At 67.1% G+C, this 55339-nt stretch carries 54 protein-coding genes, 2 tRNA genes and 1 riboswitch (2 of these 57 only partly in view); of the genes, 24 read left to right on the forward strand and 32 right to left on the reverse strand.

Annotation, left to right across the window (positions count from 1 at the left end; genetic code table 11):
• The 3 genes from FB560_RS03765 to FB560_RS03775 all read left to right on the forward strand — a co-directional run.
• On the forward strand, positions 1 to 236 hold the 3' end of the coding sequence (locus FB560_RS03765) for a metal-dependent transcriptional regulator (protein WP_141871130.1). It extends 466 nt beyond the left edge of the window; the window shows 236 of its 702 coding nt (coding positions 467-702); its start codon lies off the left edge, out of view; its stop codon occupies positions 234 to 236.
• Between the two features lie 343 nt (positions 237 to 579).
• On the forward strand, positions 580 to 1302 hold the full coding sequence (locus FB560_RS03770; RefSeq protein WP_229673287.1) for a M23 family metallopeptidase: 723 nt from the start codon (positions 580 to 582) through the stop codon (positions 1300 to 1302).
• A 333-nt stretch (positions 1303 to 1635) separates the two neighbouring features.
• Positions 1636 to 2133, forward strand: coding sequence for an HNH endonuclease (locus FB560_RS03775; RefSeq protein WP_141871132.1), 498 nt, complete (start codon positions 1636 to 1638; stop codon positions 2131 to 2133).
• Between the two features lie 22 nt (positions 2134 to 2155).
• On the opposite strand, the gene FB560_RS03780 is transcribed toward FB560_RS03775, so the two are convergent.
• Both FB560_RS03780 and FB560_RS03785 read right to left on the reverse strand, forming a co-directional pair.
• Positions 2156 to 2229 (reverse strand) — tRNA-Arg (locus tag FB560_RS03780).
• A 12-nt stretch (positions 2230 to 2241) separates the two neighbouring features.
• Positions 2242 to 4047 carry a 2-isopropylmalate synthase gene (locus tag FB560_RS03785; protein WP_211349942.1) on the reverse strand — a complete coding sequence of 602 codons (1806 nt, stop codon included), beginning with the start codon at positions 4045 to 4047 and terminating at the stop codon, positions 2242 to 2244.
• Between the two features lie 164 nt (positions 4048 to 4211).
• Here FB560_RS03785 and FB560_RS03790 point away from each other — a divergent pair, with 164 nt between their 5' ends.
• Both FB560_RS03790 and FB560_RS03795 read left to right on the forward strand, forming a co-directional pair.
• Positions 4212 to 4880 carry a FadR/GntR family transcriptional regulator gene (locus tag FB560_RS03790; RefSeq protein WP_141871133.1) on the forward strand — a complete coding sequence of 223 codons (669 nt, stop codon included), beginning with the start codon at positions 4212 to 4214 and terminating at the stop codon, positions 4878 to 4880.
• A complete protein-coding gene (locus FB560_RS03795; RefSeq protein WP_141871134.1) occupies positions 4877 to 5674 on the forward strand; it encodes an ABC transporter ATP-binding protein in 798 nt (265 codons plus the stop codon). The genes FB560_RS03790 and FB560_RS03795 overlap by 4 nt, the downstream gene beginning before the upstream one ends.
• 3 nt (positions 5675 to 5677) lie before the next feature.
• Here the strand turns inward: FB560_RS03795 and FB560_RS03800 are convergent, their stop codons facing one another.
• Genes FB560_RS03800 through idi form a run of 8 tightly spaced genes read right to left on the reverse strand, consistent with a single transcriptional unit; the run spans position 5678 to position 13588 of the window.
• On the reverse strand, positions 5678 to 7864 hold the full coding sequence (locus tag FB560_RS03800) for an MMPL family transporter (RefSeq protein WP_141871135.1): 2187 nt from the start codon (positions 7862 to 7864) through the stop codon (positions 5678 to 5680).
• Between the two features lie 30 nt (positions 7865 to 7894).
• The gene (locus tag FB560_RS03805) at positions 7895 to 8785 is read right to left on the reverse strand and encodes a prenyltransferase (RefSeq protein WP_141871136.1); all 891 of its coding nucleotides are present in this window, start codon (positions 8783 to 8785) and stop codon (positions 7895 to 7897) included.
• Entirely contained in the window at positions 8782 to 9135 is a 354-nt protein-coding gene (locus tag FB560_RS03810) for a lycopene cyclase domain-containing protein (RefSeq protein WP_141871137.1), read from the reverse strand. Before FB560_RS03810 ends, FB560_RS03805 begins: the two co-directional genes overlap by 4 nt.
• Complete coding sequence (locus FB560_RS03815; protein WP_141871138.1) at positions 9132 to 9479, reverse strand: lycopene cyclase domain-containing protein; 348 nt, start codon at positions 9477 to 9479, stop codon at positions 9132 to 9134. Before FB560_RS03815 ends, FB560_RS03810 begins: the two co-directional genes overlap by 4 nt.
• Entirely contained in the window at positions 9479 to 11080 is a 1602-nt protein-coding gene (crtI, locus tag FB560_RS03820) for a phytoene desaturase family protein (RefSeq protein ID WP_141871139.1), read from the reverse strand. The genes FB560_RS03815 and crtI overlap by 1 nt, the downstream gene beginning before the upstream one ends.
• Complete coding sequence (locus tag FB560_RS03825; protein WP_141871140.1) at positions 11077 to 11985, reverse strand: phytoene/squalene synthase family protein; 909 nt, start codon at positions 11983 to 11985, stop codon at positions 11077 to 11079. Before FB560_RS03825 ends, crtI begins: the two co-directional genes overlap by 4 nt.
• Complete coding sequence (locus tag FB560_RS03830; protein WP_229673285.1) at positions 11982 to 13055, reverse strand: polyprenyl synthetase family protein; 1074 nt, start codon at positions 13053 to 13055, stop codon at positions 11982 to 11984. Before FB560_RS03830 ends, FB560_RS03825 begins: the two co-directional genes overlap by 4 nt.
• Before the next feature lie 11 nt (positions 13056 to 13066).
• A complete protein-coding gene (gene idi / locus FB560_RS03835; protein ID WP_141871142.1) occupies positions 13067 to 13588 on the reverse strand; it encodes an isopentenyl-diphosphate Delta-isomerase in 522 nt (173 codons plus the stop codon).
• A 265-nt stretch (positions 13589 to 13853) separates the two neighbouring features.
• Here idi and FB560_RS03840 point away from each other — a divergent pair, with 265 nt between their 5' ends.
• A complete protein-coding gene (locus FB560_RS03840) occupies positions 13854 to 14300 on the forward strand; it encodes a MarR family winged helix-turn-helix transcriptional regulator (protein WP_407662542.1) in 447 nt (148 codons plus the stop codon).
• Positions 14301 to 14334: 34 nt separating this feature from the next.
• Here FB560_RS03840 and FB560_RS03845 read toward each other — a convergent pair whose 3' ends face one another.
• The 4 genes from FB560_RS03845 to FB560_RS03860 form a co-directional block, all read right to left on the reverse strand.
• Positions 14335 to 14679 (reverse strand): histone-like nucleoid-structuring protein Lsr2, encoded by a 345-nt coding sequence (locus FB560_RS03845; protein WP_141871144.1) that lies wholly within the window; start codon positions 14677 to 14679, stop codon positions 14335 to 14337.
• Positions 14680 to 14737: 58 nt separating this feature from the next.
• Positions 14738 to 15064 (reverse strand): DMT family transporter, encoded by a 327-nt coding sequence (locus tag FB560_RS03850; RefSeq protein WP_141871145.1) that lies wholly within the window; start codon positions 15062 to 15064, stop codon positions 14738 to 14740.
• 10 nt (positions 15065 to 15074) lie between these two features.
• A riboswitch (guanidine-III (ykkC-III) riboswitch) is annotated at positions 15075 to 15142 on the reverse strand.
• A 46-nt stretch (positions 15143 to 15188) separates the two neighbouring features.
• The gene (locus tag FB560_RS03855; protein ID WP_141871146.1) at positions 15189 to 16043 is read right to left on the reverse strand and encodes a LuxR C-terminal-related transcriptional regulator; all 855 of its coding nucleotides are present in this window, start codon (positions 16041 to 16043) and stop codon (positions 15189 to 15191) included.
• Between the two features lie 195 nt (positions 16044 to 16238).
• Positions 16239 to 16751, reverse strand: coding sequence for a methylated-DNA--[protein]-cysteine S-methyltransferase (locus FB560_RS03860; RefSeq protein ID WP_141871147.1), 513 nt, complete (start codon positions 16749 to 16751; stop codon positions 16239 to 16241).
• A 224-nt stretch (positions 16752 to 16975) separates the two neighbouring features.
• On the opposite strand from FB560_RS03860, the gene FB560_RS03865 reads away from it, so the two are divergent.
• Both FB560_RS03865 and FB560_RS03870 read left to right on the forward strand, forming a co-directional pair.
• Entirely contained in the window at positions 16976 to 20659 is a 3684-nt protein-coding gene (locus FB560_RS03865) for an AAA family ATPase (protein ID WP_229673283.1), read from the forward strand.
• Positions 20652 to 20858: a hypothetical protein gene (locus FB560_RS03870; RefSeq protein ID WP_141871148.1), complete on the forward strand. Its 207-nt coding sequence runs from the start codon at positions 20652 to 20654 to the stop codon at positions 20856 to 20858. The genes FB560_RS03865 and FB560_RS03870 overlap by 8 nt, the downstream gene beginning before the upstream one ends.
• An 86-nt stretch (positions 20859 to 20944) precedes the next feature.
• Here the strand turns inward: FB560_RS03870 and mscL are convergent, their stop codons facing one another.
• From mscL to FB560_RS03885, 3 genes are read right to left on the reverse strand one after another with little or no spacing between them, the layout of a single operon-like run.
• Positions 20945 to 21355, reverse strand: coding sequence for a large conductance mechanosensitive channel protein MscL (gene mscL, locus FB560_RS03875; protein WP_141871149.1), 411 nt, complete (start codon positions 21353 to 21355; stop codon positions 20945 to 20947).
• Between the two features lie 24 nt (positions 21356 to 21379).
• Positions 21380 to 21652 (reverse strand): FmdB family zinc ribbon protein, encoded by a 273-nt coding sequence (locus FB560_RS03880; RefSeq protein ID WP_141871150.1) that lies wholly within the window; start codon positions 21650 to 21652, stop codon positions 21380 to 21382.
• Positions 21653 to 21665: 13 nt separating this feature from the next.
• Positions 21666 to 22262, reverse strand: coding sequence for a 5-formyltetrahydrofolate cyclo-ligase (locus tag FB560_RS03885; RefSeq protein ID WP_141871151.1), 597 nt, complete (start codon positions 22260 to 22262; stop codon positions 21666 to 21668).
• Between the two features lie 41 nt (positions 22263 to 22303).
• Between FB560_RS03885 and galU the strand changes: the two genes are divergently transcribed.
• From galU to FB560_RS03905, 4 genes are all read left to right on the forward strand, one after another.
• The gene (galU, locus tag FB560_RS03890) at positions 22304 to 23191 is read left to right on the forward strand and encodes a UTP--glucose-1-phosphate uridylyltransferase GalU (protein ID WP_141871152.1); all 888 of its coding nucleotides are present in this window, start codon (positions 22304 to 22306) and stop codon (positions 23189 to 23191) included.
• 27 nt (positions 23192 to 23218) lie between these two features.
• A complete protein-coding gene (locus tag FB560_RS03895; RefSeq protein ID WP_170198032.1) occupies positions 23219 to 23848 on the forward strand; it encodes a GNAT family N-acetyltransferase in 630 nt (209 codons plus the stop codon).
• A gap of 72 nt (positions 23849 to 23920) precedes the next feature.
• Positions 23921 to 24769 (forward strand): hypothetical protein, encoded by an 849-nt coding sequence (locus FB560_RS03900; protein ID WP_141871153.1) that lies wholly within the window; start codon positions 23921 to 23923, stop codon positions 24767 to 24769.
• 50 nt (positions 24770 to 24819) lie between these two features.
• A tRNA-Ala gene (locus FB560_RS03905) sits at positions 24820 to 24895 on the forward strand.
• Positions 24896 to 25219: 324 nt separating this feature from the next.
• Here the strand turns inward: FB560_RS03905 and FB560_RS21145 are convergent.
• Together FB560_RS21145 and FB560_RS03915 are read right to left on the reverse strand one after the other, a co-directional pair.
• Positions 25220 to 25930 (reverse strand): recombinase family protein, encoded by a 711-nt coding sequence (locus FB560_RS21145; protein ID WP_141871154.1) that lies wholly within the window; start codon positions 25928 to 25930, stop codon positions 25220 to 25222.
• Entirely contained in the window at positions 25911 to 26255 is a 345-nt protein-coding gene (locus FB560_RS03915; RefSeq protein WP_141871155.1) for a recombinase family protein, read from the reverse strand. The genes FB560_RS21145 and FB560_RS03915 overlap by 20 nt, the downstream gene beginning before the upstream one ends.
• A gap of 211 nt (positions 26256 to 26466) precedes the next feature.
• Between FB560_RS03915 and FB560_RS03920 the strand changes: the two genes are divergently transcribed.
• The 4 genes from FB560_RS03920 (at position 26467) to FB560_RS03935 (ending at position 31961) form a co-directional block, all read left to right on the forward strand.
• Positions 26467 to 27459, forward strand: a complete 993-nt coding sequence (locus FB560_RS03920; protein WP_141871156.1) for a HamA C-terminal domain-containing protein — start codon at positions 26467 to 26469, stop codon at positions 27457 to 27459.
• Positions 27460 to 30123: a DEAD/DEAH box helicase gene (locus FB560_RS03925; RefSeq protein WP_141871157.1), complete on the forward strand. Its 2664-nt coding sequence runs from the start codon at positions 27460 to 27462 to the stop codon at positions 30121 to 30123.
• Between the two features lie 129 nt (positions 30124 to 30252).
• Positions 30253 to 31149 carry a hypothetical protein gene (locus FB560_RS03930; RefSeq protein WP_141871158.1) on the forward strand — a complete coding sequence of 299 codons (897 nt, stop codon included), beginning with the start codon at positions 30253 to 30255 and terminating at the stop codon, positions 31147 to 31149.
• A 374-nt stretch (positions 31150 to 31523) separates the two neighbouring features.
• Positions 31524 to 31961, forward strand: coding sequence for a hypothetical protein (locus tag FB560_RS03935; protein ID WP_141871159.1), 438 nt, complete (start codon positions 31524 to 31526; stop codon positions 31959 to 31961).
• 13 nt (positions 31962 to 31974) lie between these two features.
• Here FB560_RS03935 and FB560_RS03940 read toward each other — a convergent pair whose 3' ends face one another.
• Entirely contained in the window at positions 31975 to 32160 is a 186-nt protein-coding gene (locus tag FB560_RS03940) for a hypothetical protein (protein ID WP_141871160.1), read from the reverse strand.
• Between the two features lie 217 nt (positions 32161 to 32377).
• Here FB560_RS03940 and FB560_RS03945 point away from each other — a divergent pair, with 217 nt between their 5' ends.
• Entirely contained in the window at positions 32378 to 32767 is a 390-nt protein-coding gene (locus tag FB560_RS03945; protein ID WP_141871161.1) for an HNH endonuclease, read from the forward strand.
• A gap of 13 nt (positions 32768 to 32780) precedes the next feature.
• Here FB560_RS03945 and FB560_RS03950 read toward each other — a convergent pair whose 3' ends face one another.
• The 8 genes from FB560_RS03950 to FB560_RS03985 all read right to left on the reverse strand — a co-directional run bounded on the left by FB560_RS03950 (position 32781) and on the right by FB560_RS03985 (position 45220).
• On the reverse strand, positions 32781 to 34166 hold the full coding sequence (locus tag FB560_RS03950; protein ID WP_141871162.1) for an aspartate aminotransferase family protein: 1386 nt from the start codon (positions 34164 to 34166) through the stop codon (positions 32781 to 32783).
• Positions 34163 to 34627 carry an Lrp/AsnC family transcriptional regulator gene (locus FB560_RS03955; protein ID WP_141871163.1) on the reverse strand — a complete coding sequence of 155 codons (465 nt, stop codon included), beginning with the start codon at positions 34625 to 34627 and terminating at the stop codon, positions 34163 to 34165. The genes FB560_RS03950 and FB560_RS03955 overlap by 4 nt, the downstream gene beginning before the upstream one ends.
• Positions 34628 to 34714: 87 nt before the next feature.
• A complete protein-coding gene (locus FB560_RS03960; protein ID WP_141871164.1) occupies positions 34715 to 35875 on the reverse strand; it encodes an acyl-CoA dehydrogenase family protein in 1161 nt (386 codons plus the stop codon).
• Positions 35872 to 36630, reverse strand: coding sequence for an alpha/beta fold hydrolase (locus FB560_RS03965; protein WP_141871165.1), 759 nt, complete (start codon positions 36628 to 36630; stop codon positions 35872 to 35874). Before FB560_RS03965 ends, FB560_RS03960 begins: the two co-directional genes overlap by 4 nt.
• 92 nt (positions 36631 to 36722) lie before the next feature.
• On the reverse strand, positions 36723 to 40838 hold the full coding sequence (locus FB560_RS03970) for a metallophosphoesterase (protein ID WP_141871166.1): 4116 nt from the start codon (positions 40836 to 40838) through the stop codon (positions 36723 to 36725).
• 38 nt (positions 40839 to 40876) lie between these two features.
• Positions 40877 to 42937, reverse strand: a complete 2061-nt coding sequence (locus FB560_RS03975) for a purple acid phosphatase family protein (protein WP_141871167.1) — start codon at positions 42935 to 42937, stop codon at positions 40877 to 40879.
• Between the two features lie 211 nt (positions 42938 to 43148).
• On the reverse strand, positions 43149 to 44060 hold the full coding sequence (locus tag FB560_RS03980; protein WP_141871168.1) for a sugar kinase: 912 nt from the start codon (positions 44058 to 44060) through the stop codon (positions 43149 to 43151).
• Positions 44057 to 45220: an MFS transporter gene (locus FB560_RS03985; RefSeq protein WP_141871169.1), complete on the reverse strand. Its 1164-nt coding sequence runs from the start codon at positions 45218 to 45220 to the stop codon at positions 44057 to 44059. The genes FB560_RS03980 and FB560_RS03985 overlap by 4 nt, the downstream gene beginning before the upstream one ends.
• A 413-nt stretch (positions 45221 to 45633) precedes the next feature.
• On the opposite strand from FB560_RS03985, the gene nrdH reads away from it, so the two are divergent.
• The 4 genes from nrdH to nrdF are packed head-to-tail and all read left to right on the forward strand — an operon-like array spanning position 45634 to position 49479.
• The gene (nrdH, locus tag FB560_RS03990) at positions 45634 to 45867 is read left to right on the forward strand and encodes a glutaredoxin-like protein NrdH (RefSeq protein ID WP_141871170.1); all 234 of its coding nucleotides are present in this window, start codon (positions 45634 to 45636) and stop codon (positions 45865 to 45867) included.
• 6 nt (positions 45868 to 45873) lie between these two features.
• Entirely contained in the window at positions 45874 to 46326 is a 453-nt protein-coding gene (gene nrdI, locus FB560_RS03995) for a class Ib ribonucleoside-diphosphate reductase assembly flavoprotein NrdI (RefSeq protein ID WP_141871171.1), read from the forward strand.
• Positions 46323 to 48467: a class 1b ribonucleoside-diphosphate reductase subunit alpha gene (nrdE, locus tag FB560_RS04000; RefSeq protein WP_141871172.1), complete on the forward strand. Its 2145-nt coding sequence runs from the start codon at positions 46323 to 46325 to the stop codon at positions 48465 to 48467. Before nrdI ends, nrdE begins: the two co-directional genes overlap by 4 nt.
• Positions 48468 to 48498: 31 nt before the next feature.
• Positions 48499 to 49479 carry a class 1b ribonucleoside-diphosphate reductase subunit beta gene (nrdF, locus tag FB560_RS04005; RefSeq protein ID WP_141871173.1) on the forward strand — a complete coding sequence of 327 codons (981 nt, stop codon included), beginning with the start codon at positions 48499 to 48501 and terminating at the stop codon, positions 49477 to 49479.
• A gap of 107 nt (positions 49480 to 49586) precedes the next feature.
• Here nrdF and FB560_RS04010 read toward each other — a convergent pair whose 3' ends face one another.
• The gene (locus tag FB560_RS04010) at positions 49587 to 49802 is read right to left on the reverse strand and encodes a hypothetical protein (protein ID WP_141871174.1); all 216 of its coding nucleotides are present in this window, start codon (positions 49800 to 49802) and stop codon (positions 49587 to 49589) included.
• 187 nt (positions 49803 to 49989) lie between these two features.
• Between FB560_RS04010 and FB560_RS04015 the strand changes: the two genes are divergently transcribed.
• Together FB560_RS04015 and FB560_RS20645 are read left to right on the forward strand one after the other, a co-directional pair.
• The gene (locus FB560_RS04015; protein WP_229673279.1) at positions 49990 to 50382 is read left to right on the forward strand and encodes a ketopantoate reductase C-terminal domain-containing protein; all 393 of its coding nucleotides are present in this window, start codon (positions 49990 to 49992) and stop codon (positions 50380 to 50382) included.
• Positions 50383 to 50568: 186 nt separating this feature from the next.
• Complete coding sequence (locus FB560_RS20645; RefSeq protein ID WP_170198034.1) at positions 50569 to 50721, forward strand: hypothetical protein; 153 nt, start codon at positions 50569 to 50571, stop codon at positions 50719 to 50721.
• Between the two features lie 7 nt (positions 50722 to 50728).
• Here the strand turns inward: FB560_RS20645 and FB560_RS04020 are convergent, their stop codons facing one another.
• From FB560_RS04020 to FB560_RS04030, 3 genes are read right to left on the reverse strand one after another with little or no spacing between them, the layout of a single operon-like run.
• A complete protein-coding gene (locus FB560_RS04020; protein WP_170198035.1) occupies positions 50729 to 51406 on the reverse strand; it encodes a MurR/RpiR family transcriptional regulator in 678 nt (225 codons plus the stop codon).
• Positions 51399 to 52835 carry a serine hydrolase domain-containing protein gene (locus FB560_RS04025; protein ID WP_141871177.1) on the reverse strand — a complete coding sequence of 479 codons (1437 nt, stop codon included), beginning with the start codon at positions 52833 to 52835 and terminating at the stop codon, positions 51399 to 51401. The genes FB560_RS04020 and FB560_RS04025 overlap by 8 nt, the downstream gene beginning before the upstream one ends.
• Complete coding sequence (locus FB560_RS04030) at positions 52828 to 54162, reverse strand: M20/M25/M40 family metallo-hydrolase (RefSeq protein ID WP_141871178.1); 1335 nt, start codon at positions 54160 to 54162, stop codon at positions 52828 to 52830. Before FB560_RS04030 ends, FB560_RS04025 begins: the two co-directional genes overlap by 8 nt.
• 243 nt (positions 54163 to 54405) lie before the next feature.
• Between FB560_RS04030 and FB560_RS04035 the strand changes: the two genes are divergently transcribed.
• Positions 54406 to 55339, forward strand: partial view of an ABC transporter substrate-binding protein gene (locus FB560_RS04035; RefSeq protein WP_170198036.1) — the 5' portion only. 851 nt of this gene lie beyond the right edge of the window; the window shows 934 of its 1785 coding nt (coding positions 1-934); the start codon lies at positions 54406 to 54408; the stop codon falls past the right edge of the window.

A 55339-nucleotide genomic window follows, 5' to 3' on the forward strand; every position in this document is an offset into this window, starting at 1 on the left:
AACTGAATGCCGCCGGCGAGCCGATCGACGGCACCGTGCGTCGTCTGGCCGAGCCCGCGCAGGTCGACCCCGAGCTCCTCGAGCAGTTGCGTGATGCGGGTGTCGTTCCCGGTGCGCACGGCGACTTCCGCTTCAGCGAGGGCTATGTCCTCATCCAGATGGACGGCAAGGAAGACGGGCTGGAACTGCCTGTCGAGCTCGCATCCCACATCTTCCTCGTGGGCGATCCGGCCTGATATTCCGGGGATCCACGCCCCCTCCCCGACGATTGCCAGGTTCACAGGGTGACACGATCGTTATCTTCCGGTAGCCTCGGTCAGGTCGTCAGCGAAGAAGCCCGCTGACGGCGAAACCGCGAAGATTGCCTTTCGGCTCGTCATCTTCACGGCATGAACGCACAAAGTACCCGAGATACATTCGTGCCCCGAGAAGCAGAGTGCCGACGAGCCAGCGCTACCCGAAAGCGCACAGGCGCAGGAGGACTAAGTTTTGGTCGCAGACATCGAACCGCCCGCGAAGAAATCTGAAGATCGAGTACCCGCACGCCGGACAGGCGCGCGAGTCAGCGCTCGAAAGACCGTGAAGCCGCTCCGTTCTGTCGCCATCTTCGGCGCTGTCGGTGCACTCGTCGCCGGCATCGCTCTGCCCGCCTACGCCGCCACCAAGCCGGCTGAGGCCGCCACCACCGTGCAGCAGCTCGCCGCGGTCGATGCGCAGTCCCTCGTCGTCGCCTCGCAGGCCACCGCCGCACCTCTCGCCCGTGGAACGTTCACCGCGACGACGCCGGAGGAGATCGCGAAGAAGAAGGCTGAGGAAGCAGCTGCCGCTCGGGCCGCTGCAGCTGCGAAGTCCTCCGCTGCGGCATCGAACTTCAGCACCGCGGGCTATGCGCTCGTCTCTCCCGGTTCCGGTGAGGTGCGCTACCCGCTCCCCGGCGGCTCCTACAGCCAGGGCCGTACCATCGGCGGCGGACACAACGGCGCCGACATGCTCGCGCCGGCGATGACCCCGATCTACGCGGCGGCTGCGGGCGTCGTCCGTGCCTCTGCGGAGAGCATCGGAGGCTACGGCGTGTGCGTCATGATCGACAGTGTCGTGGGCGGTCAGCGCGTCCAGACCACCTACGGTCACATGACCTACGGCACGCGTCAGGTGCAGGCGGGGCAGACCGTCGCCGCCGGGCAGCTGATCGGTTTCGTCGGCAGCACCGGCCGTTCCACCGCGAACCACCTCCACTTCGAGGTCTGGATCAACGGCGGTCTCGTCGAGCCTTACTCCTGGCTCGCTGCCAACGCCGGCTGAGCCACGTGGCCCACGCCGCCATAGGCGGACGCGGACACGCCCCGAGCGTTCACCGGAAGTTTCGCCCCGCTCTCAGGGGAATGGGTTAGCCTGATCCCGTTGTCGCACAGACGGGAGAGGCTGATGGCGCGAATACCGAACATCCGAACCATGGATGGACTCGGTCGTCACGTCCTTCTGCATCGCCCGCAGGGACTGCACGGTACTGCCGTGTGTGAAAGGCGCTGTCTTTAGACGGCGCCTTTTCTTGTTCCTGCGAACGCTCTGCCATCTGCGCGACCTCGTGATTCGAGAGTGCCGGGAAGCCGTCCCGGCGGATCGAGAGGATTCCGAATGCGCACACTAGTCCTGAATGCCGGATACGAGCCGCTTGCGATCGTGTCGTTCAAGAGAGCCCTCGTGCTCGTGATGAACGACAAAGCGACGGTGATAGAGCGCGTGGAGGACGACCCCGTCTGGGGGAGCCACGGAGTCTACGACCGGCCGGCGGTCATCATCCTGGCCCGATACGTGCGCGTGCCGAACAGCAGACGGGTTCCGGTGACGCGGCGCGGTGTTCTCCGACGAGACAACCATCGCTGCGGATACTGCGGCAAGGCCGCGTCGACGATCGACCACGTGCTGCCGCGTTCCCGCGGCGGGGCGGATTCCTGGGAGAACCTGGTGGCGTGCTGCCTGCGCTGCAACAACGTGAAGAGCGATCGGACTCCGCAGGAGATGCGGTGGGAGCTGCGGTTCACGCCGCGGCCGCCGCACGGCACCGCCTGGACCGTGCGCGGTACCGAGCGCAGCGACCCGCGGTGGGAGCCGTATCTGGAGTTGGCGGCGTAAACAGGCGTCTATCCCCCGGATGTGCCCTCGACAGGATTCGAACCTGCGACCTGCCCTTTAGGAGAGGGCTGCTCTATCCTGCTGAGCTACGGGGGCGTGCGATCCAGTCTAAGCGACGGCGTGGCTCGCAGCGGAGTGCCCGGCGCCGATCACGAGGTCGGCGGCCCGGATCACCGCGTCGAAGCTCGCGTCGATCACGGACCCGGCGCGACCAGCGGTCCAGCGCACACCGGTCTCGTCCCGGTACTCGAGCAGGGTGATCGCATCGCTGGCATTGCCGGCTTCCGCGCTGGTCTGATGCAGCGAGAGGATCTCGACACGGATGCCGGCCGCCAGCAACGCCTGGGTGAGGGCTTCCACCGGCCCGATCCCCGTATGCACCGAGGCGGAGTCCGCTCCGCGCGCACGCAGCCGCACCTCGGTGGATGCCCGGTCGACGCGATAGTCGGTGAGAGAGACCTGGCCGGAGGTCTCGGTGAGGTAGTGCGTGGCGAACAGCTCCCACAGGGCCTGTGCCGAGAGCTCGTCTCCGCTCGCATCGGCCTGCTGCTGCACGTGCCGCGCGAAGTCGATCTGCAGACGCCGGGGGAGCTCGACACCGAACGCGGTCTCCAGCAGGTGGGCGATCCCACCCTTCCCGGACTGCGAGTTCACCCGGATCACGGCGTCGTAGCCCCGCCCGATGTCGGCAGGGTCGATCGGCAGGTACGGGACGCGCCAGTCCAGCTTCTCCGCGTCGATCCCGGTGGCCAGAGCCTGCGCCCGATGTGCGGCGAGCCCCTTGCGGATCGCATCCTGATGCGTCCCGCTGAAGGCGGTGTGCACCAGGTCGCCGACGTAGGGGTGTCGGGGGTGCACCTCGATCCGGTTGCAGTACTCGACCGTGCGGCGGATCTCGTCGATGTCGGAGAAGTCGATCATCGGATCGACACCCTGCGCATGCAGGTTCAGGGCGAGTGTCGCGATGTCGACGTTGCCCGTGCGCTCTCCGTTGCCGAAGATGCAGCCCTCGACGCGCTGTGCGCCCGCGAGCACGGCGAGTTCGGCGCATGCGATCCCGGTGCCGCGGTCGTTGTGCGAGTGCACCGAGAGGATCACACCGTCGCGCCGCGCGAGGTTCCGGTGCATGTACTCGATCTGATCGGCATACACGTTCGGGGTGGCGATCTCGACGGTCGCCGGCAGGTTCAGGATGACGGGACGTGCGGCCGTGGCATCCCACAGGGTCGTGATGCTGTCGCAGAGGTCGAGCACATAGTCGGGCTCGGTCAGGTTGAACACCTCGGGGGAGAACTGGAACCGCACGTTCGGGAGATCTGCGGTGAGCTCGAGCACGTCGCGCCCCGCCGACAGGATGAGGTCCTTGAGCTCGGCGCGGTCGCGCCCGAGCACCAGGTCGCGCCACGTCGGCGCCGTGGCCGTGTAGACGTGGATCACCACGGGGTTGCGGATGCCGCGGACAGAGTCGACCGTCCGTTCGATCAGGTCTCGGCGGGCGGCCGTGAACACGACGATCGTGACGTCGTCGGGGGCGAGAGCGGACTCGGCGATCAGACGCACGAAGTCGAAGTCGGTCTGCGAGGCCGAGGGGTACCCCACCTCGATCTCCTTGTAGCCCATCGCGAGCATCAGCTCGAAGAAGCGTCGCTTGCGCGCGGGGTCCATCGGCTCGGCGAGAGCCTGATTGCCGTCGCGGAGGTCCACCGGCACCCACAGCGGGGCGACGGTGAGCTCGCGCGTGGGCCAGGTGCGCTCGGTGAGCGGAACGTCGACGCGATCACGCACGGCGGCATAGCGGTGCGAGGGCATCTGCGATGAGCGCTGGCGGTTCCACGCGGGTGCGTCGGCAGGCACGGGGCCGTGCGGCGTGGACAGGGTGCGGAAGGGCGACGGAGTGGATGTCGCGGTGTTCATGGTTTTCTCCGAGTGGTCGGCGGGATCCGACCGGCATGCAGACTGCCCACGACGGGGAACCGGTCTGATCAGGCCCCGTCGTGGCGGAGAAGGAGGAGTCGTCCGATGCGCACGACCACAATGTAGCAACTCCTCAGACAAGTTGACAAGTTAGACTGGTGCGCATGGTGCAGATCCAACGAACTCCGCTCGCCGACCAGGCCGCCGAGATCCTCCTCGAACGCGTGCGTGCGGGGGAGTGGACGCTCGGACAGAAGCTCCCTGGGGAGACGACGTTGGCCCCGCAGCTCGGCGTGGGACGGTCCACGGTGCGCGAGGCCATCCGGCAGCTCGCCGGCCGCGGTGTGCTGACCACTCGTCAGGGGTCCGGGGTGTTCGTGGCTGCGCTCGACGTTCCCGAAGACTGGGACGCGGTGCTCCGGCGTGCCGATATCGTGAGCGTGATCGAGGCCAGGATCGCGATCGAGTCCGAGGCGGCAGCACTCGCGGCGGAGCGTCGCACGGCCGTCGATGTGCGCGCGATCCGTCGAGCCCTCGACGCGCGCGCCACGACCGGACCCGGGATCGAGAACCACGTCGACGCCGATACGGCATTCCACCGCACGATCGTCGCCGCGTCGCACAACAGCATCCTGCTCGATCTGTTCGATGCCCTGACTCCACGACTGCGACAGGCGATGATCGAGATGCTCCGCATCCGCACGGATCACGGAGGCCCTGAGGACCATGACAGACACGTGCGTCTGGCGCAGACGGTGATCGACCGCGAGCCGGAGCTGGCCGCCGCGGAGAGCCGTGACCACCTCGGCGCGCTCAAGAAGGCCCTGGCATGAACCGAGACGTCCTGCGGCTCGATGCCGTCACCTTCCGCCGCAGCGGCACCGAGATCCTGCACGGCATCGACCTCACGGTACGCCGGGGTGAACACTGGGCTCTGCTCGGGCCCAACGGTGCGGGCAAGAGCACGATCCTCGGCTTCTGCGGCGCGCAGACGCATCCGACCTCCGGCACCGTCGAGGTCCTCGGCCATCGGCTGGGGCGCGTGGACATGCAGGAGCTCCGCCGACACATCGGGCACGTGAACCCGCGGCATCCGCTCCGCTCCGACCTCTCACCGCTCGAGGTCGCTCTCACCGGTGTCACCGGAACGGTCGAACGTGCGATGCGGTGGCAGCCCACCGACGAGCAGCAGGAGAACGCTCGACGTCTGATCGCATTGGTCGGGCTCGGCGAGGCGGAGGCCGCGCGGTGGCCGACCATGTCCCAGGGCGAGCGAGGGCGCGCACTGATAGCTCGCGCGCTCGTCGCGTCTCCCGCTCTGCTCCTGCTCGACGAACCGACCACGGGGCTCGACGTCGCGGCGCGCGAGCAGCTGCTCGAGACCATCGACGATCTCTCGCGCGCCGACCCCGAGCTCGCCTCCGTGCTGGTGACGCACCACCTCGAGGAGCTCCCCGAGACGACCACGCACGCCCTGGTCATCGCGGGCGGACGGGTGCTCGCGGCGGGACCGGTCGGCGACACGATCACCTCAGAGGTGATCAGCACCGCCTTCCGGCACCCTATCGAGGTGGCGTATCACGACGGCCGGTGGAGCGCGCGTGCGATCAGACGCGCGCTCGTCTGAGTCTCAGTCCTGTCCGCGCCGCCAGAGCTTCGACGGCCACCAGATCGCCTTGCCGATGTCGTAGGTGAGCGCCGGCACCAGCAGCGACCGCACGACGAAGGTGTCGAGCAGCACACCGAACGCCACGATGAAGGCCAGCTGAACGAGGAACAGGATCGGGATCACGGACAGCGCGGCGAAGGTCGCCGCGAGCACGAGGCCGGCCGAGGTGATCACGCCGCCGGTGATCGACAGTCCGCGCAGCACACCCTCCCGCGTGCCGTGCTCGATCGACTCCTCGCGCACGCGCGTCATCAGGAAGATGTTGTAGTCGATGCCGAGGGCCACCAGGAAGACGAATCCGTAGAGCGGTACCGCGGGATCGGCTCCGGGGAAGTCGAAGATGCCGTTGAAGACCAGTGCCGAGACGCCCAAGGCGGTGCCGAACGAGAGCACGGTCGTCAGGATCAGCAGCACCGGAGCCAGGATCGAGCGCAGCAGCAGCATGAGGATGAGCATGATCACGACCAGGATCAGCGGGATGATCAGGTTCCGGTCGTGGATCGACGCATCGTTCGTGTCGATCGCCGTCGCGGTGACGCCACCGACGAGGGCGTCGACATCATCGAGCTGCGTGCGCAGGTCGCGCACGGTGGCCGCCGCGGCGTCCGAATCGGCCGCATCCGTCAGCGTGCCCTGCAACAGCACGTCGCCGTCGACCACGGTCGGTTCCGGCGCGGGGGTGCCGGGAGCGCCCACGGCGGTGATGCCGTCAGCCGTCACCGGAGCGCTGCCGCTCGGCGAGTCTGATGCGGTGACCGCGACTCCGTCGACCCCGTCACTCGCCAGCAGCACGTCGGCCGCCGCCTGCAGGGAGTCCTCGGGCACGATGACGTACACGGGGCTGCCGGATCCCCCGGGGAAGTGCTCGCCCAGCGCGACCTGTCCATCGCGGGCCTCGGAGGCGCCGAGTACCAGGTCGGACTGCGGTACTCCGACCGCGTTGAGCTGCGTGAGGCCTGCGGCCCCGGCGAGCAGCACGAGCGTGGTCACGATCCAGATGACCCGCGGCCGCTTCTTGATGAGCCCGGCCAGTCGCGCCCAGAGCCCGGTGGTGCGCATGCCGTGCTCGGCTGCGACGACCTCGGGCTCGAACTTCGGTCGGCGCGGCCAGAACACGGCACGGCCGAAGAGCAGCAGCAGGGCCGGCAGCAACGTGAGCGCCGCGAGCATCGCGAACACGATGCCGATCGCCGCGACCGGTCCGAGCGTGCTGTTCGACTTCAGGTCGCTCAGGAGCAGGCAGAGGAGCCCGGCGATCACGGTGCCGCCCGAGGCCACGATCGGCTCGAAGGAGCCCTTCCACGCCGCGAGCACGGCCGTGCCCTTGTCCTGCGCCACGCGAAGCTCCTCGCGGAAGCGCGCCACGAACAGCAGCGCGTAGTCGGTGGCCGCGCCGATGACGAGGATGAACAGGATGCCCTGCGTCTGTCCGCTCAACAGCAGCACCTCGAACTTGGCCAGCCACCAGACCACCAGCAGAGCGACGCACAGCGCGAACAGGCTGGTCGACAGCACCACCAACGGCAGCAGGAACGACCGGTAGACCAGCACCAGGATCACCAGCACCGCCAGGAGGGCGACGCCCAGCAGGAGTCCGTCGATGCCGGAGAATCCGGCGACGAGATCGGCGCTGAAGCCGGCGGGTCCCGTGATGTAGACGGTCACCCCGTCGGGCACGGCCTCGCGCAGCTGGGTGCCGAGCGCCTCGGTGGCATCCGCGAGCTCGGCGTCGCTCTCGATCGGGATGAAGGCCTGCACCGCTTTGCCGTCGTCGGAGGGCAGGGCGGGGGAGACGTCCGTGCTCACTCCTTCGACAGAGGGCGCGTCGGCGACGGCGTCCGAGATCGTCTCGAGCTCGGCATCCGTCAGCTTCTGCTCGGACGTGAAGAGCGCGATCGCCGGGATGGCCTCGCTGTCGTTGAACTCGCCGAGCAGCTTCTGCACCTGGGTCGCGTCGGACGACGACGGGAGGTAGCTGGTCTGGTCGTTCGACGACACCTCGTCGACCTTGCCGAACAGCGGCCCTCCCAGCGACGCGCCCACCAGCCAGACGAGGATCAGCGCGACGGGGATGAAGACACGGACCCAGGAGTGGCGGCGCGAGCGTTCGCGGGGCGTCGGAGTGGGCGCCTGAGCGGGGCGGGACATCGGTTTCCTTCCGGAGGGTGGTTCGCGGGGTCAGGAGACCCAGGCGAGGATCAGGATCATGGTCGCGAGGAAGCCCGCGATGTAGTTCAGGGCGATGAAGCGTCGCCACGACCGGTTGGTCGCCGCGGAGCCCTCGTCGGTCACGTTCCACCAGGGCAGCGCGTTGACGATGTACGGGACTGCGAGTACGGCGGCGAGCGGAGCGGGCCAGGGGGTCAGGAGCATGCTCGCGCCCGCCACGGTCCAGAGCACGACAGACAGTCGCACGGTCGCACGGGCCCCGATCACGGTGGCGATCGAGCCGATGCCGGCCTCCCGATCCGGGCCCACATCCTGCACGGCGCCGAACGCGTGTGCCGCCATCCCCCAGAGGAAGAAGGCGATCAGGACGACCACGGTGCCCGTCGTCACGGGGGCGCCGGTCAGGGCGAGACCGACGATCGCGGGGCTGACGAAATGCGTGCTCGAGGTGATCGAATCGAGGAACGGACGCTCCTTGAACCGCAGCCCGGGGGCCGAATAGGCGATGACCGCGAAGACGCTCACGGCGAGCCAGATCCAGGAGGCCGGGTTGCCGACGACCACCAGATAGAGCAGGAAGGGCACATTCGTCAGGGCTGCGGCCCAGAGCGTCGCGCGATGGATGCGGGGGGCCAGTAGAGCGCCCTCGATGCCGCCCTTGCGCGGATTCGCGAGATCCGAGGCGTAGTCGAAGACATCGTTGATCCCGTACATGGCCAGGTTGTACGGGATGAGGAAGTACAGGGTGCCGATGACGAGGGTGGCGTCGATCTCCCGCGTGCTGAGCAGATAGGCGGCCGCGAAGGGGAAGGCGGTGTTGATCCAGCTGATCGGTCGAGAGGAGAGCACGATCTGGGCGATGTCGCGCCCGAGCGATGGCCTCCCCGTCACGGCGCTCACGTGTCGTCCTCCGTCGCATCCGTTGGGGTATGCCTGCGTGCGCTGCGGCGGGCCCGCAATGCCGCCCACAGGCTCGGCAGCAGCAGTGCGCCGGCAAGGGGGTAGGCGAAGTCCTCGATCGGGGCGAGACCGATGTGGATGTCGAGCAGGTGCTGACCCGAGTAATGGAACAGCCCGGTGCCGATCATGATCGTGTCGAACACGGCCGTCAGGATGAACAGCACCACGACGGTGAGCGCGATCGCACCGAGATGAGGGCCCGACCCGCGGCGCCGCGCGAGCAGCGACAGCACCAGCGCGGTCACGACGGCCGCGGCGAGGAAGCAGGCGGCGAGCTGGATGTACGTCATCCCCGCACCTCCTCGGTGCGACGCCGGGCACGCAGTCGGCTGAGGATGCGCACGGCACCGGTGTAGATCACCATCGTGCACACCACGAGGAACAGCAGGAAGACGGGTTCCTCGATCGGCAGCTCCGGCGCGAGCAGGATTCCTGTGGCGATCGTCGCATCGCCGCGGAAGAAGATCCCCCCGGCGATGCCTGCGACGTCCCACACCAGGAAGAACGCGAGGCCGACGACGGTCACGACCATCGCCGCGACCGTGTCGCGCCAGAAGAACAGGCGGAAGCGCCAGTCCAGCAGCAGCATGCATCCGAGCGAGACGAGCAGCGTCGTCAGGTACAGCGCGCCCATCAGTCCGTCTCCGCGCGGACGGTGTCGCGGACCGGCACGGGGAGCGGGCCGCCGGAGTGATCACCGCGGATGCGCTTCAGCACGATCTCGGCGCTGATGAGGCACATCGGCACACCGACGCCCGGAGCCGTGGTGCCGCCGGCGTAGAACAGGCCGCGGACCCGCTTCGACGCGTTCTGCGCGCGGAACATCGCGCTCTGCGAGAGGATGTGCGCCGGACCCAGCATCCCTCCGCGCCACGAATGGTAGTCGTCACGGAAGTCGGCTGGACCTTTCGTCTCCCTGACGACGATGCGCTCGCGCAGATCCGGGATGTCCGCCCAGCGCGCGACGAGGTCGATGGCCGCGTCGGCTGCGCGCTCGATCGCCGGCGACCCGCTACCGTCTGCTCCGCCGTGGCCGAGGTCGACATCGGCGGGGATCGGCACCAGGACGAACAGGTTCTCGTGGTCGGCGGGGGCCACATCGGGGTCGGTCGCGCTCGGTCGGCAGACGTAGGTCGAGGCGGGCGTCGGGATCACGGGGTCGCGCCCGAAGATCGCATCGAAGTTCGCATCCCAGTCGTCGGTGAAGAACAGCGAGTGATGCGGGAGCTGCGGCAGTGAGCCGCGCACACCGAGCATCACGAGCAGCCCGCCGGGACCGCTGGTGCGTCGCCCCCACCAGGACTCCGGATAGCTCTGCAGGGATGCCGGCAGCAGCGCGGTCTCGGTGTGGTGCAGGTCGGCGGCGGAGACCACGATGTCGGCCTGCTCGACCCGGTCGGTGCCGCTCCCGTCGCGCCACCCGACGCCGGTGACTTGCGTGCCGCTCCGGTCGTCCTGCGTGCGGATGCCGGTGACCTCCGCGCCCGTGACGATCTGCACACCGGCCGCGCGGGCGAGATCCTCGATCCGCTCGACCACCCGCCAGAAGCCGCCCTGGGGGTAGCTGACGCCCTGGTCGAGGTCGAGAGCGCTCATGAGGTGGTACATCGCGGGAGCGCTGCGCGGGTCGGTGCCGAGGAACACCGCGGGATAGCCGAGGATCTGTCGGATCACGGGATTCCGGAAGCGGCGGGCGGCGAACGCCTGGAGCCGCGTGCCGAGCAGTGTGAACAGACGGGGGAGCGCGCGCAGCACCTCGGGCGCGAGCAGAGAGCGGAGACGGGTGAAGGGGTTGTAGAGGAAATACCTCTCCGCCATCGTGCTGGCCTCGTGTGCGGAGTCCAGATACGTCGCCAGCGCGGGTGCCGAGCCTGGTTCGATCGAGTCGAAGAGCCGGCTCACCTCTTCGCGCCCGGCTGGCACGGTCACCGACGAGGCCGAATCGGTCGACGATCCCGGCTGCCGGAACACCCGGTATCCGGGATCGAGCAGGGTCAGATCGAGCTGTTCCTCCGCACTGGTGCCCATCATGGCGAAGAAGTGGTCGAACACCTCCGGCATCAGGTACCAGGAGGGGCCGGAGTCGAAACGGAATCCGTCGCGCTCGATGGTGCCGGCTCGGCCGCCGACGCGGTCGTTCTTCTCGAGGACCGTGACATCATGCCCGTCGCGGGCGAGGAGGCCGGCCACGGCGAGCCCGGCGACGCCGGCGCCGATCACCACGACGCGGCTCATCGGTCCCTCTCCAGGGCGGTCACCAGCACGGCGCGCGCGGCGAGCACGGCTTTGAGGGGATCAGGCACGCGCACCCTCTTGCGGTACAGCACGTCGACCGGCGTCTTCGCCACGCGCCGCGTCAACGCCGCGAACAGGGCATGCGCGCTGCGGACGGCCGCGCGGGAGTCCTTGGGCAGCAGAGGGATCGCGATGCGCGCATCATCGAGCTGTTGCACGACCGTCGCCACCCACGCATCACGGTCGGCCTCCGTGAGGCGCTCGCCGCCACCCAGGTAGCCGCGGTGCAGCCGGTCCGTGTCGTCGGCGAGATCGCGCAGGAAGTTCACGTTCTGGAAGGCGGCGCCGAGCTGGCGCGCCCCGCGCTCGATGATCTGCTCCTCGGCAGGGGTGCGCGAGGCGCCGCGCAGGAACACGCGCGTGCACATGAGACCGACGACCTCGGCCGAGCCGTACACATAGCGGGCGTGAGCATCGCCGTCGTAGGCGGTGAATCCGGCGTCGCTCGCGATGTCGGCGCGCATCGAGTCGAAGAAGGGCTGGGTCAGGTCCTCGCCGATGCCGCACTCCCGCGCTGTGCGGGCGAAGGCGTGCAGGATCAGATCGCTGCTGTAGCCCGTGCGCATCGATCGGTGCGTCTCGGCGACATACGAGGTGAGGGCATCGCTCTGGGCCGCCGCGTCGAGACCGGCCTCGGCTGCGACGCCGTCGACGATCTCGTCGGCGATGCGCACCATCGCATAGATGTTGCGGACATGCTGGCGGTGACGAGGTCCGAGTAGGCGGGTCGCGAGCCCGAACGAGGTGGAGTAGTTGCGGATGACGTCCGTCGTCGCGATCTCAGCGGTGCGGCTGAACCGGTCCAGAGCACCGTCGCCGGCGGGACTCGCAGGGCTCCCCGTCATGCCCGTCGGCTCTCGATACGCGAGGCGAGGGCGAGGATGGTGCGCCCCGCAGCCGGCGAGATCGTGCCGGCGGTCTCGGCCTCTGCGAGCACGGTCGACACCGCGCCCAGCTGCTCCTCGACCAGGCTGCGGGCGAATCCCTCCGCCCCGCACTCCCGGAGACGGTCGCGGATGTCGGTGCATTGCCGGGTGCTCAGCTCCGGCGCGCCGAAGTGCAGTTCGATGCTCGGCCAGTGGCCCGTCATCCGGGCGTAGGCGATGATCGCGGTCTCCTTGCCTTCGCGCAGATCGGAGAACGCGTCCTTGCCGTGCTCCTCCGCGTCGCCGAACACCGACAACAGGTCGTCCTGCAACTGGTAGGCGAGGCCCAGGTGGCGACCGATCGCCGTGAGCTGCTCTTCCGCCGATGCGGAGGCACCGGCCAGCACGGCCGCAGCGCGCAGAGGGAGCACGAACGAGTAGGTCGCCGTCTTGTAGGCGCTCATCGACAGGATGGTGCGGAGGTCCGGCGGGATGATGCCGTCGCTCAGGCCGATGTCGGTGTGCTCTCCGGCGACCGTCTCGAGGATGGTCTGCTCCATGAGGGCGAGCAGACGGTCCCGGGTGTCGACGGCGACGTCGGCGCGGGCGAATCCCAGGACGGCGGAAGCCAGCAGGAGGTCGCCCATGAGGATCGCGCTGGATCGCGCCCAGTGGAGTTCCGCGTCGTCGGGGTCATCGGATCGGCGTTCCGCAAGAGAGCCGATCAGGTTCGGTCGGCGCCGTCGGATCAGGTCGCCGTCGATCACGTCGTCGTGCAGCAGGAAGGCGTAGTGGAGGAGCTCGACGTTCGCCGCGATATCCACTGCGCAGGCGGCTTCCTCGTGCGTCAGACCAGCGGCGGAGAGAGCCAGGCGGAAGTCGAGGAGGAGCCGGGGGCGGATCAGTTTGCCGCCGAGAGCGTGTTCCGCCGCGGCTCTCCACAGTGCGGCGAACTCGGGTCCGTACGCCTCGGCGGCCGTACTGCGCTCGGTGAAACGGAGGCGGAGCGCCTCTTCGATGCGGGTGCCGAGATCTTCCTCAGTCGCCATCGCGGCCATGGTCAGACCTCGCCGATCTGGCGCAGCTGCGGCAACTGCTCGCGGATCCACGGGCTGAAGGCGAAAGGAGCTCGTTCGACGGCGTCCACCAGGTCTGAGGGCTCGATCCAGGCCCACTCGGCGACCTCGTCGGGGTTCACAGAGAGGTCGCCCTCGATGACGGCGACGTGCACAGGGCAGATCTCGTTCTCGACGATCCCGCTCGCATCGACGGCACGGTAGCGGAAAGAGGGCAGGACGAGGCGGATGTCGGAGAGCCGCACACCGAGCTCTTCGTACGCGCGGCGGGCGACGGCGGCGGCCATGTCCTCGCCGGGGCGGGGGTGACCGCAGAAGCTGTTGGTCCAGACGCCCGGCCAGGTCTGCTTGCTCAGGGCGCGTCGCGTCACCAGGATGCGGCCGCGATCGTCACGGATGTGGCAGGAAAACGCGAGGTGTAGAGGTGTGTCCGAGGTGTGCACTTCGCGCTTCGGGAGCACGCCGACCGCGGTCCCGTCTTCGGCGAGGAGGGTCACATCGTCCATGGCATCCTCTCGGCGATTTGGCTAACTAAGTGAGTTATCAACTTAGCATGAAGCCCGTCATGTGTAACATGATCGCATGGAGAACGAGTCCCGCACCACCCTCGCTCCGGGTGCGTCGGGAGAGGCGGCACTGAGCGCGAACGTTCCTGGCCCTGACGGTCTGAGTCATTCGGCCATCTATGACGTCGATGCGAGCGACCCCCGAAGCGCGCTGATCGACCGCAGCGGCGTCCCTCCGGAGGATCTGCGGCAGATCGCGCGGCTCATGGGAGCGATCGGCGAATTGCGCGAAGCCGAGCAGCGGCTCTCCTTGGCTTCGCGCCGCTACATGCAGCTCAACGAGACGGATATGCGCGCGCTGCACTACCTGATCGTCTGTGCGAATCGCGACGTGATCGCGACGCCGGGAGGAATCGCCCAGCATCTGGGCATATCGACGGCGGCGACGACCAAACTCCTCGATCGTCTCGAGAAGAGTGCGCATATTCATCGCGCCCCGCATCCGACGGATCGGCGGGCGCTGGCGATCACGATATCCGCGGAGACGCGCCATGCGGCGATGGAGACGGTCGGGCGACAGCAGGCGAAGCGATTTTATGCGGCAGCTCGTCTGACCCCGGAGGAGCGTGAAGTCGTCATCAGATTCCTCACGGATATGACGAGCGAGATCACGCTTCGGGACGAGCCCTGGGCAAAGGAAGCAAAGGAATAGGCGCCTCCGGAGAAGCGCCTATTCCTCGACTTCGTCAGTGGGCTGCGTTGTAGGCCTCGACGATCGGTGCGGGAATGCGCCCGCGCTCCGAAAGCGTGTAGCCGTTCTCATTGGCCCAGGTGCGGATGGCCGCGACCTCGGGGTTCCGTCCCGGACGCTTGCGCGGAGCGGCGGAACGCACGGCGCCGCCGGATCCTGCTCGACGTCCTGCGGAGATGTACGGTTCGAACGCTGCACGCAATTCCTCTGCGTGGGTGCTGCTCACATCGATCTCGTACGAGGTGCCGTTCAGAGAGAAATGAACGGTCTCGCCTTCGCCGACTTCCAGAACGCTGCCGTCGATATCGTCGACCAGCTGGTGCACAATTCTTCTCGCCATGGAGATCACGATACTCGCGTGGAATAACCACGACAACAGGAATTGCAGACCGAGTGCATTATTCGTGACCGGTGTCGATGAGCTTGAGGCCCACAATGCAGCCGACAAGACCCATCAGCAGCAGAATGCGCAGCCAGGAGATCTCCGTGTCGCCGGTGATCATCGCCCAGATCACGGTGAGCGACGCGCCGATTCCCACCCATACCGCGTAAGCGGTTCCTGTGGAGATATCGCGCATCGCGAATGCGAGGCCGAACATCGAGATCGCCAGAGCGACGAAGAATGTCACGCTCGGCCAGAGCTTGGTGAGTCCGTCGGACTTGCCCAGTGCGGTCGCCCACACGGCCTCGAGAACTCCGGATGCGATCAAAACGATCCACGACATGATGGTCCTTTCGGACCAGTCTTTGCGCTTTCCGGGTACTGGCCTGCCTCGTCCGGAGCCGGTGTTCGCCGACTGGGTCCCATGGTAGCGAACAGTACTGGGCAGGGCCTGTGCAGCCCGGAGGTCAGGGGAGCAGGCCGGCTCGGCGAGCCTTCGCCACGGCGGAGTGACGGGTGGAAGCGTCGAGCTTCGACATCGCGGTGCCGAGATAGGCCTTGACCGTGCCCTCGCGCAATCCCAGTCGGCTGGCGATCTCCGCGTTCGTCGACCCCAGCGCGGCGCACGCGAGCACGTCGATCTCACGGGGGGAGAGCCGGACGGTGGGCACCGGGCCCGTCGCGACCGGCACCGCGTCGCCGGCGAGTATGGCGAGCCGGCGCTCGACGCGGGCGATCCGACTGCGCAGGGAATCGTCGTCGATCGACGCGGCGATGCTGCGGAGTTCGGCGAAGCTCTCGCGCAGTTGCTCACGTTGGGGCGGGGCGACGGTGTCGTCGGCCGTCCGCGCCCGAAGTCGTTGCTCGACCTCGTCGCGGATGCGCAATTCATCGGCGACGGACTGGGCGACCTGCATCGCCGGTGCCGTCGTGATCCCGCCGACCGGCTCTTCATCCCAGGTGCCGGCGTACAGCACGCCGCGGGATCGACCTCGCACCACGATGGGGAGGGCGAGGAGCGTGCGAAGGCCTTCACCGAGCACGAACATGTCGTAGTCGTGCGTGATCTGCTGCGAGGAACCGTAGTCGCTCGTCATCCGCGGTCGGAGCTCCATCATCGCGCGACCTCCGAGGCCTCGCTCGGGACGGACGCGCAGGCCGTCGAGACTGCGGGTGCGGTTGCCCACGATGCTCGTGACGCTCACCACGCCCTCTTCGATCAGTCCGCCGAATGCCACCGGAAAGCGGGTGCGTCGGGCCAGCTCGCTCACCGCGTTGGCGACGAGCTCGGTCTCGGATTCCCACGTCACCGGTGAGCTCATGATCTTCCTACCTCGGGAGACAGCGCCGTGCCCCATTTCGTAGCGTCGACCCTACCACCGGGGGAGTGGAGGGGCCCGGCATCGGGGGAGCGGAGGGGCCCGGCATCGGGGGAGCGGAGGGGCACGGTGCCGAACGGGCAGCGGGACCCCGGCGGCCTACTCGTCGGGACCCCGCTCATCCGCGATGCCGCGGTCTCAGCGCTGCTCGAGATCGAGCAGGAAGCGCTTCCTCTCGGGGTGCGCGCCGTAGTGCCCGGGCGAGCCGTCGGATCGCACCACTCGATGCACCGGCACGATGATCGAGAAGGGGGTGAGCCGGCAGGCCGTGCCGACCGCTCGTGCCGCTCCCGGATGTCCGGCGAGCACGGCGACCTCGCCGTAGCTCAGCGTCTCGCCCCATTCGATCGCGGCGATCGTCTGCAGTGCGGTCAGTGAGAACCCGTGGGCGAGGCGCCAGTCGAGCTCCACCTGGTCGGCGAAGCGGACGGGTTCGCCGTCGAAGTAGGCGTCGAGGAGTCGCGACAGCTCGTCGGCAGCGCCCGGGTCGGGTTCGGGGACAGCGCCGAGCTCACGAGCGACACCCTCCAGCAGCCAGGGGACGGAAGGGTCTTCTGATTCGGAGAGATCGAACCTCACGATGCCCTGATCGGAGAACACCGCGAGAGCATCGCCGAACGGCGTCGGCGCGAAGTCGTAGCGGAAGGTCATGCCTCCATAGTGTCCGCTCGCACTGACCCTGGACGCCCGGCCCTCCCCGATGCAGCGCGCTCCGGGGACAAGTGCTTCTCCTCCGGCGACGTGCAGGAGGAGTGCTCGGGCCCGTTCAGAGGCAGAAATCCGGTGAAACCCGCCAGGGATACCGGACGCCGGGCCCTGACACGCCTAGGGTGTGAATTGTGTGGCGACGTGATGACAAGTCTGCGGATGACGCAGTGGCGGAGGCCGCAGTGACTCTCGGCGAGCTCCACGAGTCCGCGACCGGCGTCGATGTCGCACACGCCGCAGAGGCCGAGCGCACCAGATTGCGGGCCGAAGCGGCGGATCTCGGGGGCGCGTCGCCCCTGGTCAGCTTCCGTGATGGTCCCGAATCCGGGATCGACATCTCGAAAGCGCATCCCGGCAGTCTTCCCCAGTTCATCACCGGACGATCGACGCTGCTGTCCAACCTGTTCCGTGATGAGGTGGGCCTGCGGACTGCGCGACTGGCGGCCGAACGCATCACCGCCAAGAACACCGAGCTACGCACCGTCCGAGGGATCGAAGCGGTCCATCTGGCCGTGGGCGTCGCGCACTGGCGCATCGGCGGCGTCGGGTTCTCCGCTCCGGTGCTGCTGCGCCCGCTGGCCATCCGACGGCACCACTCCGATTTCGAGCTCAAGCTGCAGGGCGTGTTCGAGGTGAACCCGGAGCTCGTGCGCATCGCACGGGAGCACTTCGGGATCTCCATCGACGCTGCCGCGCTCGCCGCCCTCGCGTACGACGGCGGCATCTTCAAGCCGCAGCCGGTGATCGACAATCTGCGCGCGACGGCGCGCTCGATCGACACCTTCTCGGTCGAACCGCGTCTGGTCGTCTCCACGTTCGCCGACGTGAGCGGCGCGATGGTCCGCGACGGCCGGAATCTCGACCATGTGATGCTGAACGCGCTCGCCGGCCACGTCGGGGATCGCGAACAGGTTGCGGCACCGCGCGCGACGCCGCACCACACCGGCCCCGATGACCGCGCGCCTGCATCCGACAACCTCCTGCTCGACGCGGATGCCGAGCAGGAAGCGGTGCTCGCGCGCATCGCTGCCGGTCATTCCCTGACGGTGGCGACGCTTCCCGGCACCGGCGGCACCCAGACCGTGATCAACGCCCTGGGGGAGTTGGTGCGCGCCGGTCGCCGCGTGCTCGTGGTCTCCGCACGGCGCTCCACCCTCGACGGCGTGCGGCATCGTCTCGCCGGGATCGGTCTCGACAGCCTCGCGATCTCGCCGGCGAGCGTACGTCGCGACCTCGTGCGTGCGATCGGACGCAATGAGAAGGCGGTCGCGCCGAAGGTCGGCGAGGTCGACGACGCGCTCGTCCGCCTGCGCACGGTGCTGCGCGACTACCGGCAGGCGCTCACCGCGCCCGTCGGCGGCACCGGAGCCTCTGTGCTCGATGCCACCCGACACCTGACCCGTCTCGCATCCCTGCCCGTGCCTCCGTCGACGACGGCGCGTCTCGGTACCGATGCGCTGCACCGGCTGGCCGAAGATCGGTCGGCTGCCGCTTCCGCGCTCGCGCAGGCTGCTCGACTCGGCGAGTTCCGGTTCGGACCGGATGACTCGCCCTGGTACGGCGTCACGTTCTCGAGCACGGAGGCGGCGCGCGCCGCACACGAGCTGGCCGCGCGACTGCACACCAACAGCATCCCCACGCTCCTGGAGCGCGGCTATGAGCTGATCGCGCAGACGCGCATGCGCCCCTTCGCCACGATCGATGAGCTCGGCGAGTACCTCGTGCTGCTGCAGGGCATTCGCGATTCGCTCGACCGCTTCAGCCCCACGGTGTTCGAGCGGCCGCTCGGCGAACTCATCCAGGCGCACGGGTCGCGCCGCGATGCGCCGGGTCTGTCCGGAGCGAACCGTCGTCGGCTGCGTCGTCTGGCGAAGGAGTACGTGCGTCCCGGCGTGCATGTCACCGAGATGCATGAGGCGCTGCTGCGCATCCAGGCGCAGCGCACGCAGTGGCAGCGCTTCGTGGAAGCAGGAGTGGCGCCCGAGGTGCCCCTCGGTCTCGCGGATGTGTCGGCAGCGTGGCAGCGCGCCCACGCCGAACTCGCGGAGCTCGATGCCGCGCTCGGTCGCCGTGAGCCGCTCGCGTCGCTGCCGGTCGCCCGACTGGTGCGCACGCTCGCGGGGCTCGCCGCCAAGTCCGATGTCTTCGACAACCTGGTCGAGCGCGCGCAGCTGCGCGACCGCCTGGCGCTGTGGGGTCTCGAGCCGCTGCTCGCCGAACTCTCGGTGCGCCATGTCTCCGAGGGCCAGGTCGGCGAGGAACTCGAATTCGCCTGGTGGCAGTCGCTCCTCGAGCGCGCATTGCAGGACAACCGTGCCCTGCTGGGGGCCAACACCGCCGTGGTCGATCGCCTCGAGCGGGACTTCCGTCTGGTCGACGAAGCGCACGCGGCCATGGCCGGACCTCTGCTCGCCTGGCAGCTCGCGAGTCAGTGGAAGATCGCGATCGTCGACGAGCCGCAGCAGTCCCAGCACCTTCGTCGTGCTCTGACGCAGCCCGGTTCCAGCACGGCCGAGATCGTCAGCGCCGCCCCGAGCCTGGTCGACGTGCTCGCCCCGGTCTGGATCTCCTCGCCCTACCGCGTGCCGGAGATCCCGGAGTCGGTCGAGTTCGACACCGTGCTCCTGGTCGACGCCGCGGCCATCAACCTCGCCGAGGCCGCGCCGGCCATCCGCCGCGCACGTCAGATCGTGGCGTTCGGCGATCCGGTGACGCAGCGTCCGACGCCGTTCCACATCGCCGTCGATCCGGGTGATGACTGGGAGTCCGAGGTTCCCTTCGATGACGTCTCGGTGTTCGAGCGCCTCTCGGAGCTGCTGCCGGTGATGACGCTCACGCGCAGCTATCGCGCCGGCGGCGAGGACCTCGCCGAGCTGATCAACGATGCCTTCTACGGAGGCGAGATCGTCTCGCTGCCCTGGGCCGGTTCGTATCTCGGTCGCGGCAGCCTCACGGTCGACTACGTCGAGGGCGGCACCGGCGCACCCGATCCGATCTCCGGTGCGGTCGAGAGCCCGGATGCCGAGGTCGCTCGTGTGGTCACGCTCGTCGTCGAGCATGCCGTGCACCGTCCGACCGAATCGCTCATGGTGGTCACCGCCAGCACGCGGCACGCCGAGCGCGTGCGCGCTGCGGTCACGTCGGCGTTCGCCGGGCGATCCGATGTCGCCGACTTCGTGGGCCGAGACACCGCCGAGCCGTTCTCGGTGCTGACGCTGGAGGAATCGGTCGCGGAGAGCCGGGACCGCGTGATCTTCTCGCTCGGCTTCGGCCTCACCAAGCACGGCCGCGTGCTGAGCGACTTCGGCGACCTCTCCACGCCGGACGGCGAGCGTCTGCTCACGGTCGGCATGACGAGGGCCCGGCGCTCGATGGTCATCGTGTCATCCATCCGGCCCTCCTCGTTCGATGACGGACGCCTCGAGCACGGTGCGGCCACTCTGATGTCGATCCTCGGCGGACTCGCCGCCCGCGGTCGTGATGCGCGCCTGGAAGATCTGGCCGACCCGCTGACCCTCGCGCTCGCGAGAGAACTGCGGCGTCTCGGCGCCTCGGTCGACGTCGACTACCGCGGACGCCTTCCGCTGGTCGCGCAGCATCAGGGCAAGGCCGTGGTGATCGAGTCCGATCCCGAGTCCCGGGGAGAGTCGCTGCGTGAGACCCTGCGTCTCCGCCCGCACGTGCTCCGTCGCCTGGGATGGCACTACGTGCGTGTGCACGCCTTCGATCTCTACAGCGACCCGGTGACAGCAGCGACGCGGATCGCCGCGGTGCTCGGCATCTCCGATTCGGCGCCGCGGGCCGACAACGACACGCAGCCGATCGATGTCGTCGATCCTGACAATGGCTGAGCAGCCTGAACCTGCAGCACCGCAGCAGCGCGTCGTGCGGGTGCCCGGTTCTCGGCGCGCGCGCCTGACACCCGTTCCCGGTACCGACCCGGATCCGGAGTCGGGGCCGGCGGTCGTGGAGAAGACCACGCGGACTGTACGCGGACCGAAGGGCCCCAACGACGATCAGCTGATGCAGGACGTCCCGCCGCACTACTGACGCGCGCGGATGAGGGCAGTCCGGAACGCAAGAAGCGCACGACCCCGATCGGGAGGCATGCGCTTCTCGTGCGAGCAGACGTGTGGTCAGCTGCGCTGGTTCTTGGCGAGCAGGTCGCGGATCTCGAGCAGGAGCTCGGCCTCGGTGGCTGCGGCGGGCTCCTCGGCGGGGGTGCCCTTCTTGGCGGCGACGCGCGCCTTGTAGTGGTTCATCGGCACGACGAACACGAAGTAGACCACGAGAGCGACAGCGAGGAAGCTGATGATGGCCGAGATCAGGTCACCGATCGGGAAAGTGACCGTGTCGCCGTAGAGGGTCGGGATCTGCGGCCCGAAACTGCCCGCGGCATCCGCTTTGAAGAACACCGCGACGAGCGGGTTGATGATGCTGGCCACGACGGCGTTCACGATCGTGGTGAACGCGCCGCCGATGACCACGGCGACCGCCAGATCGATGACATTGCCGCGAAGGATGAACTCCTTGAAACCTTTGAGCATGGGGACCCCCAACAGATCGGGACCTCAGGAAGAGGTGGAACTCGATGCAGCCGCCGGTTTGGCGCTCGTCGTCGACTCCGACTTCGATGATGCCGAAGCATCCTTCGATCCGCCAGTCTTGGCGCGCGAGTCGGTGCGATAGAAGCCGGATCCGTTGAAGGTCACCCCGATCGAGCCGTACTGCTTGCGCAGGGTGCCGCCGCACTCGGGGCAGACCGAGAGCGCATCATCCGAGAAGCTCTGCACGGCGTCGAACTGGTGTCCGCACGAGGTGCAGGCATAGGCGTAGGTGGGCATTTCGTCCTCAGGTTCAGCGTCGCGATGGCGACAGGATCAGGGTCCGCGACGGGGTGACGACGCCGTTCACCGGCTGGTCGTGCACCTCCCGGGGCAGGGAGTCGAGTATCTCGGAATCATAGATGACGGCGTAGACAGGAGGGCACTTCTCCATGGAACCGATGGTCTTGTCGAAGTATCCGCGGCCCCAGCCCATCCTCATCCCGGACCGATCGACCGCTGCCGCGGGGACGATCATCAGGTCGACGTCGTTCACGGCGATGGGGCCGAGTACTTCACCGGTGGGCTCGGGGAGGCCGTGCAGCCCTTCGGTCGTCTCGTCGTCGTCGTTCGCGACGGCCCAGTCCAGCAGGCCGTCGGCACGCGTGATGGGAAGCAGCACGCGGATGCCGCGGCGCACGGCCCTGGTCACGAACTCTCGCGTGCCCGGTTCGGTCAGGGTGGAGAGGAAGCAGGAGATGGATCGGGCGTCGAGCTCATCGACGAGGGCGTCCAGGCGTTCGCCGATCGCCGTCGCTGCTGATTCGCGCTGTGCGTCGGAGAGCAGCCCTCGGCGTTCGCGCAGTTCGGCGCGGAGTGCGCGTTTGGCATGCTCGACGTCGTTCGACATGCCTCCGAGTCTACGGTGGTGACCACCACTAGGCTGAGGGGATGGGTACGCAGAAGATCAAGGCCGTCATTCCTGCAGCGGGTCTGGGGACACGATTCCTGCCGGCGACCAAGGCGATGCCGAAGGAGATGCTCCCGGTCGTCGACAAGCCGGCCATCCAGTACGTGGTCGAAGAGGCCGCGGATGCGGGCATCGACGACATCCTCGTCATCATCGGCCGCAACAAGAACGCGATCTCCAACCACTTCGACTCGGTGCCCGAGCTCGAGGTGAAGCTGATGGAGAAGGGCGACACGGGTCGCCTCGAGCGCGTCATGAAGTCGAGCGACATCGCCGACATCCACTTCGTCCGTCAGGGAGAGCCCAAGGGACTCGGTCACGCCGTGCTGCGCGCACGCGCGCACGTCGGCGACACCTCCTTCGCCGTGCTCCTCGGTGACGACCTGATCGATGAGCGCGACCCGCTGCTGACGCACATGATCGCCGAGCACGAGCGCAGTGGCGCGGCCGTGATCGCCCTCATGGAGGTCGATCCCGCCAACATCCACATGTACGGCGCCGCCGCCGTCGAGCCGATCGAGGGCTCGGAGTCCGTCCGCGTGACCGCGCTCGTCGAGAAGCCCGCAACGGAGGACGCCCCCTCGAACCTCGCCGTCATCGGGCGCTACGTGCTCCCGCCGTCGGTGTTCGAGATCCTCGAGCGCACGGAGCCCGGCAAGGGTGGCGAGATCCAGCTCACGGATGCGCTCCAGGAGATGGCGGCGGATCCTGACGGCCCCGGTGTCGTGGGCGTGATCTTCCGCGGACGTCGCTACGACACGGGCGACCGCGTGGACTACATCAAGGCGATCGTGCAGCTGGCCTCCGACCGTGAGGACCTCGGGCCCGAGTTGCGGCCGTGGTTGAAGGAGTTCGCGGAACGCCTGTAGGCGACTCTGCGGGCGTCGGGGCGCGCGATGGATCTGACGGCAGGGATCAGGCACGGGGCGATCGAGCTGCGGCTCATCCGTTCCAAGGACGCACGTCCGCTGCAGCATGAGCTGCTGGCCAATCGATCGTGGCTGCAGCCGTGGGAGGCGACCGTTCCCTACGGAAGCGTGTCGTTCGACATGCGGTTGAGCATCCGGCGGCTCCTCCAGCAGTACAAGGACGGCGCCGGGTATCCGTTCGTCATGGAGTACGACGGCGAGGTCGCCGGTCAACTGAACGTCTGGGGCGTCGCCCGCGGGTCGCTGTGTTCGGCGACCATCGGCTACTGGGTGAGCGAGCGATTCGCCGGCCGGGGGATCACGCCCACGGCTGTCGCGCTCGCGACCGATGCCTGCTTCACGGAGTACGGATTGCATCGGATGGAGATCTGCATCCGCCCCGAGAACGTGGCGAGTCTGCGCGTGGTGCAGAAGCTGGGCTTCCGCTACGAAGGGCTGCGGCGGCGATACATCCACATCGACGGAGACTGGCGGGATCACTACGCCTTCGCGCTGACCCGAGAGGATGTTCCGCAGGGTGTCCTGGCACGGTGGCTGAACGGTCAGGTGCCGCCCGATGCGTCGACGGTGCCTCCGGCGGACCGTCTGAGGCTCTGACGAGACGCCGACTCGCCGCGACACGCGCCGACTGCGCGTTCGGAAGCCTCGGGAACCCGTAGCTTTATCGGTATGGACGGGCCGGTGCTGAGTGGGGGAGTGATCGTGCTCGTCGCTGTGCTCCTCTGGATGCTCTACCTGTTGCCGTCCTGGCGTGGTCGCTTCCAGTACAACGCGGCTGAGCGCAACGCCGTGCGGCTGAACCAGGCTCTCCGCGTGCTCGCCGAGACCAGTGAGACCCCGGGTGAAGTGCGGTTAGAGTTGAACGCCCGCACCGCGTTGGCGCAGCAGAAGCTCGCCAAGCGTGTGCAGTCCGAACGCGAGGCTGCCGAGCTCGAAGCGCTCCGGAACGAACTCGCCGCCACCAGGGCGGACCCCGTCGTACGCCAGGCGCGAGCGCGTCGTCGTGTGCGGGCGACGGCGACCACCACCGTGCTCATCGGCCTCGCCGTCGCGGGCCTCGGCGTGTGGCAGCTCGTCGCCACAGGTGCGCAGGCGCTGCTGTGGGTCGGAGGGGCACTCGTGCTCGTCTCCGGTCTCGCGCTGCAGCGGATGGCATCCGTGGCTGCACGATCCGTGCGACGCCCGCAGCAGGCCGCACAGCCGAAGACCGAACGTGTGGCGCCCGAGCTGCATGATCAGGGCCGTGCCACCTGGACCCCTCGTCCGCTCCCCGAACCGATGGTGTCGGTCGCCGGATCGCGCGCACAGGTCGCGCAGGCCGAGATCGAGGCGCAGGAAGAACGTCGTAAGGCCGCCCGGATCGCCGCGCTGCGTGCCCGTGCCGAGGAGATGGCCCCGGAGGCTCCGGTGGCCCTGCCCGCCGCCTCCTCATCTCCGTACGCCCGGATGGGTTTCGTGGACGACGCGGAGATCGAAGACCACGTCAGGGAGCTGCTCTCCCGACGAGCTGCCGGCTGATCGGCGTGACGCAGAGCCCTCTTCCGTCGTGATAGCGTAGAGGTGTTCACGGGCCTATGGCGCAGTTGGTAGCGCGCCTCGTTCGCATCGAGGAGGTCAGGGGTTCGAATCCCCTTAGGTCCACCAAGGAACGCTTGTTCCAAACATTGACATGATCGATGTACGAAGAAGCCCCCAAAGCTCTGGGGGCTTCTTCGTTTTTCGTGGGCGGACGCGGGCTCTGCAGCGGCGCCTGCTCAAACCCGGCGGACTGCCAGGCCATCTGTGCCTCGACTAGCATCTGGGCGGGTTCGGACAGCTCCGACTGCGCTCGATCGAGATCGGTGATCCACATGCGAGTGAAGATCGCCTGGTTGAGGCGCCGCCGCATCTCATCGCTGGCGTTCAGGTAGAGCTCGTAGGGATCGCTGAGCAGCTCAAGCCAGCCGCGAATGTAGGTCGCGCCGTCGACTAGGTCGTCTTCGATGCTCCCAAGCTGGATCTCGACCCTACGCTTCTGCTCGTGTATCTCGCGGATGCGGGCAACCACATTGGAGGAGGCGAGGCCGCGCCTTCGGCGACGAGGTCGACGAGATTGTCCGCTTTGACCGAAAGTTGCTGAAGTCGAGCCTTCAATTGACTTCGGAGCTGGGCCTGGACAGCCTGTCGGTCGGAGAGCACGTTGTCGATGGCACGCTCGACCCATTCGATGAAGCCAGCATCGAGCTGGACCGTGCGGTAGTGCGCGGTGACTGCCTCCTCGACTTCGTGGACCGGGATGTGGCGGGAATCGCAGTGCCCGTGATGACGCCCGATGCAGAAGAAGTAGAAGTACTCGACCTTGTTTCTTCCTACCGCTCGCTGTATGACGAGTCGGTTGTTGGGGACGCCGCGCTCGAGCTGGCACTCGCCGCAGAACACGCTGCCTTTGAGGTACTGCTCATAGATCCGCCTGCGTTCCCCCGCCCGCCCACTCTGCTCGAGCATGGACTGAACCTGATCGAACAGGTCGCGATCGATCAGAGCCGGGTGGCGGCCGTCGAATACTTCGCCCTGGTATGTGATCTGCCCGATGTAGTAGGGCTCTCTGAGTAGACGGGACATCTTGGACGTGGACACCTGCCCCGGGGGCCGTGAGACGGTGGGGTGGGTGGTCAGCCCTCTAAAACTGAGTTCGTCCACGATGTCGTCCTTCGTGAACTCCGGTGGCGTAGAGCTCGAACGCGAGCATGATGAAGGGCGCCCTCTCGGGATCGATGACGATCGTGTTGACCTTGCGGTACTCGAACATCTCCGTGACGTTGAGGTACCCCAGAGGTGCCTTGCCGAGCGTTCCGCCGTTCTTGGCCTTCTGGCCCATCTTGTACGCGATGTCGGCGCCGTCCTCGCGCGATCGATATTCGTTGAACGCCGCGAGAATGCCGTGCATGAGTTGGCCGACGGGAGAGGCGTCGATTTGCTCCGTGGCGGAGATCAGGGTGACGCCTCGCTTCTGAAGCTCTGCCATGACGAGAGCGTCGTCGGATCTTTCGGCTGGTACTTCGGCAGATCGACGAGGCGCGCCACCTCTGATGAGATGCCGCTTGCGCTTGACGGCAGGAACTTTTCGTTCACAATGAGGCGCATATGAGCAGTTCTCGACGCGTCGCACGCTCTTGTGTTGGGGTACCCACCATTCTTGGGGGTGACGTGATTCGCGCCGAACTGGGGAGTTACCAATGACGGGAACACCGGAACCGATACTGCCGCTGTCCTTGCTGGCTTCGAACCGGGAGCAATTCAACGCGGTCTTCTACGAGCCCGTGAGTGTTGCACTCCAGACCAAGACAAATCTGCATCTGCATGTACTACGGGTGCAGAACGGCGACTTCGACCTTCCGGCCCTGTACCGCGTGCTGAAGAACAACAGCGTTGCGTACGTGCTGTCGCGCCTGAACTATCAGAAGGCGCTAGAGGATCCTGGGCGGATGATGGAAGTCGCGACAAAGGTGCAGTCACAGTTCCGTATGCCCGACGACAAGGCGGGTGAAGGTGGAGAGGTGATCCTGTACTCGCTACTGGAGGGGCACCTGGGCGCGCCCAAGATTCTCTCGAAGATGGAAATCAAGACGAGTAGTGAACACTACGTCCACGGGTCGGACGGCGTACATCTGCTGCGCACGGGGGATAACAGCTACCAGCTGATCTTCGGAGAATCAAAAATGTACGGGGATGCCGGTACGGTCGGGTCGAGCGCGAAGCGCGGGATAAAAGCCGCCTTCACTTCTGTTGGCAAGGTGCACGAGGACGGGTTCGACTTCGACACCTGGCTGGTGCAGTCCGAGCTGCTGAAGGAGAAGCTTGACGCGGAGAAGCTGGCGTTGCTGTCGGCGATCCTGCTGCCGTCGTCGGGCGGTGGTGACGACGAAATCAAGAAGCACAACGCCTTCGGCATCTTCGTGGGCTACGAGGTCGACGTGAGCGACCTGAAAGTGGAGGACATGGAGCTGGACGCCATCGAGGACGAACTCCGGAAGCGGGCGACCGACGCGATCGTCGCCCAGCACGACCTCATCAAGCAAGAGATCACCGACCGTGGCCTCGGCGTGTACCCGATCCATATGTATGCCGTCCCATTCGCAAAACGAGGCGAGGGAGACAAGATGCACGGCATCGAGAGAATCCGCTTCGATCTGGCCGCGCAGCTTGGAAATCACGAGGCCAAGAAGTAGATGCCTGCTCAAATCGCAGCCGACGCGCTGTCGGACATGATTGTCGCGCGGTCGGACTACCAACAGGACCTTGCCGCCATCGAAGCCGCAGTTTCAGAAGTGTTCCTCACTGGGACTGCGTCTTCCGAGCTCACCGATGAGCAGGTCACTCGCCTGCTCCGATTCGCTGACATCATGTCGCACTCGACGCAGCCCGCCCACCGTGAAACGGCCTACACCATCATTGCGTTGCTGCGAGAGTACGAGGAGCTCGTCGGGCTGTCGGATCACGTGAGCACGCGCGCCGCAGCCGTCGCCACAGCCGTACTCATCGAACTGGGCAACTTCCCTGGCCTTCGGACGCTGTCCAACGCAACGGAATCGACCTACGCGCTGCCGGTTTCGCGGGGCATCCTGCGTGCGGCCAAGGAGGTCATGCAGGCGACCAAGCACGGGACAGCGACGCTCACGGACACCCAGTTCCAGATCGCTGAGAAGATGCGCGGGGAGGACTTCTTCAGCTTCTCGGGCCCGACGTCGCTAGGGAAGTCGTTCATCCTGAAGGACGCGATCTATGACATCGTGCGCCGCTCCGATCTGGATCAGCACTGCATCGTCGTGCTTGTCCCAACTAAGGCGCTCATTGGCCAAACCGCCGCCGACCTTCGCGAGCTGCTGAAGGATGTGCCGGAGGTGAATGTCGCGACCTTCCCGACGCTCCCGCTGTTCCTGCGCCGCACCTATCCGCGCACCGTCTTCGTGCTCACTCCCGAACGCTTGCTGCGCTACCTCTCGAACGCGGTGCGCGACATCGACTACCTGATCGTCGACGAGGCCCAGAAGGTCATCTCCAAGAAGGACGCACGCTCCTCGATCTACTACCACGCGATCGTGGAGACCACCCGCCGGTTCGCGACCAAGCTGATCTTCGCGTCCCCGAGCATCGAGAACCCGGAGCTGTTTCTCGAGCTGTTCGGGAAGGCGACCAACGGTGCGCTCGCGGTGCGCGAACGCACGGTGGCTCAGCAGCGCTACTTCGTGGACCTAGTCGACCGTGCCCAGTATTTCCTGTCCGCAGCGAGCGGTGGAGAAGGGAAGCTGCAGGCAGTACCCGACGCCCGCACGCCGATTCAGCTGGTGACATCGCTGAGCGGCGAACGAAAGTCAATCGTCTACATCAACAGCTCGGCGAAGTCTGCCGAGTTCGCGCTTGAGCTCGCAAAGACGCTGCCGAAGGCCACAGACCCCACCATCGCCGAACTGATCAAGTTCGTGAAGGAGCACATCCACAAGGACTACTTCCTCGTGAAGACGCTCGAGCACGGCGTCGCGTTCCACCACGGGAAGATGCCACAAGAGGTGCGCGAGAAGGTCGAGGCCTCCTTCTCCGATCCGACGTCGAAGCTTCAGTACGTCGTCTGCACTTCCACTCTCCTCGAGGGTGTCAATCTCCCGGCGAAGAACATCTTCGTCCTCAATGACACGCATGGGCCGGCGGGCTTCGGGAAGATCGACTTCGAGAACCTTGCCGGACGTGCCGGGCGCCTCACATACGACTTCTCCGGCAACGTCATCTGCGTGCGCCATGAGTCGAATGGGTGGAGCGAGACTCGACGCGAGCTGATTCCGCGCGGCGAGCCGATCATCGCGGAGAGCTTCCTTGTCAATCCGGGCAACAAGCGCAAAGACTTCACTGACATTGGGTACGTGCTTCGGGGGGAGCCGATCCCGAGCAACCCCTCCAACGACGCCAAGCGCACCGTCGAGCAATACACGTCGATTCTCATGCTGCATGTCCTCGGCAAACAGCAGACACCGCTTCGTGCCCTCTTCCTGGAGAAGGTGAAGGATGGCGCGAAGCTGCTCGATCGTGCCGTCACGTCCTTTACTGGCTCGGAGGAGGTGCTTCGCCGCGCACCCGGCATCCAGCCGAAGTATCAGAACGCGGTGTGGGACGATCTCACCGAAGGGCGGGCAGGCGCGCTGGTGCCTGCGGACACGGTCGATCTGGACTACTCCCTGTTCGAGCAGGTATTGATTCGTCTCGGGGCCTTGTACAACTGGATCGTTGAGGAGTCTGGCGGCAACGATGACCGGCTCGTGCCTGCCACAGAACCTGGCTACAGCGCACGTCTCCGGTACTGGGCGATGCTGATGTCGTACTGGGTGAAGGGTGACCCACTCGTTCTCGTGCTGAGTCGCACAATCGCCTACCACGCTGAGCAAGGCACGATCACCTACCGGGACTGGACGCGGGACCCATCCCTGGTAGTCGAACGCTTTAACGCCCGCGACCCGAAACACATCAACCTCATCATCGAAAAGACCATGCGGGACCTTGAGACCGGACTCCGGTTCAAGATCATCAGCTACCTCGAGAACTACTACGACCTCGCCGTTCAAGCAATGGGTGCGGACGGCGCAGGGATCAACGTGGCCAAGCTCGTGGAGTATGGCTCGAGTGACCCACGGGTGATCAACTTGCAGGAAGTTGGCTTCTCTCGTGCTGTCGCACTCGACCTGACCAGCAAGTACGCCAGCCATCTCACCTTCACGTCGGGCGGAGAGCTCGAGGCGGTCGACGTCGACGCGCTCCTTGCCCTGGCTGACGTTGCGGATGAGACGCGTGAGGAGCTCGAGAACATCCTGCGCAAGGCACCCGTTGCTTCCGGCGAAACCGTGTAGGTGGGACCGTGAATAGACAAAGCCCGTGTTACTCAGGGCCCCGAGCGCGGAGCGTCCGAGGTCCCGGTGACAGACTGCTCGCTACGGTTGATGCCGTGACCCGTTCCATCGGCATGCCCCGGCGTGTCGATGAGTGATGCCCCGGGCAGCGCCCATGGCCTGTCAAGGGAGGATCGGGAGGCGTTCTCGGCTGCGCTTCTCCGTTTCTTTGATGAGCTCGAACCTCTGCTCCTGGGCGGATTCGGCGAGGAGCTTCCGGGCTCGCGGGCCGAGCGTTTAGCGCAGGGGACGTTTCCGTCCAACTCCCAGGGGCCGTATCCGGGACGAAACGCGCTCGAGACGGTGCTCTTCGCGACCCTGGCGGGGCTGGATCATGCGCGGCTGCTTGCGAGGGCCCTGCTGCACGACGACGCCGCATTCTCTATCGCGACGCTCGCGCGCGGGGCCGTGGAGGCGTATGCGCGGGCCTGGTGGATCAGAGAGCCGGACGAGGATTCGGCGATACTGGTTCGCTGGCTCTCAGGCTTGGCTTCGGAACTGAGCACGTTTGATCGCCTCCGGCCCGACGCGGTCCTCCATGAGATGCGCGGCCGCAACACGGACGCGGCTGCTGTGCTCGCCGGCGTGATCGACGATATTGAACAGCTGACAGGCAGTCGAACCCCGCTGAAGGTCAGTTACACCGCCCTGGCTGCCTCCCTGGCAGACCAATGGAAGGCGGACGGCCGAGTGGTGTACTCCGATCTATCCGGCGTGGCGCATGGAGAGTCTCTCGGGATACACGGCTTCGTGACCGTTGATGAGGATTTGAGCATCTACCGTGTGGAGCTCAGCGCGCGGTGGGGTCTCATGGCCACACAATGGACGCTCTCGGCAACAACCCTCGTGAGTCGTGAGGTGCTCAGAATACTCGGCAGGGATATCCCGCAGGCACATCCTTGCGCGGTCGCTCATGACGCTGCAGCGAACCTGCTTGCCTCAGCTCGCGGGCGCATCCTCCATCCTGACTCGGCTTCCGAACGTTAGCTCTCATCATGTTCAAGCTTGACGCGTCGGGCGGTGCTGTATGACCGAAGAGATCGCCCCGATCAGCAAAATGCGGACACTCTTCCTCGTGTTCGTGGCGCACTCTTGACAGCCTGAAACAGGCGCTCTTCAGCCAACAGCCCGCGCTGACGTTCAACGAGAAGAGTCCGACCTTGGTGGTCGAGATCACTCGCCACGTAACAGTGCGGGCTCTTTTCGTGCTTGCCGTTGTTGCGCACTGTGGGGCGCATGGCAGCATGGTGCGGCTTCGAGTGGCCGCACTCGACTCGCGACCCTGCCGCGTGATTCAAGCAGCGATGCAGCCTGGAGAAGCCCGTGTCCCCGCAGACCGGCCGGTGACCTACCGAGCCTGCGTGACGGCCTTGATGATCGTGTTCGTCGAGATGCCAAGCTGCCGCCCGATTGCGGCGGCCGATGCGCCTGCGGCGTGCTTTGAGCGGGCCTCATCGAATTCAGCCGCGGTCATGCGTCGCAACGTTGAGACACCAGCGTCCGCCAGATGCTTGCCCGCGGTCTGCCGGGTGACGCCCAACGCCTTTTGCGGCCGCGACGACGCTACCGTGCTGCTGGTAGTGCGCGAGAAGTTGCTCGATCTCATCTGGCCGAAGTTGACGTGCCGTTCTTGGCGCGCTCGTTCTAGCGCCGTTCGGCTTGGATTTCTGAGCCTTCTCGACGAGATCCCTCACGCCGTGCGGCGCACCCATATGTTTCGAGTACGCATGCAGCAGGTCCACAGAACAAAGAAGCCCCCGGCTCACGCCGGGGGCTTCTTTCTTGTTCTCGCCCCGTGATCGGTCGCGACTGTCAGCTGGCGGTCTGAGCGAGGATGCGCTCAAGCCCTTTGGCATATTGCGCTTCGACGATGTAGAGGCCTGTGACCGTCAGCAGCAGTATTGCGAAGGCCACGGTGCCGAGAACGGGAAGGTTGTTCCACAGCGCGACGGCTCCGGAGACCAGACCCATAAGAGCCGCGACTCGTATCACCAGCACGCTTCTCCTCCTCCGTGCAAGTGTCGATTCGTATCTCATCGCTGAACTCCGATTCATCCCGACATTGAGTCGACGCGGGAAATGCCGAGCCTGACAGGTCGCGGGCTGCGCAACAATCGGCAGAACTAGGGGATTGCGGTCGGCATCGTGGTTCTGTCTCTGCAGGCTAAGCGATTCGCACCACAGGATCTCCCTCCCGCCGCGGTACCGTGAGGACGTGCCAGCCCGTCGCAAGGTCCCCGCGTCCGCGCGCACGCCTGCCGCTCGCACGCGCTATGCGCGTCGCAGACAGAATCGGCTGTCGCGCGTGGACAACGACCTCACTCCCGACCAGTGGCAGGCGCTGATGGAGGCGTGGGAGGGCTGCGCCTACTGCCAGAACCCGGCGCCGGCGCTGCAGCGCGACTGCATCATGCCCGTGTCCCGCGGTGGTCGCTACACCGTGGAGAACGTGGTGCCGGCGTGCGCATCATGCAACGCGAGCAAGAACAACAGCGAGGTCACGTCGTGGCTGCGTCGGAAGAAGCTCGACGAACGGGCGTTCCTCGTCCGTCATGCGACGATCCTGAAGTCCCTCGTCCCCGCTGCGGAGGACGAGGGACTGTAGTTCGTCAGCGTCCTCAGAGCACCGACTGCGCGCGGGTGAGCACGTCGCGCAGGATCTGCTCGATCTCGCGGAACTCCGGCTGACCGACCGTGAGCGGCGGTGCGAGCTGGATCACGGGGTCGCCCCGGTCATCCGCGCGGCAGTACAGACCCGCTTCGAACAGGGCGGGGGAGAGGAAGCCGCGGAGCAGCCGCTCGGACTCCGCGTCGTCGAACGTCTCCTTCGTGGCCTTGTCCTTCACCAGCTCGATGCCGAAGAAGTAGCCGTCTCCGCGCACATCGCCGACGATCGGGATGTCGAGCAGCTTCTCGAGCTCGGCGCGGAACAGTGGAGAGTTCTCGCGCACGCGCTGGTTCAGTCCCTCCTCGTCGAAGATCGCGAGGTTCTCGAGCGCGACAGCCGCGGAGACCGGGTGGCCGCCGAACGTGTAGCCGTGCGGGAACGACATGTCGCCCTTCGAGAAGGGCTCATAGATCCGGTCGCTGACGACCGTGGCGCCGATGGGCGAGTATCCGCTGGTCATGCCCTTGGCGCACGTGATCATGTCGGGCACGTAGCCCAGGCCCGTGCACGCGAACGTGTGGCCGAGGCGGCCGAACGCGCAGATGACCTCGTCGGACACGAGCAGCACGTCGTGACGATCGCAGATCTCGCGCACCCGGGCGAAGTAGCCGGGAGGAGGCGGGAAGCATCCGCCGGAGTTCTGCACCGGCTCCAGGAAGACCGCGGCGACCGTGTCGGCGCCTTCGAAGAGGATCATCTCCTCGATGCGATCAGCGGCCCAGCGGCCGAAGGCCTCGAGATCGTCGGTCGGCCCACCCATCTCGGCGGCGCGGTAGAAGTTGGTGTTCGGCACGCGGAAGCCGCCGGGGGTGACCGGTTCGAACATCGACTTCATCGCCGGGATGCCGGTGATCGCGAGGGCACCCTGCGGGGTGCCGTGATAGGCGACCGAGCGGGAGATGACCTTGTGCTTGGTGGGCTTGCCCATCAGCTTCCAGTAGTGCTTGGCGAGCTTGAAGGCGGTCTCGACGGCCTCGCCGCCTCCGGTCGAGAAAAAGACGCGGTTCAGGTCGCCCGGTGCCTCGTCGGCGAGGCGGTCGGCGAGCTCGATCGCGGCAGGGTGCGCGTACGACCACAGCGGGAAGAACGCCAGCTCCGACGCCTGCTTCGCTGCGGCCTCCGCAAGTCGACGGCGCCCGTGCCCGGCGTTGACCACGAACAGGCCCGCGAGCCCGTCGAAGTACTGCTTGCCCTTGGCATCCCAGATGTGGTGCCCGTCACCTTTGACGATGATCGGCACACCGGACTGCTCCATCGTGGACTGTCGGGTGAAGTGCATCCAGAGGTGGTCTTTGGCCATCGCCTGGAGTTCGGCTTCGTTGCGTGTGGTGCTCATCTGGTCCCCCAGTTGTAGAGCTGCTTCTGCAGCTTGGCGTAGATGAAGGTTTCGGTCGAGAGGACCCCGTCGATGGGGCGGATGACGTCGTTGATCAGCGCGAGGAGATCCTCGTCGTCCTCGCAGACGACCTCGGCCAGGACGTCGAAGGAGCCGACCGTGATGACCACGTAGTCGATCGCCTCGATCTCCGCGACGGCCTCGGCGACCCGGCGTGCGTCGCCTGAGACGCGGATGCCGATCATGGCCTGGCGGTGGAAGCCGAGCTGCATGGGGTCGGTCACGGCGACGATCTGCATGATGCCGGACTCCGTGAGACGCTGCACGCGCTGGCGGACGGCCGCCTCGCTCAGGCCGACCACGCGTCCGATGTCGGAGTAGGAGCGGCGCCCGTCTTCCTGGAGGAGCTCGATGATCGTCTTCGAGACCTCATCCAGCGTGGGGTGTTTTCTCGGGCTCATGGTGCGATCTTCGCACTCGGAACGAGGTTCAGCAACCGATTTCGCGCTATGGGTTCCCTGGACCTGCGGAAAACAGCAGGAAGTGGATCAGGATTCGAGCGGCCCCAGCCACGCGCTCGCCGCCGTCGCATGCGCGGATTCGGGGTCGGAGGGGTGGAAGGCTCCCGCCAGCACATCGCGGTACAGGCGCGAGAGCTCGTTCGACGAGAAGTACGAACCGCCGCCGGCCACCAGCATCGCCTGGTCGACCACGTGCTTGGCCATCGTGATCGCGCGGTGCTTGACCCCGGACAGCAGGCTGAACCACCGCGCGCCGTTGTCGACGCGCTCGTCCGCGTCACGCGCGATTGCGGCGATCTGCGGGGGGAGCGCGTCGTAGGCGAGGGCCATGTCGGCGATGCGCCAGCGGATGTCGGCATCCTGGCTGTATGTCGTGCCTGTCTTCTTCGAGCGGCGGGTGTGCGCGGTCTGCACGGCCAGGTCCAGCGCGCGCCGAGCGATGCCGGTGTAGACGGAAGCGAGCAGGATCTCGAACACGCTGAAGATCCCGAACACGATCGGGTCGGGGTTCGGACCGGGATCGATCCGGCGCACGACGTGCGCGGCATCCGCTGTGGCGCCGTTCAGCCGGGTGGTGCGGCTCTGGGTCGCCCGCATCCCGAGGGTGTCCCAGTCCTCCGACGTGGTGACCGCGTCGGTGCGCTCGACGAATGCGAAGACGAGCTTCGGCGCATCCGCGCTCGTGGTGTCGAGCCCGTGCAGTCCGAGCCGGGTCCACACCGGGGCCAGCGACGTGAAGATCTTGGTGCCGGTGAACGCGTAGCCGCCCGCGGGGAGCGGTGCGGCATCCGTGTCGCTGCCGAACAGCACGAGGTCGTTGCCGCCCTCGCTGATGCCGAACGCGAAGACCTCGCCGGCGACCGCGCCGTCCTGCACGAACTCCAGCCCGGGCACGCCACGGTCGGAGAACACCTTCGCGACGCCGGTCCACACCAGGTGCATGTTGATGGCGAGGGCTGTGGCCGGGGCGGCGGTCGCGAGCCGCTGCTGCAGCAGGGCGGCCTCCGCGAGGCCGAGACCCGCACCCCCGCGCTCCGTGGGAACGAGGATCGACAGATATCCGGCCGCGCGCAGCTCGTCGAGGTCCTGCTGCGGGAACGTGTTCTCGCGGTCGTACAGGGGAGCGCGTTCGCGGATGCGCTCCAGCAGCTCATCGGGCAGGAAGACGGTGGGGTCGAAAGCGCTCACTTCAAGGCCTCCAGAAGCTGTCGCACGGATTCCTCCGGCTTGTCGCGGTGCAGGGAGTGCCCGGCTCCGGCGACGATCGACATCGTGATCAGCGGATTCGCCGACAGCACCTCGTCGGCCAGATCGCCGGTGAAGATGCTGTAGACGGCGGGGTCGGCGCCGAGCACGTGCGTGGGGACCGCGAGCGCTGCAGCCGCGGCCCGCACGTCCCATGGCTGGTTCTGGACGCTGGTCTGCTCCACGGCCCACGCGCTCGCCCGGAGCACGGCATCCACCTTCAGCTCCTGATCCTGCGGGTGCCAGTGCGGGTGCTCCTGCTGCACCACTTCGAGCCGGGTGTCGGCGAATGCCCGTTCCTGGCTCCGCCGCACGATTCCGGCGTCGCGACCGTTGACGTGGATGGCTGGATCGATCAGCACGAGGCGGCGCGTCCAGGCGGACTCGGATGCGGCGGCGACCGTGCTCGCGGCGCCTCCGAGCGAGTGTCCGATGACCGCATCCCAGCTGCCGCCATCGGACGGCAGGGTCGCGGCGAGGTCGGCGCCGTAGGCCGCGACCGAGTAGTCGAGCGACCGGGGCGCGTCGCCGTGACCGCGCAGATCGACGGCGGTCGCGTGCCAGCCGGCGTCCGCCAGCGCGTCGCCGAGACGCCACATCAGGGCGCCGGAGGAGCCGAGGCCGTGCACGAGAAGGGCGCGGCGGGGAGCCGTGGGCGAGCCCCAGGCGATGCGGGGCAGCGGGAGCGGAGCGGGCATGATCCCAGCCTACGACCGGCCGGCCGGCCCGGCCCCGGAGCGCGCAGAAGGGGTGCGCCCGATGGACGCACCCCTTCTGTGTCGGAGCGGGATCAGTGCGTGCTGATCGCCACCAGTCCCGACGGGTAGCGGTCACGCGCCGACACGTAGATCTCGCCGTCGGTGGGGTTCACCGAGACGCCGTAGACCTTGTTGCCGTAGGCGTGTGCGCTCAGTCTCGAGACCAGCGAGAGGTCGTCGGTCGCGTACACCGACACCCCACTCGCGTCGAAGGTCGTGGACTGGTGGCCGGCGATCAGCCGACCCGTGGTCGTGTCGACCGCGAGCGAGCGCAGGTCGGCGTTCGCCATCGGAATGGTGCCGACGAGCTCCCACGTGCCTCCGGCGAAGACCCGTACGCCGTCGGTGGAGCCTTCGGCGTCGGCCGTGCCGACGTAGAGCCGGTCGTTCACGCCGTCCCACGCGATGCCGTGCGAGCGCCAGGCGGATGCGCCGGCCGGGGTCACCGTGATCGGCGCTCCCGTCACCGCATCCATGATCTCGACGCCGGTCCCGCGCGTGGCTCCGAACACCAGACCCGCCTCGGGGTCGATGTCGATGCCGCGCACGTTCGCGGTGAACGCGTACGGACCGCGCTTCAGCGCCCCGCTGGCCGCATCCATCACGAGCCACTGGTTCGAGTAGGCGACGTACAGCTCGCCCTTCGCCTCGTCCAGCGCGACATCGCGCACGCCCTCATCCGCAGCCGTCGGTGCCGGCACGTCCAGCGTGCGCAGGAGGGTGTCCGTCGCCGGATCGATCTCCCAGACGCGCGCCGGCCGCATCTCGTTGCCGACGAACAGGTTCCCCGTGCGGCTGTCCACGACCGAGCCGACCGGTCGGTCATCCGATTCGGGAACATCCGTCGCCGACGGGATCACCGAGAGCGAGCGCGCCGTGAACACCGGGGTCTCCGGGTCCGTCGGATCGGTCGGGTCCGTGGGATCGGTCGGATCCGTGGGATCCGTGGGGTCCGTGGGGTCCGTGGGGTCCGTGGGATCGATCGTCTTCCGCACGCTGACGGTGACGGCCGCCGACGTGAGTTCCTCTCCCGGAGGGTTGAGGCGGAAGTCGCGGTTCGACACGAACACCCGCTGGTGCTGCTCGTCCACGACGATGCCGTAACCGTCCTTGCCGTACTTCGGGCCCGCGAAATCACCGAGCAGCGCGCCCGTCGCCAGGTCGTGCACCGAGAAACCGCCGCTCGTGGCCGTGGTTCCCGTGTAGCCCACGTAGAGCAGACCGTTCGTCGAGTCGATGTCGACCTGACGCGGGCTGGCCCTGCTGGTGCGCTCCCAGAGCTTCTTGAACCCGTCCGTCGCGTCGAAGGCCTCCACGTTCACGACGTCGGTGAGGTCGTGGAACTTGGTGCTGACGACGGTGCCGGTGGTGGGGTCGGCGGCGACGTAGTAGGCGTCGGCGGTGCCGTTGATGACGCCGAGGGAGGCGCCGGTTTCGGCGTCGAGTACTTCGATGCCCCGGGAGGGGACGGCGATGTAGACGTGTCCGAGTGTCGGGTCGACGTCGATCGATCGGTTGGATTCGATCGTCGGGTACGGTCCGCGTACGACCTGCCCGAAGGTGTCGGGTGCGATCGAGACGACGAGCCAGTTGCGGTTCTGCTGTCCGACGTAGAGGAGGTTGTTCTCGTCGTCGATGCCGATGTCGCGGATGTTCTCCGGCAGTGTCATCTCGCCGAGGACCTTGTCGGTGTCGGGGTCGATCTCGAAGATCTTCCGGCTGTTCTGGTCACCCAGGTACAGCACGTCACGCGACTCCGAATACGCCATGCCCGCCGGCAGGCTCGCCTTCGAACGATCCACCGACGCCAGGTGTCCTGCCGACTCGTAGGTCAGCGTCTCCGGAAGCACACGCTCGCTGACGGTGACGGCCGCCGAGGTGAGCTCCTGTCCTGGCGGGTTGAGGCGGAAGTCACGGTTGGAGACGAACACCCGCTGGTGCTCCTCGTCGACCGCGATGCCGTAGCCGTCCTTGCCGTAGGACGGATCGGCGAAGTCGCCGAGCGCCTTTCCGGTCTTCAGATCGTGCACCGAGAATCCGCCCGAGCCCGCGCTCGTGCCGGTGTAGCCGACATAGAGCAGACCGTTGGTGGAGTCGATGTCGATCTGACGAGGGTTCGGACGCGTCGCCTTGGCCCACAGCTTCTTGAAGCCGTTGTTCGCGTCGAAGGCCTCCACGTTCACGACGTCGGTGAGGTCGTGGAACTTGGTGCTGACGACGGTGCCGGTGGTGGGGTCGGCGGCGACGTAGTAGGCGTCGGCGGTGCCGTTGATGACGCCGAGGGAGGCGCCGGTTTCGGCGTCGAGTACTTCGATGCCCCGGGAGGGGACGGCGATGTAGACGTGTCCGAGTGTCGGGTCGACGTCGATCGATCGGTTGGATTCGATCGTCGGGTACGGTCCGCGTACGACCTGCCCGAAGGTGTCGGGTGCGATCGAGACGACGAGCCAGTTGCGGTTCTGCTGTCCGACGTAGAGGAGGTTGTTCTCGTCGTCGATGCCGATGTCGCGGATGTTCTCCGGCAGTGTCATCTCGCCGAGGACCTTGTCGGTGTCGGGGTCGATCTCGAAGATCTTCCGGCTGTTCTGGTCACCCAGGTACAGCACGTCACGCGACTCCGAATACGCCATGCCCGCCGGCAGGCTCGCCTTCGAACGATCCACCGACGCCAGAGAGCTCACGACCTCGTAGTCGACCTCGCCCGTGGGGACGTCAGGCGTGACCTCACCGGGATCGGGGTTGCCGCCGCAGCCGAGGCACGGCTGGACGGGACCGGTCGGGATCTCCTGCGGGTCGACGCCGTCGGTGACGAGCTTGCCCTTCTCGTCCTTCGTGATCGTCACGCCGTCGAAGAACTGGCCGTCGGCCGTTCGCGACTCGTACCGGAGCGTGCCCTCGGTGACGTCGACGAGCTGATAGAACTGCTTGCCGCCGTCGAGGCGTCGGAGGTGCGCGCCGTTCTCGTTCCACAGGCGCGGGCCGTACTCGTACAGTTTCACGCTCGCACTCGAGCCCACGTAGACCGGGCCGGTCGCGCTCTTCTCGGGATCGGCACCAGCGGGCAGGTTCTCCTCCGCAGCGAGGGTGTTGCCACGTCCGTAGGCGTGGTCATGACCCTGCAGCACGAGGTCGACGTTGTACTTCTCGAACAGCGGACCCCAGACGGTGCGGATGCCCAGGTTGTTGCGTCCCTCGTCGAGCGAGTACACGGGGTGGTGGAACAGCACGACGGTCCACTCGTTGGCGTTCTCGGCGAGCACGCCCTCGAGCCACTCGGCCTGGACCCGCAGGCCCTCCTCCGAGGAGATGTTGCTGTTGAGCGAGATGAAGCGGACGCCCTCGCGGTCGGTGTAGTACACCGTGCCGGCCAGCTCGTCGTACACCTCTCCCTCGCCCGTGGGGCCGTTGGCCGGGTAGGGGAGCTGCGCGCGCCACGTGCGGGACAGCCCGCCGTCGTACTCATGGTTGCCAGGGGTCGTGATGAGGTTCTGCGTTCCCAGCGAGTACGAGAACGCGTCGAAGAGCTCACCCCACTGCTCATCGGAGTTCGCGTCGTCCACCAGGTCGCCGACCTGCACCACGACATCCGCATTCGGGCGATCGCGGAAGGCGTTGCGCAGCACGCGCGAGCCGTCGCTGAGGATGCCGTTCTGGATGTCGCCGAGGAAGATGAACGAGGTCGTCTTGTCGGTCGCGCTCGCGGTCGCGAAGTCCTGCCATTCGGAGAAGTTCGTGCCGTCGCCCACCCGGTACATGTACTCGACCCCGGGCTGCAGGCCCGTGATGGTCGCGGAGTGCATGTTCTGGGTGTAGCCGATGTCGGTCGTGACCTCGGTGTGGGCGGCGTCGGCCTCCAACACGCCGCCGGGGTACGGAGCGGGCGTCATGGTGCGGTACTGGACGAGTCCGCGGTCGGTCGTCGCGGACGTGCGCCAGGTCACGGTCTGCTGCGTGGTGGCGTCGGCGGCGGGGGTCAGGACGATCCGGTCGGGGATCGCCGAGGGCTCCCAGCGGGAGGGTGCGGCCTCGGCCGCCTGCGCTGCGGGCGCAGGTGCGGCGAGGACACCCCCCGAGAGGAGCACGGCTCCCACGAGGGCGCAGGCGGTGAACCGCCAGGGGGTGCGGCGCCGCGTGAAGGGGATGGTCATCGAGATCAGTGCCTTTCGGGAATCGAGGAGAGGGCCGGTCACGCGGCGGAGCGGGAACGGATGCGAGAGCGGACGATCACGGCGACGCCGGCCGCGGTGATGAGGATGCCGAACAGTGCGATACCGCCGCCTGCCCAGCCGGTCGCGGCGAGAGAACCGCCGTCGGCCACGCGGGTCACGATGATCGCGATGCGACCGGATGCGTCGGAGCCGAGTCCGGTGACGACGATCTCGTGTTCACCCGGCTCTGTGTCGGCGGGGATGCGCACGGTCGCCGCGACGGCTCCCTTGGCATCACTGGACGTCACGGCCAGCTGCACCGGGGTCGAGTGCAGTTCGATCGACACTCGTTCTCCGGCGTCGAGCCCCTTGGCGGTCAGCTGGATCTCGTCACCGGGGGCGACCTGCGCGGTCGACAGCGTGATCGCGACATCAGCCGGGTCCACAGGATCGACAGGATCGACGGGGTCGACCGGGTCCACCGGGTCCACCGGATCCACGGGGTCCACCGGGTCCACCGGATCCACGGGGTCGACCGGGTCGGGGCCCGATTCGTCGAAGCCCCAGCGGGTGGAGCCGGGGCCGGTGGCCCACGCCTCGTCGTCGCTCACGAGCTTGCTGCCGTCCGCGGCCTGGGCGATCGTGAAGGAGTCGAACAGCGCACCGTCGACCGTACGCGCCTCGACGTGGAACTCATCGTCGGTGACGTCGACCGTCTGGAACAGCTGCACATCGCGGCCGACCACACGGAGGTTCGCGTCGTTCGCGGTCCAGTTGTTCGCGTCGGCGGGGTCCGGAACGTACATCTTCGGGCCCGCGACGGACACGAGGTAGACGGGGCCGGTGTGGCTCTTCTCCGGGTCGGCGCCGGCGGGCAGACCGGTCTCGTTCGCGATCAGGTTGCCGCGCCCGTAGGCGTGGTCGTGCCCCTGCACCACGAGGTCGACGCCGTACTTCTCGAAGAGCGGCATCCACGCCTCGCGCAGCACGGCGTTGTCGCGCCCCGAGGTCACCGAGAAGATCGGGTGGTGGAAAGCGACGACGGTCCAGGTGTTCGGGTTCTCGGCGAGCTGCGCCTCGAGCCATTCCGTCTGGGCCGTCAGGCTCGCCGGGTTGAAGGCCTGCGTGCTGTTGAGCGTGATGAAGCGCACGCCCTGGTAGTCGACGGAGTACACCGTCTCGCCCAGGTCTGCGCCGGCCGGGCCGTTCGCCGGGTACTCGAACTGCGCGTCCCAGTGCTTCGACAGCTCGGGACCGGGATAGTACTCGTGGTTGCCGGTGGCGGCGATCACGTTGAGGTACTGGTTCGAGAACGCGGCTGCCTCGTGCCACTCGCCCCACTCGGCATCCGAGGTCTCGGTGTCGATCAGGTCGCCGGCGTGCACGACGGCGCGCGCGTACGGGCGGGCCTCGAAGGCCGCGCGGAGTGCGCGCGACGTGAACGCCTTGTTGTCGTTCTGCGCATCGCCCTGCACGAGGAAGCTGAAGTTGCCCACGGCGTCATCGGCCGTCGTGAACTCGAGCCACTCGCTCCACGTCGTGCCGTCGCCGACACGGTAGAGGTAGGTGGTCGCGGCCTCGAGCTGATCGAAGGTCGCGGAGTGGTGCGCGATCCGGTAGCCGAAGTTCGACTCGAAGCCGGTCGTGGTCGCCGTGACGATCCGTGCGGCTGCGACGTCGACGGGTGTGGCGGTGAGAGGTGCGATCTGCACCTGCGGCGTCGTGACATCCGACGAGGTGCGCCAGCTGACGCTCTGGCTCGTCTGGGGCGTCGCCGTCGGCGTGAGGATCACGCGGTCAGGCACCGTCGAGGGCACGAACACCGTCGCGGGGGCGACGGCGGGGGGATTGAGTCCTCCGGCGGCGACGGCGACGCCGCCTCCGAGGAGGGTGAGGCCGAGAGCGGCAGCGAGGCCGCCGGCGGTGAAAGCGGCCGTGCGCCGCAGGGTCAGGGATCGTGGCAAGCGCGCCATCGCAGGCAGCACCTTTCGTCGGGATTCGAGGTGGGAGATGGCGCTCGACAGCAGGGTGGAAGCGGCGCCATTCGCGAAGCTACTAGCGCCGGATGCAGCGAAACGGCGGTTCCAGCGAGTGGCCATTCGGCGTTCATTAACTGACGCCGAGCGTTCACCGATCGGTCGCTTGACGGCGCCTGACCGGTTCTGAACCCTGCCGGGGAGGTCTGCGCGTCGTGTGTGCGCGCTGCGCGGTGTGTGCGTCAGCGCCGGCGCGGGAGGCCGCGCAGCAGGCGCGCCGAGGAGGCGCGTCCTCGGCGAGAACGGCGCGGTCGTGCGGAGAGGATCCGGGGTGTCAGTCGAGCGGCGGCAGGTCGGCCGCGATCGTCAGCACGCGCTCGGCGGCGGCGTGACCGGCCGTCAGGCGCGCGGAGAGGGGCGCACCGTCGAGGGTCGCAGCGAGGAAGCCGGACGCGAACGCGTCGCCCGCGCCCACCGGTTCGACGACATCGACCACGGGCGCCGGCACGAACACCGGCTCGGCATCGCCGTCGAAGGCGGTCGCTCCGACGTCGCCGTCCTTCACGATCAGCAGCGGGCACCGGGGGAGGAATGCCCGGATCTCGGCAGGGGTGACGGTGCCCCAGATGCGCTCGGCCTCGTCGCGGCCGACGAAGGTGATGTCGGCGGCATCCGCCAGACGGGCGAGGGTCTCGGCGGCATCCTCCCGACTCCAGAGCGGACGCCGGTCGTTCACGTCGAACGACACGAGCGCGCCGGCGCTGCGGGCATCTGCGAAGAGGCGGTCGACCATCTCCCGGCACGAGGGCGAGAGTGCGGGAGTGATGCCGGTGGTGTGCACGATCCGCACGCCGTCGAGTCGCTCCGGCGTCAGGAAGCCGGGCTCCATGTGCGCGGCGGCCGATCCGCGGCGGTAGTAGTAGACGGAGGAGGACTCGATGCCCGGGTCCTTGAACATGACGCCGGTGGGAGCATCCTCGGCGCGCTCGACCCACAGCTCCACGCCGCGCCGCGCGAGCTCGGATGCGATGCGGTCTCCCAGCGGGTCGGCTCCCAGGCGCGATGCCCAGGCGACGCGGTGGCCGGTGGCGGCGACTCCCGCCGACACGTTGGACTCCGCCCCGGCGAGCCCGATCGTCGCGTGCCCCGCCGCGGCGAGACCCGCATCCGTCGGCGTGATCAGCGCCATGGTCTCGCCGACGCAGACGATCTCGGGCGCGGACGTCTGGGGAGGAAGGGAGCTCATGAGGGGGTGACCGCCAGGGGTTCGGTGTCGGGATGGGGGCTCGCGTCGCGATGACGCAGATCAGGGAAGGAACGCACGAACACGATCGAGACGATCAGGCCGACAGCGGCGAACAGCGTCGCGGCGAGATAGGCCCCGCGCCAGTCGCTCACGTCGACGAGGAAGCCGGCCACGGCGGACCCGGCTGCGGCGCCGATCAGCTGGCCGGTGCCGGCCCATCCGAACGCCTCCGCGGTCTCGCTGAACTTGACGCTCGCGGAGGTGATGGCGAAGAGCACGGCGAGGGCCGGGGCGATGCCGATGCCGGCGAGGATCAGTGTGCCGCCGAGCCAGAACACGTTGAGCATGACCATGGTGAGTCCGAGGCCGATCGTGACGATCAGCAGACGCCGCGCCATGGCCCACGGGCCGATCGGGATGTGGCCGAAGGCCAGGCCGCCGGCGAGGCTGCCGACCGAGAAGACCGCGAGCACGAGTCCGGCGGCGAGGCTGCCGTGCTCGAACGTCGCCACGACGCCGACCTCGACGGCGGCGCACGCGCCGATCAGGAGGAAGCCGATCACGGTGGCGAGCATGACCGGGGGCTTCAGGACGACCTTGCCCAGCGGGTTGCGGCTGCGGGGGATCCGCACGCGACCGACCTCGGGGGAGAGGATGAACCACGCCCCTCCCACGACCAGGATGATCGCGACCAGCAGCAGACCCTCGGTCGTGCCGATCTGCGTCGACACGAGAGTGATGACCACCGGCGCCAGGATCCAGATGATCTCCTGCAGCGAGGCGTCGAGCGAGAAGAGCGGGGTGAGCTGCGAGGAGTTCACGAGCTTCGGGTAGATGGTCCGCACGGCGGCCTGGATCGGAGGAGTGGAGAGACCGGCCACCATCCCCAGCACCATGTACCCGGGCAGGTTCAGCGGGAGCAGGGCGAGCGCCAGCACGGCGACGACGCAGACGCTCAGCGTCAGCGTGATCACGCGGCGCATGCCCCACACGCCCATCCAACGGCTGGTGATGGGACCGGCGACGGCCTGGCCCACGCTGGTCGCCGCGAGCACGAGGCCGGCGGCTCCGTAGGATCCCGTCTGCTGTTCGACGTGCAGCAGGATCGCGAGCGAGGACATGCCGTTGGGGAATCGCGCGGTCAACTGAGCAGCGATCATGCGCGCCACTCCCGGCGTGCGAAGAAGGTCCCGATATCCCGCCACCTCACAACGGTACCGGCACCCGACGGAGCGCGTCGAAGCGGGTGCGGATGCGACACGCCGACGACACGCCGAAAGGCAGTTTCCACAGGTCTCGGAATGTCCGAACCCCCTCGTATGGTCGCGCCTGTGGACAGATCGCTCACAGGCGCTTCCCAGCCGCGATTTCTCGCGGTTCGGATGCCCTTCGACGGGGTCCCAGCCTGTGGAAGAAACGGTGGAGAACCTGTGTTGTAACAGTGGAGAGCGGTGGAAAACTACACGGATGTAACTACTACCCCTTGTGGTCACCCTCAATGTCCGTCCCTATATGTAGTATTGAAGTCCCGGCGGGGGTCTGCCGGAGCAACCAGAGATTTGAGGGGTTTCAGATGTCGATCACGGTCTACACCAAGCCGTCCTGCGTCCAGTGCAACGCGACCTACCGTGCGCTGGATGCCCAGGGCATCGAGTACGAGATCCATGACCTGTCGGAGGACCCGACGGCCCTGGAGCAGGTCAAGGCGCTCGGTTACATGCAGGCGCCCGTCGTCGTGACCGACGAGGACCACTGGTCGGGCTTCCGTCCCGACAAGATCGCCGAGCTCGCCACGCGCCTGGCGTGACCGACCATGAGCGCCGTCGCGACCGCCGCGCCGCTCCTGGTCTACTTCTCGAGCGCGTCGGGTAACACCGCGCGTTTCATCGAGAAGGTCGGGCTCCCGGCCCGACGCATCCCGCTCCACCGGCAGGAGGAAGAACTCGTCATCGACGAGCCCTTCGTGCTTGTCACCCCCACCTATGGCGGAGGTGAAGGACGCGGCGTCGAACGAGGTGCCGTGCCCAAGCAGGTGATCCGGTTCCTCAACGACGAGCGCAACCGGCAACACATCCGCGGTGTCATCTCCGCGGGAAACACCAACTTCGGCGATTCCTTCTGTCTCGCCGGCGACATCATCAGCCGCAAGTGCCACGTGCCTCACTTGTACCGGCTCGAAATCTTCGGCACACAGGACGACGTTGATCGCGTGAGCGACGGATTGGAACGACGGTGGGTATCACAGTTGAAGAGCAGGACGCAGTGACCGAGACGGTGGCGTTCAAGGCGAACCCGAACTACGAGGGCCTGGACTATCACGCCCTCAACGCGATGCTCAACCTGTACGACGCGGACGGCAAGATCCAGTTCGACGCCGACAAGCGGGCCGCGCGGGAGTACTTCCTCCAGCACGTCAACCAGAACACGGTGTTCTTCCACTCGCTCAAGGAGCGTCTCGACTACCTGGTCGAGAAGGAGTACTACGAGCCGGCCGTCATCGAGCAGTACTCGCTCGACTTCATCCAGAAGCTCAACGACCGCGCGTACGACAAGAAGTTCCGCTTCGAGACCTTCCTCGGCGCCTTCAAGTACTACACGAGCTACACGCTGAAGACCTTCGACGGCAAGCGCTACCTCGAGCGCTTCGAGGACCGTGTCGTGATGACCGCCCTCGGTCTCGCCGACGGCGATGAGAAGCTCGCGATCGCTCTGGTCGACGAGATCATCTCCGGACGCTTCCAGCCGGCGACGCCGACCTTCCTCAACGCGGGCAAGGCTCAGCGCGGCGAGCTCGTCAGCTGCTTCCTCCTGCGCATCGAAGACAACATGGAGTCGATCGCCCGCGGCATCAACTCCGCCCTCCAGCTCTCCAAGCGCGGCGGCGGCGTGGCGCTGCTGCTCTCGAACATCCGCGAGGCCGGCGCACCGATCAAGCAGATCGAGAACCAGTCGTCGGGCATCATCCCCGTCATGAAGCTGCTCGAAGACAGCTTCAGCTACGCCAACCAGCTCGGCGCCCGTCAGGGTGCCGGTGCGGTGTACCTCAACGCGCACCACCCCGACATCATGCGCTTCCTCGACACCAAGCGTGAGAACGCCGACGAGAAGATCCGCATCAAGACGCTGTCGCTCGGCGTCGTGGTCCCCGACATCACGTTCGAGCTCGCCAAGAACGGCGAGGACATGTACCTCTTCTCGCCGTACGACGTCGAGAAGGTCTACGGGGTGCCCTTCGGCGACATCTCCGTCACCGAGAAGTACCGCGAGATGGTCGACGACTCGCGCATCAAGAAGACGAAGATCAACGCGCGTGAGTTCTTCCAGACCATCGCCGAGATCCAGTTCGAGTCGGGCTACCCGTACATCATGTTCGAGGACACGGTGAACAAGGCCAACCCGATCAAGGGCCGCATCAACATGTCCAACCTCTGCAGCGAGATCCTGCAGGTGAACACGCCGACCACGTACAACGACGACCTGTCGTACGACCAGATCGGCAAGGACATCTCGTGCAACCTCGGCTCGATGAACATCGCGCTGTCGATGGATGCCGATGACCTCGGCCAGACCGTCGAGACCGCGATCCGTGCGCTGAGCGCGGTCAGCGACCAGAGCCACATCCGCTCCGTGCGTTCGATCGAGGACGGCAACGACCGCTCCCACGCGATCGGCCTCGGTCAGATGAACCTGCACGGCTACCTTGCTCGTGAGCACGTGTACTACGGCTCCGAAGAGGGTATCGACTTCACGAACATCTACTTCTACACGGTGCTGTTCCACGCGCTGCGCGCCTCGAACAACCTCGCGATCGAGCGCAAGCAGGCCTTCGACGGGTTCGAGGACTCGACGTACGCGTCGGGGGAGTTCTTCGACAAGTACATCGACCGCGCCTGGGTTCCGGAGACCGAGAAGGTCAAGGAGCTGTTCGCCGGCAAGCACATCCCGACGCAGGCGGACTGGGTGGCGCTGAAGTCGTCGATCCAGGAGCACGGCATCTACAACCAGAACCTGCAGGCGGTGCCGCCGACCGGCTCGATCTCGTACATCAACAACTCGACGTCGTCGATCCACCCGATCGCGTCGAAGATCGAGATCCGCAAGGAAGGCAAGCTCGGCCGCGTCTACTACCCGGCGGCGTTCATGACGAACGACAACCTGGAGTACTACCAGGACGCGTACGAGATCGGCTACGAGAAGGTCATCGACACGTACGCCGCGGCTACGCAGCACGTGGACCAGGGCCTCTCGCTGACGCTGTTCTTCAAGGACACCGCCACCACGCGTGACATCAACAAGGCGCAGATCTACGCATGGCGCAAGGGCATCAAGACGATCTACTACATCCGTCTGCGTCAGATGGCGCTCGAGGGCACCGACATGACCGAGTGCGTCTCCTGCATGCTCTGACCTGCTCACTGACTCGAGAAACGACGAAGACATGACTCCCCACCCCCCGATCAAGCTGGTCGACAGCGTGCAGGCGATCAACTGGAACCGCATCATCGACGACAAGGACCTCGAGGTCTGGAACCGTCTGGTGAACAACTTCTGGCTGCCCGAGAAGGTGCCGCTGTCGAACGACATCCAGTCGTGGAACACGTTGACGCCCGAAGAGCAGCTGCTCACCATGCGCGTCTTCACCGGTCTGACGCTGCTCGACACGATCCAGGGAACGGTGGGCGCCGTCTCACTGATCCCTGACGCGATCACCCCTCACGAGGAGGCCGTGTACACGAACATCGCCTTCATGGAGTCGGTGCACGCGAAGAGCTACTCCTCGATCTTCTCGACGCTCGCGTCGACGAAGGAGATCGACGAGGCGTTCCGCTGGTCCACCGAGAACCCGAACCTTCAGAAGAAGGCTCAGATCATCATGGACTACTACCAGGGCGATGACCCGCTCAAGCGCAAGGTCGCCTCGACGCTGCTCGAGTCGTTCCTGTTCTACTCGGGCTTCTACCTGCCGATCTACTGGTCGTCCAAGGCGAAGCTCACGAACACGGCCGACCTCATCCGCCTCATCATCCGTGACGAGGCCGTGCACGGGTACTACATCGGCTACAAGTTCCAGAAGGGTCTCGAGAACGAGACCGAGGAGCGCCGTCAGGAGCTGAAGGACTACACCTTCAACCTGCTGTTCGAGCTCTACGACAACGAGGTTCAGTACACGCAGGACCTCTACGACGGCGTCGGCCTGACCGAGGACGTCAAGAAGTTCCTGCACTACAACGCCAACAAGGCGCTGATGAACCTCGGCTACGAAGCGATGTTCCCCTCGACCGTCACGAACGTGAACCCTGCGATCCTGTCTGCACTTTCGCCCAACGCCGACGAGAACCACGACTTCTTCAGCGGGTCGGGTTCGTCCTACGTCATCGGCAAGGCCGAGGCCACGGAAGACGACGACTGGGACTTCTGACAGATACTCTCTGGAACCCCAGCCAGACAGCTGGTCAGTGGCCCGGATCCGCGAAGTCCCGCGGATCCGGGCCACTTCCGTACCCTCTCGTTCATCGCGGCCGGATATCAGGACTTCGCGGACCGGTGGAATCCGATCCGCGACGCGACGGTCTCTCCGGTCGGCGAGCACGCGGGCGAGAACGACGATCCCTCCGCAGGGTGCAACTCGACGAGGGAGCCGGCTTCGACCCCGAAGATGCCCGTGCGCGGCGGAGCCTCCAGCGACTCGAGGACGACGCCGCGCCCGGCGTGCTCTGAGGTGCCGCGCAGGTCGTTCCTCATCGGTTGTCCTTGATCCGGGTGGGTTCCCGCAGGGACGGTCGTCGTCCCCGCGGTCGTCTGGTTCCCCGCCCAGGCGCAGCCGGACGGCTCCGTGCGGTTGCGAGGATCTGCGCGACTGACCCTTCCGGACGGGACCGGCGCCGATCGAGTCGCCGAGACTCTGCGAGGAACGCGTTGCACGGTCGAGTTGGCATCCGATTTTCGATCCGTCGCCTGGAGGAAGCTCCTGCAGAACGCCGCCGCCGGGCTCATGGCTCTCACCGGACGACGCGCGGGAATGTTCGCCCGTGCGGACATCGCCGAATTGACTCGGGTCTATCTGCGGGAATGCCTGCGCGTCGCCCGCGCCGAGGGAGCGCAGCTCGAAGAAGACGTCCCCGAAGAGATCCTTGCGGGCTTCCGGGCGTCTCCTGCCGACCTCAGCACGTCGATCCTCACCGACCGCGAAGCCGGGCGCGCGCTGGAGTGGGATATCCGCAACGGCGTCGTCTCTCGGCTCGGCCGCGTCCACGGCATCCCCACGCCGACCAGCGACGTCGTCACCGCGCTGCTCGCGGCGACGAGCGACGGGCCGCGCTGAGGGGCCCGACTTCGTCGTGACGCGCAGGTTCGACGATCTTGCCCGGTGACGGGACCGCACAACGCGGAGGTCGCGGCGAGAAGGGGACTTCGAGGGCTTCTTCCGTCCCGCGCCGAACCACGTCAACCCCCTCGTGGCCGCGTCACGGGCCACGTAGCCTCGCCGGATCGAACGAAGGAGAGAATCATGAGCGATCCGAAGAACACGCAGGGAACCCCTGGTCCGGACGAAGAGGCCGACACCGCATCCGGCGGTGCACCCGACAGCACCGAGGAGATCCTCGAGCGGGAGACCACCGACGACGACGGCACGCCGGTCGAGAACCCCTCGGGAGGCTGACTCCGCGCTACGGCGCCACGTCTCCCGGCTTATGCCCGCGGCCGACCCAGCGCATGTCGGACTCGTACAGGTCGAGGAGATCACCCAGCCGCTCGCGCTCCTGCGCTCGTCGCACGGCACCTTTGGAGCTGGCTGAAGCGAGTCGTGCGAGCAGGCGAGTGGCCAGGACGACGGCGGTGGCGTCGTCCTGCGCATCGCGGGTGGCGTGCTCGATGATGATCTGCTCAGACGCGAACGCGCTCAGAGGGGAGTCGGCGCTGTCGGTCAGCAGCATCAGCGTGCCTCCGGCTGCGACGTAGAGTCGTCCGATCTCGACGGTGTCGCGCCGGTAGGGACGGTTGCAGATCGCGATGAGCACATCGCCCGTCCGCACGTCGGCGAGCAGGTCGAGGTGGTCGAGCCCGGGAGGTGCCACCAGGAAGACCTGACTGAAGCTGGCCTTCAGCGATGCGCCCAGCAGCATCGCGTGCTCCTGGGCGTCGCCGCGTCCCAGGACGAATCGGCGACGGCTGCGCGCGATCATGGCCGACATCCGCTCGAACGCGGGGTTCATCGCGAACGAGCGCAGCGCGGTGTCGAAGGCCGTCTGCTCCTCCTTGAGCAGGCGGGACTTCAGCAGAGACGCGCTCCTGCGCGCCTGCGCCTTCCGGCCGGGCGCGGACTCGTCCGAGGCGCGCTCAGGCATGGGCAACATCCGCGGTGATCATGGCCACGTCCCATCTCTGGATCAGCGGAGGTTCCGTCGGCGTCAGCTGCAGCGAGATGTCGAACGCCCCGGAGGACCCGAAAGCCCGCCACGACGCGCGCGCCGGTGTCGGGAACGACGCGGGACCGTGGATCAGTGGCGCCCCGACCTCGGCGACGACGCGTGACAGCCGACTCCGGCGCTCCGACACCGACACATCGAGATCGATGCACCCATCGAACAGGTCGCGGCTCGCGCGGTCCCACAGCGTCATGTTCCCATGATCGCTCACCAGCTCCGAGATTCGCGCAACCGCAGCTCGGGTCTCGGCCCAGGGCTCCGTCGCAGCGCCCGTTCGCGTCGTCGCGATCGCCTGTTCGAGGGCCGCGTCGAAGGCGGGCCGCACGATCTCGTGCACCGCGGAGTAGCCGGCATTCTCGAATCCGCAGACCGCGACCGCGTGCTCGGTGCTCCACCGCATGTGCGCCGAGAACCCGGGGTAGCCGCCGGAGTGCGAGACCACATGCCCCTGCGCCGTGGAGTGCTCGACGATGAGTCCGTATCCGTAGCCGCGCGCCACCGTACTGCCCCCGCCGGGAATGGCGCGATGCAGCTGCTGCATCTCGCGCCGACTCGCTGCTGCGAGCACGGGATCCGGGTCACTCGGCCCGTCTGCGAAGGCACTCGCCAGCCACCGTGCCCAGGCCAGGAGGTCGGCGCAGGAGGCGAAGAGTCCTCCGATCGCGGAGAACGCGCCGGGCGCCGTGACCTCCTGCTCCTCCCAGGACCCGTTGTGCCGGGCGTAGCCGGTGGCGAGGAGCCGTCCTGCCGGCGGTGCGAACCGCACGCCGGTGAGACCGAGCGGATCCAGGAGGTCCTGTTCGATCTGGTCCTGCAGCGGGCGTCCGTCCAACTGCTCCAGGGCCCGTCCGAGGATCGCCCAGCCGAGGTTCGCGTACTCGTACTCGACCCCTGGCGCTCGGGTGAACCTGATGCCCCGGCTGAGGAGGGCATCGAACTCCGTGCGCGGCAGTGACTCCAGCCGGTCCGCCCAGGCATCGTCTGTCGGCAGCCCTGCCGACATCGTCAGCAGGAGCCGGGGAGTCGGCGGCGTCGCCTCCGCTCCGGGAATCAGGAACCTCGGCGGCCGGGGGAGCATCTCGGCGACGGGCCTGTCGAGATCGAGCATCCCCGCGTCGCGCAGCTGCAGCGCGCGAGCCGCGGTGAAGGACTTCGTGCACGAGGCGATCCGGAACACGGTGTCGACATCCGGCGTCGATCCGTCGCCCGCATCGCCGGACCCGCCGACTCTGAGAGGCCCCGAACCGCTCGATGAGGCCAGCACCGCGGCGAGGCTCGTGCCGGAAGCGACGCGCCCGTCGGTGAGGCTCAGGAGTGCAGGATCGACCGCGGTCTCCTGCTCAGACATGGGTCAGGAACTGTTCGAGCACGCGCTGGCCGCCATCGATCGCCTCCACGGGGTTCCGCTCGTCCGCACCGTGGGCGCCACCGGGGCGACGTCCGGCGCTGTCGGCCGTCAGCGGGGCGAAGCCGTAACAGGCGATGCCGAGTTCGGAGAACGCCTTCGCATCGGTGCCGCCGCCCAGCCAGACCGGCGGAGTGATGGCGTCTGCGTCCTGGGTGAGGATCGCCGCGCGCATCGCGTCGAACCAATGAGAGGGGTACGGCGCGGTCACCGGAGAGCACCGGGAGAGGAACTCCCACTCGACGTCGTCGCCGATCAGGTTCACGAGGGTCGCGACGACCTCGTCCTCGGTGCCGGGCAGACACCGCACGTCGAGTTGCGCCTCGGCGGAGGCGGGGATGACGTTGACCTTGACCCCGGCGTTGAGCACGGTCGTCGTCGCCGTGCAGCGGGTGATGGCCTCGGCGACCTCGCCTGCGGACCCCAGCCGCTGGATCGAGGAGGCGATGCCGGTGGCGGTGTCGAGCTGCGGGTCGTTGCCGAGCGCGAGGTCGATGGTCGCGATGTACTCCCGGACGGTGTCGGTGAGTCGGAGCGGCCATTCATAGGCGTTGATGCGCTGACAGGTGTCGATGACGCGGGTCAGGGCCTGGTCGGCCTGCGGTCGGGAACCGTGGCCTCCGGTCCCTCGCGCGTGGATGCGCAACTGCAGGGTTCCACGCTCGCCGGTGGCGATGGGGTAGACCCGCAGTGGAGTGCCGTCGTTCGCCACGAGTTCGATCGCGTCGCCGCCTGACTCCCCGATGGCGACCTCGACGCCGGTGAAGAGCTCCGGCATGTGCTGCACGAGCCATGCGGCGCCGTGCTCACCGCCGGACTCCTCGTCGGCGACGAATGCCACCACGATGTCGCGTCGTGGACGGATGTCGTGTTCGGCCCAGTTCAACAGCGTCCGCAGGATGCTGGCGACCATGTCCTTCATGTCGGTGGCGCCCCGACCCCACACATAGCCGTCGGCGATGTGCCCGGCGAATGCGGGGACCGACCACTGCGACGGTTCCACGGGCACGACGTCGGTGTGCGCGTGGACGAGCAGCGCGGGAAGGGTGCGATCCTCGCCGGGCACCCGCAGCACCACAGAGGCGCGGGCGGGTTCGGGCCCGACGATCTGCGCCGCATAGCCCGCGTGCTTCAGTGCGCTGTGGATCCACGACGCGATGTCATGTTCGCCGGCGCTGCGCCCATCACCGTAGTTCGACGTGTCGAAACGGATCAGCCGGGCGCACAGTTCTGCGGCGCTCAGGCGTGTGGCGGTGCTCGGGTGCGACATGGGACTCCTTCGTGCATTCCGTCTTATGAATCATAAAAACGTAAACGTCACCCGGCGTGACCCCCCATAAGTGAGGGAACTTGGTCATCCTTCCCTTTTATCTGGTTAGAGTTCGACCGGGTCGGTGGAATCGGTTCTCCCCACGCACTCACACTTACGAGACATAACACAAGGGAGTGGATGTTGATGCAGTCACACTGGGATGGTCGGGGAAGACGATCCATCCGCACGAGCAGCCGGTGCATGGCCCTGATCGGAGCCGGAGCGATCGTGCTCGGCGGCACGGTGGCGGGCGCGGGAGCGGCAGCGGCCGACGAGGATGACGCGCAGGCGAGGATCTCGCTCACGGGCGATGTCGAGACGCTGAATCCCTTTCTCTCGGTGCTCTCCACGAGCGATTCGATCCTCATGTACCAGTACGAGCCTCTCGTCGCCTGGGCGGCGGAGGACAACAGCGAGTACCCGGCGATCGCCGAGTCCTGGGAGGCGAACGCCGACGCGACCGAGTGGACGTTCCATCTCGAGCCCGACGCGATGTGGTCGGACGGTGAGCCCATCGTCGCGGATGACGTGATCTGGACGATCGAGGCGATCCAGGACAACGATGCGCTCAAGATGGCCAAGGGGTCGCTCGTCGAGAACATCGCGAGCATCGAGGCACCCGACGACCTGACCGTCGTGATGACGATGGAGAACCCGCAGGCGCCGAACCCCGGAGCCGATCTGCCGATCGTGCCGAGCCATGTGTGGGCCGCGCTCGATGATCCCGCCGCGTACGAGAACGATGCCGACACCGTGGGTTCCGGCCCGTTCATCATCACCGAGTCCTCGAAGACGAGCGGCGTGACGATGACGGCGAACCCCCACTACCGGCACGGCGAGGCGAAGATCGATTCGCTCGTCTGGGTTCCGTACAAGAGCTCGGACGCCGCGGTGCAGGCGCTCAAGACCGGTGAGGTCGATCTGGTCGACGGCCTCACGATCGCCCAGTTCGACTCCCTGGACGGTGTCGACGGCATCACCACGATCTCGGCGAAGGGCAACTCGTTCTCCGCCCTGGCCATCAACCCGGGCGCGAAGGACATCGACGGCAACGACCTCGGAGACGGCAACCCGGTGCTGCAGGACAAGGTCGTGCGGCAGGCCATCGTGAGGGCGATCGACAACGAGACCCTGC

It is taken from the genome of Microbacterium saperdae, assembly GCF_006716345.1.
Classification (GTDB): Bacteria; Actinomycetota; Actinomycetes; order Actinomycetales; family Microbacteriaceae; genus Microbacterium; species Microbacterium saperdae.

Excerpts from the sequence above, each read along its gene's own strand:
- FB560_RS03775 (WP_141871132.1), top strand. The coding sequence starts at position 1,636 with ATGCGCACACTAGTCCTGAATGCCGGATACGAGCCGCTTGCGATCGTG.
- FB560_RS03785 (WP_211349942.1), bottom strand. The coding sequence starts at position 4,047 with ATGAACACCGCGACATCCACTCCGTCGCCCTTCCGCACCCTGTCCACG.
- FB560_RS03790 (WP_141871133.1), top strand. The coding sequence starts at position 4,212 with ATGGTGCAGATCCAACGAACTCCGCTCGCCGACCAGGCCGCCGAGATC.
- FB560_RS03795 (WP_141871134.1), top strand. The coding sequence starts at position 4,877 with ATGAACCGAGACGTCCTGCGGCTCGATGCCGTCACCTTCCGCCGCAGC.
- FB560_RS03800 (WP_141871135.1), bottom strand. The coding sequence starts at position 7,864 with ATGTCCCGCCCCGCTCAGGCGCCCACTCCGACGCCCCGCGAACGCTCG.
- FB560_RS03810 (WP_141871137.1), bottom strand. The coding sequence starts at position 9,135 with ATGACGTACATCCAGCTCGCCGCCTGCTTCCTCGCCGCGGCCGTCGTG.
- FB560_RS03815 (WP_141871138.1), bottom strand. The coding sequence starts at position 9,479 with ATGGGCGCGCTGTACCTGACGACGCTGCTCGTCTCGCTCGGATGCATG.
- crtI (WP_141871139.1), bottom strand. The coding sequence starts at position 11,080 with ATGAGCCGCGTCGTGGTGATCGGCGCCGGCGTCGCCGGGCTCGCCGTG.
- FB560_RS03825 (WP_141871140.1), bottom strand. The coding sequence starts at position 11,985 with ATGACGGGGAGCCCTGCGAGTCCCGCCGGCGACGGTGCTCTGGACCGG.
- FB560_RS03830 (WP_229673285.1), bottom strand. The coding sequence starts at position 13,055 with ATGGCGACTGAGGAAGATCTCGGCACCCGCATCGAAGAGGCGCTCCGC.
- idi (WP_141871142.1), bottom strand. The coding sequence starts at position 13,588 with ATGGACGATGTGACCCTCCTCGCCGAAGACGGGACCGCGGTCGGCGTG.
- FB560_RS03840 (WP_407662542.1), top strand. The coding sequence starts at position 13,854 with ATGGGAGCGATCGGCGAATTGCGCGAAGCCGAGCAGCGGCTCTCCTTG.
- FB560_RS03845 (WP_141871144.1), bottom strand. The coding sequence starts at position 14,679 with ATGGCGAGAAGAATTGTGCACCAGCTGGTCGACGATATCGACGGCAGC.
- FB560_RS03850 (WP_141871145.1), bottom strand. The coding sequence starts at position 15,064 with ATGTCGTGGATCGTTTTGATCGCATCCGGAGTTCTCGAGGCCGTGTGG.
- FB560_RS03855 (WP_141871146.1), bottom strand. The coding sequence starts at position 16,043 with ATGAGCTCACCGGTGACGTGGGAATCCGAGACCGAGCTCGTCGCCAAC.
- FB560_RS03860 (WP_141871147.1), bottom strand. The coding sequence starts at position 16,751 with ATGACCTTCCGCTACGACTTCGCGCCGACGCCGTTCGGCGATGCTCTC.
- FB560_RS03870 (WP_141871148.1), top strand. The coding sequence starts at position 20,652 with ATGGCTGAGCAGCCTGAACCTGCAGCACCGCAGCAGCGCGTCGTGCGG.
- mscL (WP_141871149.1), bottom strand. The coding sequence starts at position 21,355 with ATGCTCAAAGGTTTCAAGGAGTTCATCCTTCGCGGCAATGTCATCGAT.
- FB560_RS03880 (WP_141871150.1), bottom strand. The coding sequence starts at position 21,652 with ATGCCCACCTACGCCTATGCCTGCACCTCGTGCGGACACCAGTTCGAC.
- FB560_RS03885 (WP_141871151.1), bottom strand. The coding sequence starts at position 22,262 with ATGTCGAACGACGTCGAGCATGCCAAACGCGCACTCCGCGCCGAACTG.
- galU (WP_141871152.1), top strand. The coding sequence starts at position 22,304 with ATGGGTACGCAGAAGATCAAGGCCGTCATTCCTGCAGCGGGTCTGGGG.
- FB560_RS03895 (WP_170198032.1), top strand. The coding sequence starts at position 23,219 with ATGGATCTGACGGCAGGGATCAGGCACGGGGCGATCGAGCTGCGGCTC.
- FB560_RS03900 (WP_141871153.1), top strand. The coding sequence starts at position 23,921 with ATGGACGGGCCGGTGCTGAGTGGGGGAGTGATCGTGCTCGTCGCTGTG.
- FB560_RS03915 (WP_141871155.1), bottom strand. The coding sequence starts at position 26,255 with ATGGCAGAGCTTCAGAAGCGAGGCGTCACCCTGATCTCCGCCACGGAG.
- FB560_RS03920 (WP_141871156.1), top strand. The coding sequence starts at position 26,467 with ATGACGGGAACACCGGAACCGATACTGCCGCTGTCCTTGCTGGCTTCG.
- FB560_RS03925 (WP_141871157.1), top strand. The coding sequence starts at position 27,460 with ATGCCTGCTCAAATCGCAGCCGACGCGCTGTCGGACATGATTGTCGCG.
- FB560_RS03930 (WP_141871158.1), top strand. The coding sequence starts at position 30,253 with ATGAGTGATGCCCCGGGCAGCGCCCATGGCCTGTCAAGGGAGGATCGG.
- FB560_RS03950 (WP_141871162.1), bottom strand. The coding sequence starts at position 34,166 with ATGAGCACCACACGCAACGAAGCCGAACTCCAGGCGATGGCCAAAGAC.
- FB560_RS03955 (WP_141871163.1), bottom strand. The coding sequence starts at position 34,627 with ATGAGCCCGAGAAAACACCCCACGCTGGATGAGGTCTCGAAGACGATC.
- FB560_RS03965 (WP_141871165.1), bottom strand. The coding sequence starts at position 36,630 with ATGCCCGCTCCGCTCCCGCTGCCCCGCATCGCCTGGGGCTCGCCCACG.
- FB560_RS03970 (WP_141871166.1), bottom strand. The coding sequence starts at position 40,838 with ATGACCATCCCCTTCACGCGGCGCCGCACCCCCTGGCGGTTCACCGCC.
- FB560_RS03975 (WP_141871167.1), bottom strand. The coding sequence starts at position 42,937 with ATGGCCACTCGCTGGAACCGCCGTTTCGCTGCATCCGGCGCTAGTAGC.
- FB560_RS03980 (WP_141871168.1), bottom strand. The coding sequence starts at position 44,060 with ATGAGCTCCCTTCCTCCCCAGACGTCCGCGCCCGAGATCGTCTGCGTC.
- FB560_RS03985 (WP_141871169.1), bottom strand. The coding sequence starts at position 45,220 with ATGATCGCTGCTCAGTTGACCGCGCGATTCCCCAACGGCATGTCCTCG.
- nrdH (WP_141871170.1), top strand. The coding sequence starts at position 45,634 with ATGTCGATCACGGTCTACACCAAGCCGTCCTGCGTCCAGTGCAACGCG.
- nrdI (WP_141871171.1), top strand. The coding sequence starts at position 45,874 with ATGAGCGCCGTCGCGACCGCCGCGCCGCTCCTGGTCTACTTCTCGAGC.
- nrdF (WP_141871173.1), top strand. The coding sequence starts at position 48,499 with ATGACTCCCCACCCCCCGATCAAGCTGGTCGACAGCGTGCAGGCGATC.
- FB560_RS04010 (WP_141871174.1), bottom strand. The coding sequence starts at position 49,802 with ATGAGGAACGACCTGCGCGGCACCTCAGAGCACGCCGGGCGCGGCGTC.
- FB560_RS20645 (WP_170198034.1), top strand. The coding sequence starts at position 50,569 with ATGAGCGATCCGAAGAACACGCAGGGAACCCCTGGTCCGGACGAAGAG.
- FB560_RS04020 (WP_170198035.1), bottom strand. The coding sequence starts at position 51,406 with ATGCCTGAGCGCGCCTCGGACGAGTCCGCGCCCGGCCGGAAGGCGCAG.
- FB560_RS04025 (WP_141871177.1), bottom strand. The coding sequence starts at position 52,835 with ATGTCTGAGCAGGAGACCGCGGTCGATCCTGCACTCCTGAGCCTCACC.
- FB560_RS04030 (WP_141871178.1), bottom strand. The coding sequence starts at position 54,162 with ATGTCGCACCCGAGCACCGCCACACGCCTGAGCGCCGCAGAACTGTGC.